We start from the raw sequence: 57,671 nt of genomic DNA on the forward strand, positions 1-57,671 counted from the left end.
GCCGGGAGTTTTTTCATTACCGGGTTTCCTTGAGCGAGGAATAAAATACCAGATAGCCGCTTTCCTGGGGATTTGCCGGCAGCCAGGAAGGGAGGGCATCTATCAGGGAGATTTTCTAACAAATAGATAATATTAATGTCTCTTATAGGAAGCACTGTGTGTAAAGATTATAATATTATTTTCTCATGGAATAAATTCTCATGTTTTGAAAATAACAATAAAAATTCAAACAAAATTCTATCGACACAGGCTCTGGATAACCCTATTAAGAAAATGGTCATGGGAGGATTGCGCTCATCTTGTTTTATTCATTAATCCCAACTCTTTAATGCCTTATGAATCCCCCTCATCATTCTTCCATTCCTACTTATCGCAAATGGTACTTTGGAGCGGGAGGCAGTGTCGGCGCGCAGGGCATGAGGGCAGTTGCGGAATCCGCGCCGCTGCCGTTTGAAGCGATCCGGATTCATGAGGAAAGGAACGTGGGGCCGCCGAGCACGCCGGCGGACGGCTACAGCGCGCAAGGCACGTTCACCATCCCGGAAGGAGCGGACGGCAAAAAACTTTACGGCACCTGCTCGCTCTTCCTGGGGGTGGACGACTGGGGGAGCCTGGAGGTAAAAGACTCCGGCGGCAAGGTGGTGGCGCAGGTGGATCTGAAGGAAAACCCGCAGACGGCGGGAGCGCAGGGGGGGCACAGCTACCACACGGGAGTCGGCGGGGCGCAGCTTCCCTCCGGCGCCTACACCTGGGAAGTCAGCCAGACCAACATCGACTACCAGCCGGCCAGCGGCAACACCTCCATCTGCAACTACAGCATCGACGTGGTTCCGACGGAGCCGGGGGGCAGGAAAGAGCCCGAACCGTGTCCCTGCGAAGGAAACACGTGCGACGAAAGCGGCGGAACGCCGCCCACCCCTTCCCGGTCGGGTCCTGGCGGGGCGGGAATGGAAAGCAACGTCCTGGGAAACTACAGCTCGGCGGGGTGCAGCGTGACGGCGGAAAGCACGGCCACGCTGATGTACTGGTCGTGCAACTTCGGAGCGTTCCGTGGGCTGGGAGGCATCCCCGCGGGGCGGGTGGAACTGAGGGCTGAGAAAAATACCTCCGGCCTGGAAAACCCGGCGTCATTGGCCTACAACCATCCCCTGAACAGCCGTCTGGACGTGCCCGAAGGGGGCATTGTCCCCGGAGCGCGGTTCACTCTGACGCAGGGCGACCGGGAAATTGCGATGCGCTGCTACACCAACGGCGCGGTGCTGCCCATCGGGGTGGACACGGGCGGCGGAGGGCGTGCGGCGCTGGTCACGGCGGAAGGCCAATCCTGCCTGCGCTGGGTGGTGGAAGACGGCAGCCAATACCTCTTCTCGGCGGAAACGGGAGAGCTTCTCTCCTACACCACCACCGACAGGCAGGTCATCTCCAACGCGTCATCCTATCTGGACGTCAGGCATGCCGAAGACGGCTCGCTGAGGCAGATATGGAACCTGTGGGACGGCCTGCTCAACGTGGAAAACGTCACCTCCACGGGCTACGCCATCGCGCTCTATACCCCTGGGCAAATCACCGGAACGGATGAACAGGGGCTTTATACGGTCACCGGAACACCCTTCAAAACATTTGCCCTCTCCCTGTCCGCGGACGGTCGCTTCACCATCACGGAACAGGCGCCGGCCAGGCAGCCCTACGCCGTCACCTGGTGGAACGGCGGCCTGGCGTGGAACATGAAGAAAGGAACGGGGGAAGACGCCGTCACGACCCTCCGCACGCGCACGGAACTGGAACCGGAAGACGCGGTCTGGCTGCTGGTCACGGAAACCTCCAAAAACGGAATCGTGGCGGCGCGCGCCTGCGCCATCTACCAGACCACGGACGTCGGCGACCTGCTGCTCGCGCTGACGGAAGGCTACCAGACCCCGGAGGCGCGAACCACGCAATACGGCTACGACCAGTGCGGCAGGCTCAAAACGGAAATGGCCATGGACGGCAGCCAAATTCATGACGCGTACGACCTTTACGGGCGCCTGCTCTCCCGCGACGAACCGTGGGCGGAAAGCGGGCGGCGCATCACGCGCTACACCTATGCCTATTCGGGAACGGACAACTTCAGCGGCGCCCCCGCCACGGAAACGGTGGACCTGCTCCCGCTGGAAGGGCATGTCAAAACGCTCACATCCACCACCTGGAACTACACGACGGCCAACCACATCAAAAGGACGGAAAAAAAGGTCACGGGACTGGGCGTGGCGGGCACGCGCCTGACGGCGGAAGAACAATGGCTGGCCGGCGCCGCCAACATCCATGCCCGCGGGCGCACGCGGTTCAGCCGGGACCTCAACGGCGTGCAAACCTGGCACGACTACGCGGCCGCGGCGGAGCACGGCGCCCTCTACACGGAAACGGTGGAAACGCGCGTCAACGGAAAAACCGTGCCGGGCCAGAGCACGCGCACCACGACGTGGATCACGGCGGAAGGGCAGCGCGTCCGGGAAGAAAGCTACGCCCTGCTCACCGGCGGGGAATGGGCGCTCACGGGCAGCGCCGTCTACGAATTTGACACGCAGAACCGGTGGGTGAAGCGGACGGCGGGCCATGGGCGGGTGACGCGGCGCGAGCTGATGTGCGACGGGCGCCTGCTGTGGGAAACCGACGAAAACGGCATCAGGACGGACTACGCCTACGACACGGCGCGCCAGCTGACGGAAACCACGCGTTCCGCCGTGATGGACGGGGAAACCGTCGTCACGCCGGAAACCATCACCACCTACGCCCGGGATGCGGCGGGGCGCGTGCTCTCCACGCGCCGGGACACGGGAGCGATGACCACGCAGGAAAGCGCCACCTACGACCTGCTGGGAAGAACCGTATCCGTTACGGACGTCCTGGGCCGAGTCACCGCCTACGCCTACAGCGGGGACGGCCTGACGGCGACGCGGACCGCCCCCTCCGGAGCCACGTTCGTCACGCGCAGCGCGCCGGACGGAACAGTCCTGGAAGAATCCGGGACGGGGCAACGGCACGTCATCTACGCCATCGACCTGGTCAGTGACGGCGTGCGAACCTTCACGAAAACCGTCTCCGGGGAAACGGAAACCGAGCTGCAGCGCAGCATCGTCAACGGAGCCGGGGAAACCCTGCGCACGGGCGTCCCCAACACCGTCGGCGGAGTCATTTACACGAGGCGCACCTACAACGCCAAAGGGCAGCTGATCAAGGAACAGACGGACGCGGGCAACGCGGCCACGACGATGGCCCCGACCCTGTGGGAATACGACGCCTTCGGCAACAGAACGAAAGAAACCTGGAAGCTGGCCGATCCGGCCACCGTGTCCAACTCGCGCATCACCGCGTGGAGCTACGGAGCGGAACTGGCGGAAGACGGCGTGTACCAGGTCGTCACGGCGACCAGGAACAACGGCCGGGGAACGACCTGCGACGAAACGCGGAAAACGCTTCTTTCTTCCCTCTCGTCCACGCTGGAAAGCAAAGACATTTCCATCGATCCCAGGGGAAATATATCCACGCAGTGGAGCGAGTACGGAGCGGGCGCCCTGCGGATGCAAAAGAGCAGCATCCCCACCTCCGACATCACGGCCACCGCTACGGTCATCGACGGTTTTATCATCTCGCAAACGGACCACGCAGGCGTCACGGCCACGCAGACCCGCGCCTACACGGAAACCGGCGTCATCTATGCCCATACGGACGGCCGGGGCAACACGGTCACGACGCGCACCGACCTTGCCGGGCGCACCGTTTCGGTGACGGACGCGGCGGGCAATACGACCGCCACAGCCTACAGCCCTTATTTCGACCTGCCTGCCGTCGTCACCAACGCGCTTGGGAATACGACGCGCTACGGCTACGACCTCCGGGGCCGCAACACGGCGCAATGGGGAACGGGAACCCAGCCCCTGCTCTTCGCCTATGACGAAGCGGACAGGATGACCGGCCTCACCACGTTCCGGGAGGACGCCGGCGACATCACCACGGATCCTACAGGGCGCACGGACGGAGACGTCACCACGTGGAGCTACGATGACGCCACGGGCCTGCTCATCCGCAAAACCTGGGCGGACGGGACGCATGAGGACACAACCTACAACGCCCTGAATCTCCGCTCCACGCTGACGGACGCGCGGGGGGTGGTCACCACCTGGGGCTACAACCTGAAAAAGGGGGTCAACAACTCCGTCTCCTACAGCGACTCCACGCCCGGCATCCAGTATGCCTACAACTATCTCAACCAGCTGACCCAGGTCACGGACGCTTCCGGTACGCGCGTGCTCACGTACACCCCCTACAACGAACCGGATACCGACGCCATTACCATCGAAGGCGCCTCCTGCCAGCTCCAGGAACACTACGACACTTACGGCCGCTCCTCCGGCTATACCCTGAAACAGGGAACCGGTGTCCTCCAGGAAGTCAGCCAGGGCTATGAAGCCGACGGGCGGCTGGCCAGCGCCGGAATCATGCACGGGGGAACGGAGCAACGCTTCGCCTACGGCTACCTGGCGGGAAGCAATCTGCTCTCCAGCCTCGCGATGCCCAACGGCATCGTCCGGGAACTTTCTTACGAACAGCGGCGTGATTTGCTCAGCGGCCTAGACTGCCGCCTGGGGGAAACCGGGCTCGTCTCCCGGACCCAGAGCTGCGACGCCCTGGGACGCCCGGTCACCCGCACGCAGCGGCGGGGAACGGAGCCTGCCCGAAGCGACAGCTTCAGCTACAACGGCAGAAACGAGCTCACCGGCGCTGCCCTGGGCGCCGCCCCCTACGGTTACAGCTACGACAATATCGGCAACCGCAAGACCGCGCAGGAAATAGAGGAGGAGTTTGCCTACGCGGCCAACGAACTCAACCAGTACACCCGCATTGAAGAAAATGAGGAAGCGCCTTTTGTTCCGACGTACGACGCCTCGGGCAACCAGACGCTCATCAGGACGTCAACGGGCATCTGGACAGTGGCGTACAACGCGGCCAACCGCGCGGTGAGCTTCACCAGCCATGACGGAGCGACCATCGTGGAATGTGGCTACGATTACCAGGGACGGCGCTACATGAAGAAAGTAACCCAAAACGGCACGGTCGTCAGCCATGAACGTTACCTGTACCGGGGTTATTTGCAAATAGCCGCCTTGGACATGCTCAACAGCCGGAACGTGATTCGAACACTGTTGTGGGATCCTCTGGAACCGACAGCCACCCGCCCCCTGGCCCTCATGCAGGGCGCTTCCCTTTACTGCTACGGCATGGACTTCAACAAGAATGTGACGGAGGTGTTCGACGCACAGGGAACGATCGCGGCGGTTTACGATTACTCGCCCTATGGACAGGCGGCTTCCACGGGAGACCTCGTCCAGCCCGTCCAGTGGTCCGCCGAGATGCACGACGATGATCTCGCCCTGGTTTATTATAATTACCGCTATTACACCCCCAGAGACGGAAGGTGGATCAATCGCGATCCCATCGCCGAAAAAGGAGGATGGAATTTGTACGGGTTTGTTGGGAATACGCCCATTTTAAAAACAGATATACTCGGCAGACAATTTCCTCCTGGTTCTGCTGGAGTCATAAATAATGCAATTAAATCGGCTGCAATAAATGCTACCCGTAACGTAGGATTAAATCAATGTGATGCCAAAGAGAGAGTAGCTAGTGAAAATTGTTGTGTTATTTATTACTGTATATTAAAACAACATATTTATTTTATAAACAATATACAGGGAAATTTCATTTGCAGAAACTGTAACGAACTGAAAGAATTAGAACAAAAATATGGTAGAACCCCAATAACCTGTTTATCACCTAAATACAAAATGGAAACAATGTATATTCCTTCTATCAAAAAGTAATTGAAATTAATTTATGAAAATTTTATTTATTATTTTATTTATTATTCTTCCTTTTAACTTAAATGCAAAAGAAAATAATATAATTTATGAAGTTTACGTCCCAAAAATAATTTCTGATAATATTCAAAAAATTATTACAAAAAGGTTAGAATTTATTTTTGGAGTCAAGCTATCAGTAGAATCAGAAAATGATAAATTAGAAAAAACTAGAATTCTATTGAGATGGAAAGGAGAAAATATAGAAAACAATGAATCGAACGATAACATAATTAAAAATACAAATATTTCTATTTTTCTAGAGAATGAAATCATCAATAATCAATCCGCATTGATTCCTGTCTACGCCACAGGTTTTCCTCCTTCATTAAGCTTTATCAACCATTCTCCTGTAAATCTATTTAATGAAGATATTGTGGAAATGTCTTACAAAAATGATGAGAAAGATCCTAAAAATGTTATTCTTATTATAAATCTTTCTGAAAAAGGAATTTCCAAAGTGAAAGAAATAAATAAATTTCATAGAAAAAATGAAATTAATTTTGCTGTATTTCATTTATCAAGCGGCTATATTCACAAATATTTAATGTACGGATTATTTGAAAATACAATATCCATAAAGGCTCCTATTAAAGATGTATTGTTGACTATAGCTTGTTTTAAATATCCATTACCTGAATACAGAAATTCTGATAAATAAATACTTCGTTTTTTCATAGCAAGATGATGAAGAAAAGCCGCTAAGCCTACATGGGACAAAGATATAGCAAGTAGCCGCCCTGGACATGCTCAACAGCCGGAACGTGCTCCGCACGTTGTTGTGGGATCCTCTGGAACCGACAGCCACGCGCCCCCTGGCCCTCGCGCAGGACGCTTCCCTTTACTGCTATGGCATGGACTTCAACAAGAATGTGACGGAGGTGTTCGACGCACAGGGAAATGTCGCAGCGGCTTACGATTACTCGCCCTATGGACAGGCGGCTTCCACGGGAGACCTCGTCCAGCCCGTCCAGTGGTCCGCCGAGATGCACGACGATGATCTCGCCCTGGTTTATTATAATTACCGCTATTACACCCCCAGAGACGGAAGGTGGATCAATCGCGATCCCATCGCCGAACAGGGAGGATGGAATTTGTATGCGTTCCTCGGTAACAGCACTCAAGATCAGGTTGATAGATTGGGGTTGGAAGATAAGGAAAAAGAATTTCTTGGCTATATTTACGATCAAACTTTAGAAGGAACAGACATATACATTTGTGAAACAACAGGATTGAAAATAAATGACAAAATTTTAAATAACACAGTTACAGCATCCATGAACGCTTTCAAGGAAGCTAATAGTGCTAATCAAGCGGCAAGCAATATTAGATATGCAAAAGATTTTAGTAAAAAAGTATCTAAACTTTATAAAGTAACTCCCGGAACAAAAATTCCCGGAGTAAAAATTTCTGCAGTTGAAGATATAATTGATTTTGTCTATATAAAAAGAGATGAAAAAGTTGCGTATCAACAATTTTATGAAGCAGCGACACGGTATCAAACGCTGAAGAAAAAGACATTCTCAAGTTGTTTTGAATTATGCGTGGCCATGGGAGAGTATGCAAAAATATTTTTAAAAAATGATTTAGGAAAAGGAATGGTTAAATTTTCTACTGATTATTGTATTTCTAAATGTAGTAAAAGACATAAGACATTAGATTAATAAAACATGAAAAATATCATCAATATATTCATATTTAGCTCTATAATAATAAATACAGTCCAGGCACAGGATGATATAGCAACCTTAAAACAGATAATTCAGTCCACAGATTTATTTCAAGATTTTCCTATAATAAAATTTATAGATACTAATAAAGAGCTAAATGATACTAAAAAATATACACAGATACCATATTATAGGGATAGATTTGAAGCTTGGAAAAATATTCGAATAGCGACATCTGGAGTTATCAAATTCAAAAAAGGCAATGTAGTAGGTAGATCATATGATGTTATTCAAATAGACCAGCAAACAGGAAAGCCTGTTCCAAGTTTTTGTATGTTTGGTGGTCGAGATGCTGCAATTTATATATATCAAGTTTTGAAAATCGGACAAACCATGTATTTGTGCCACCAATGGTACAATGAATTATGGGAACCTGCTCATAATGAATGGGGAATATCCAGTGTAATAATCAAACACAATTCTCTACAAGACAGAGCTATTATGTTCTTTTTGGACAAGGAAAAAAAATCATATGCCTTACCATGTGGAGTTGCCTCAGCCTTGTATGAGAAAAAAAATCAAAAGATTGTATTAACATTTTTTGATCGTAAAAATCGGCTTACTGAGCTGAATAATGAAGAATACCGTATTTCTAAAATAGAAGCTTCATATGATAATGACGATATAACATGTTATCTGAATGATGAAAAAATTGATATGCAATGGTCCAAAATAGGAAATTGGAAAGAAATGATGATTTATAATTTATGGACTTATGGCAACGGAATTGATTGGAAAAATTGACACTCCCCCACCCAAAGCCAGGATGCCCGATTGCCTGCACGCAACGGCGAAGAACGGACCAACTTTTGTTGGAAGTTCCGTGGCGATGTTTCCATTGAAATTATTAATGAAGGAAATGAATTTTATATAAATGCTATATAAAGCAACTAATACAACATCTGCTACTTCATTTTTTTATTACCCAATACCTAGTTGGTCTTCTGGCTATCCAATGGGAAATTGGACACAAGTATATATTTGGAAAGAAAAAAAATAAAACAATAAACAAAAAATTATTTCAATTATGCCCCTAATATCTTGTTTTTTATTAATTTATTTATCATCCCTTTTCATGTCTATATATAAAAGATTCAGATATATCTTTTATTTTTAGTACTATATCTATCATTATAGGTTGCATTCCTATTGTTTTGATTACATTCATAATTTGTTTTGAGCACGGAATAATTTTAGGCATTTTTATAGGATTACTACTGCTGTTATTATTATTTATAAACAAAATAATTAAATTTCTTTTTGAAATATTAAAACAAAAAAAAATACAACAGAAAACTCATCATTAACTATATTTCATTTTAAATATCCATTACCTGAATACAGAGATTCCGATAAATAGATACTTCATTTTTCATAGTAACACGATGGAGGAAAGTCGCTAAGCCTACATGGGACAAAGATATAGCAAGTAGCCGCCCTGGACATGCTCAACAGCCGGAACGTGCTCCGCACGTTGTTGTGGGATCCTCTGGAACCGACAGCCACACGCCCCCTGACCCTCGCGCAGGACGCTTCCCTTTACTGCTATGGCATGGACTTCAACAAGAATGTGACGGAGGTGTTCGACGCGCAGGGAGATGTCACAGCGGCTTACGATTACTCGCCCTATGGACAGGCGGCTTCCACGGGAGACCTCGTCCAGCCCGTCCAGTGGTCCGCCGAGATGCACGACGAAGAACCCGCTCTGGTTTATTACAATTACCGTTATTACAACCCCAAAGACGGCAGGTGGATCAATCGCGATCCCATCGCTGAAGAAGGAGGATGGAATTTGTACGGGTTTGTTGGGAATGTTTCTGTTATATATGTTGATTATTTAGGTTTTGAAGTTGAAGATGATATTTCTTCTGGATTTTCTGGCCTAGTTCAATGCGAGAGAGATTTCATTCGCAAAGAACTCAAAGCAGGAAAAGTACAAAACAAATTATTAAATAAAATTGGCATATATGATTTTAAAATACGTGTAATTTTGCAGAATAAGAAATGTGTAGGATGCTGTAAAAAGAACGGAAATAAAGGTTTTTCAAAGGCGGTATCATTATCATTTCAAATGGAAAGAGAAGCAGGTTCTGCTGCTTTGAATATTTTTAATCTTGCAGAAATCAGAATAGGATGGTATGGGAGATTAGGAACAACAGGAGGTATATCAGCAAGTTATAGTTCCTGTAGCAATACTGTTTCTGGGGGGGATGTGTTAATGGATATGCGGAACTTGGGTTAATTGCCAAAGCTGCAAGCCGAATAGGTTCCTTAGAAGTTGGTGCTAGAGGGGGGGATTAACTTTAGAGCTTCAGTTTGTGTGACTACTAATTTGGATAAGTTTCAAGTTAAAGGGAGAGGATGTGTATCATTGCGTGCTCGTGTTTGGGCTAGTGCAAAAATTTGGCCTCTTGGGAAAATAGACTATAACCATGAGTGGCAAGACCAGTATTGCTCCCCATGGATTCAATTATTGCAATAATATAGTAACCACATGATTAATAATCAAAATAAGAAGGATATTGACTGGCGAAAACTACAATTTGGTGCGACTTTATTAGATACAAAAGAAAATAAAAGAGTTTTATCCTTAATTGATAATTCTACATATGACACGATAGGTAGACTTCATTACTTCGTAAAAACAGGCAAAGGCGAAGGCAAGATAGGAGAAAATAAAATTAAGATACTTCAAATTGATCCACATTCCTGTTGCATTAATACCACAAAACAAGTATATTGCATATATCGGTCAGATAATGCAAAAATTCGACTTTCCTATAAAGCAAATCAATATATTGATTTTTTTCTTCAAGAAGATTTAAATTTTAGATTCATACGAAAAGTACTAGTATTCGATAATAGAAACCGTCAGTTTGAAGTTCCTATTTCCAGGAATCAAACCATATTGTATTTTTTACGAATGATTATTGGTTTATTATCGTTCGGCCTTTTAAAACAACCAAAAATGCCTATCATTCCACCTTCTTTTGACGCTGATTATGATATGGAGAAAGCTCTTGTATTTGGAGTTATTGCCATACAAATGATCTATTACCCTTTTGATTATGATGACTGGTCATAATACACAGTTAGTAACGGTAGGGTTAAGGTGCGGCCAGGCATTAATCAACACCTCAACGGACATCTAGACGGTTGGCGTACGCGCGACGAGTTTCACCAGCCATGACGGAGCGACCATCGTGGAATGCGGCTACAATTACCAGGGACGAAGGTTCATGAAGAAGGTGACGGTTAACGGCACGATCACCAGCCACGAACGGTACCTGTACCGGGGTTACCTGCAGATAGCCGCCCTGGACATGCTCAACAGCCGGAACGTGCTCCGCACGCTGTTGTGGGACCCTCTGGAACCGACAGCCACCCGCCCCCTGGCTCTCGCGCAGGGCGCTTCTCTTTACTGCTACGGCATGGACTTCAACAAGAATGTGACGGAGGTGTTCGATGGAGATGGACGTATCGCGGCGGCTTACGACTACTCCCCCTATGGACAGGCGGCTTCCACGGGCAGTCTCGTCCAGCCCGTGCAGTGGTCCGGCTAGATGCACGACGATGATTTCGCCCTGGTCTATTACAATTACCGCTATTACAACCCAAAAGACGGAAGATGATCAATCGTGACCCTATCGCTGAAAAGGGTGATTGAAATTTGTATAGGTTCATCAGAAATAGAATCAACATGGAAATAGACTTATTAGGAAAAGATAGATACATATCGCAGTTAATACCTAATAAAATATTCAGTACTTCATATACATTACATGTAGGGGCTACTGTTGATTTATGGAATAAAGATAAACAAACAGAAATATGGCGTAAAATTGAAATAAAAAAACTGGGATCCATTTAACTAATCCAGAAATCATACCTTATTCCACTGTTGAAGATATAAATATGCTTAAGGAATTAAGCAAGATATAAAATTACTTTCTACGTATAATATATTACAAAGAAATTGTCCAAATTGATTCCATAAGTCTATTTGGTATGAAAAAAAATACAACCGTTCATAAATAATTATGAAAAACGTAAAAGAAATTGTTGAAACAATGATATCATTTGATATCTTCTTTCAAGAAAAAAAATTTAAGAAAAGCAAATCTATTTTCAGCTATATTTTATTTGTATATTTATTTTTTGGATGCATGCTTATTTTACCTGATGACTATAGATTTTTTGTGCTGCCGGGCAAATATGCCAGTAACATTGATGATAAAAATCTCAGATGCATTTTATTTCTATTTTTAGCATACTTGTCATATATTGTATCATTCTTCAGCTGGTACGAATGCATCAAAAAATCAATATCCCTGTTCATCATTATTTATTTTTTCCCTATGTATGTTATATTCTTTTTATATTGGAATATCTTACTAAATCAAATAATTAAGGCTCATGCCTAGCTGAGAGATTCGTTTTTCAAATTTGTTAAAATGAGTTGGTAGATCCTTATTGTGCCAATAATAAAATCTATATTCCGTTTTTTTGAGATGAATAGGAAATAATGGTAATACACAATCTCGAATTTACTTAATCTTGTTTTAGCAACATTTCAAAAGTTTTCAATGCCGTGAAAAAGTAATAGTTAATTTCTACAAACAAGTGGATTTTCTGTATTAACGGATGATTTATAATATTATTTTGGACTTTAAAATATTATTTGATTATATACCGCGCGGTGAGCTTCACCAGCCAGAATGGAAACACGATTATTGAGTGCGGCTACGATTACCAGGGACGACGCTACATGAAGAAGGTGACGGTTAACGGCACGGTCGCCAGCCATGAACGCTACCTGATACCGCGGCTATTTTTAGACAGCGCCCTGGACTGCCGAACACCGAACAAATAGGATAAACAAAGAAGAACCATCTATTTCTGTTTATCATAACAAATACCATGCTTGATTTTCTCGTTCTTCTTCTGGATATCCCGTGCCTTCTTGCCGATTTTTCCCCTCGCGCCAAACATAAGGGAGAATCACTGTACTGGCGTTTCCTGGGGATTTTTTTGCTGGCGGCAGAACTGGCCATTCTATTTTTATGGGATATTACGGAAAGCATGTCCGCTCTTGCAGCCTGTATCACTCTGGGCCTCTGGCTGATCGCTCATCTCTCCATCCGCGCCTTCAGGAACAGGAAAAACGTAAACGGCCCCTCCGTCCTTTCCGCTCCGCCATTTTCTTCACAGGCACCACAAAGAAATGAAGCTCCGGCCCCGCATCCCCTTGAAAGAAAATAGCTATATAATATATTTATTTTCAATAATTTTCAATTATATCTCCGACTTTTTGTCATACAATTTTCTTCTTTTTGAACGGATGTTCCTGTTTGGGGCTCTAACCTGCATCAGCAACAAACCGGGCGACGGGAGGTAGAGAGACCGCCGCCCATTATGGGGAGTTCTGAGTTTCATAGGTAATATAGTTGGATAAAAAACCCGCACGGGGGAAACCCTGTGCGGGTTTATTCATCCCCCCTCCCGTGAGGCCGGAAAACAGGGCCGGAACAAGCCGCAGAAAATCATGGCTGAACCAAATTAAGGCTTGAGAGTTGAAGGCATCTCGCTAATCTGGCTTCAGCAAGAATCATCTGTTATCATGGTCACCACGAACGAACCGAATATTTACGAAACGGGAGTACTGGACTCCAATGCGGAAGGCAATTTTGTCTATACCACCCTGGACGCCGCCATCAACTGGATTCGTAAAAATTCCCTCTGGCCCATGCCGATGGGGCTTTCCTGCTGCGCCATTGAATTCATGGCCGTGGCCTGTTCCCGGTATGACCTTTCCCGCTTCGGCTCGGAAGTAACGCGTTTTTCCCCCCGCCAGGCGGACGTAATGATTGTAGCCGGCACCGTCACTTATAAAATGGCCCTGGCCGTCCGCCGCATCTGGGACCAGATGCCGGAACCCAAGTGGTGCATCGCCATGGGCGCGTGCGCTTCCACCGGCGGCATGTTCCGCTCCTATTCCGTGCTCCAGGGCGTGGACAAGATTCTCCCCGTGGACGTTTACATTTCCGGCTGCCCGCCCCGTCCGGAGGCTATTCTGGAAGCCCTGCTCACCCTGCGCAAGAAGATGGATACCCAGCAGCCCGCACGCACCTTCTTCAAGAAGGAAGAGCCTCGCGAAGCCAACGCTCCCGTCCCGGTCAACACGGAAATGCCTCTTGAGTAAGTTTTTTCAAACGTTTCTTCCGTTCCACTTTTACCATTTTTTCTCCATGCTTTCTCTAGAATCACAGATTAAAACCGCCGCAGACAACGCCCAAAACCGCTTTGGGAAAGACGTCATCACGGGCCGCTACGAATTCCGCGGAGATATTACGCTGACCGTCGCGCGCCAGGCTGTGGCGGATGTCGTCCGCTGGCTGCGGGATTCCGCCGGGTTTGATATGCTGGTTAACCTTTCTTCCGTGGACAATATGGGGGAAAGCCCCCGCTTTGAAGTCAACTACACGCTGACGCAGTCGGAAACAGGCGCGAACCTGAGCCTCAAGACGAAGGTGGACGACGGCGAAGAAGTGCCCAGCGTCACGGAAATTTTCCAGTCCGCCAACTGGCACGAACGTGAAGCATGGGACCTGATGGGCATCAGGTTCTCAGGCCATCCTGATTTGCGCCGCATTTTGATGTGGGAAGGCTATCCTTACTTCCCCCTGCGAAAGGATTTCCCCGTTCAAGGCGTACCTACTGAACTGCCGGGCGTCGCCTTTACGGAGGCGGCTCCCACCCAGGGAGCGCCGTTCGCTACGGAACAAGGCCGCTGCCCCAGCGCCTGCCGCGAACCCCGGTCCCATAAATTCTAGCCCATTTTCCAGCCCCGCAAGGCGGGGTCCCACCCATGACCCGACTCCCCTTCATCCTGCCCATATGCATCATCAGCCTGCTCAGCGGCTGCCAAGACGCCAACCCGGCAGAACGGGAATGGAAGGAGCAGTTATATAAAAACCTGGCCATCGTGGGGGCCAGAAACTGGATTGTCATTGCGGAATCCTCCTTTCCCGCCTACACGGGAACCGGCATCAGAACCATGGTTTCCGATAAAACGTCGGACGAAGTGCTTCTGGATGTGCTGAATATGCTGGAGGAGGAAGCCCACGTGGTGCCCCGCATCATGATCAGCTCGGAGCTGCGCAGCGTTACGGAGGACTATGCTCCCGGCATTAAGAGTTACCGCAACAATATCAATAAAATGCTTCCTGGGCGCCAGCATTTTGAACTGATGAGCCGCACGATCAATTCCCTGATCGAAGACGCGGCCAGGCAGTTCAACGTGCTGGTCATTAAAACCAAGACATCCCTGCCTTATTCCAATATTTATATAGAACTGGATTCCGGATACTGGAATTCGGAATCGGAAACGGCACTCCGCAAGTCCCTGGAAGCCAGGGACGCCGCCAACCGCCGTGCGGCCCAGGACAGAGTGCTGGACGTGCCCCTGGTTCCGGGAGCCGCGCCCGCGCCACAGGGCGTCAAGGAGAACCCGCCATTGCCGGGAGCCCCCGCCTCGCCCACGGACAACCTGCCGGAGCTCCCGCGGGAAAACCGCCAACCGGCTTCCCCCTCCGGAAACAAGGCTCCCGGCGAGCCTCCTCCTCCCATCAGGGATCCTTTGGGAGGGAAAACCGCCATTGCCAGATTTTCATGAACCATCATATGGACAAGGCTACAGAAGAACGCCTCCGCGCGGAGGCATGGGTAGGGGACGCCATTCTGGCGTTGTACGTCAGGGAATGGATTCTGGCGGAGGAAGGAGCAATCAACGGCAAGCTTTTCGTAGAATTCACCAGCAATGATTTTCTGCGCCGCACCGGCAACGCCACAGGCGTGGAAGCGGAGATAGGCCGCACTTTCAAAGCAGGCGGCCTGGAAGCAGCTTATGCATGGATTGAACACCATTTGAAGCCCCGCATGGAAGAACGCTGGCACACCCTGCGCAGAAAGGCCCTCCGGTAAACTGCCGCTGCCATGCCCGCCTCCGGAACACCCCTGCCCTGGGACCGTGGCAACGGCCCTTGCGTGATGGCCCCGCCCCATTTGAGAGGCTGGGCGGAAGAGGCCGCCGCCTTTCTTTCCCGCCGGGGCATGGATGGAATCACGGCTTTCGCCACCTCCGGCTCTTCCGGTTCGCCTCCCAAAGCCATTTTATTCACCCGCCGCGCTCTGGACATATGCGCGCGCGGGGCATTGGAACATCTGCATGCGGAAAACGGGGACTGGTGCTGTCCGCTGCCTGTCTGGCATGTGGGGGGCGCCATGATTTATCTGCGCGCGGCCCTGGCCGGAACCGCCGTCCATACGCTCCGCGGTAGGTGGTGCCCGCAGGCCTATACCGACCTGATGAGAAGCTCAGGAGCCAGATGGTCCTCCCTGGTTCCCACGCAAGTAGTGGATCTGGTCCGCCTCGGCCTCCGAGCGCCTTCCACCGCCGAGTGCATTATTGTAGGCGGCGGCGCGCTGGACGCGGAGACGGGACGGAAAGCGCGCACCCTTGGCTGGCCTGTAGTGCAGAGCTACGGCATGACGGAAGCCGGCTCCCAATTAGCCACGGCCCTTCCCGGAAATTCCTACCACACGGACCGCCTCTCCCTTCTGCCCCATTGGGAAGTTCAGACAGACGAAAAGGGCCTCCTGCGCTTCCAGGGGGAAGGAAAATTGTCCGGCCGTCTGCTGACGCAGCCCCATGGAGGGTTTCTCCTGGAACGGGTCGCTCCGCAGGAGTGGTGGAGCACCCGCGACCTGGTGCGTCTGGAAGGGCGTTTGCTGACCTTTCTGCGCCGGGCGGACAGACTTGTCAAAGTTCTGGGGGAACTGGTGGATCCAGATGCCGTCCAGGACGTTTTGCGCCGCAGCGTTCCGGAGGCTGTCGTGGAGGCAGTTCCACATCCGCGCGCCGGAATGGAACTGGTTGCCTGCGGTCCTTCCGCCGCCCTTCTGGAGCAGGCCTGCCGCGCATGGAATGCGGCGGCCCCAGGCCCCCAGCGCATCCGCGCCGTTATGGAAACGCCCATCCCTCTCACAGTCATGGGAAAGCTGGACAGAAACCGGCTGCGTTCCCAGTTGAGCGATCATCCGGAACAACTGAGGAAAATTTAATAAAAGTCCATTTTCCAGGGATATTCATCAAAAGAATCCGGACCGGACGGAAGAAAGAAATACGGCGGGCTTGGAATCCCTCATCCCTTTGTCCACTTCATTCATCCCGTCCCCCCGGAAAGCCATTTTCCTCCGCCTTGCGGGCTTCCGCATACATCTCCGGGACCTTCCTGTCCGACTCCATTTATTTTCTTAAAAAAAGAACGTGACATGACCAATAATTAAACATTCAGACACGTGAAAAACGCTTGTAGAGCAGAGGTTTTTCCTGCTAGAAAAGAGTTGATCCATGCGAGCCCGTCTTTTGCTTATTCCCTTTATTTTTTCCGGTCCGGCTTATGGCCAGGACATTCCATCCGCCACAGCGGCAAATCCTCCCGGGCAGGAGGAATACGTTCCGGTCCGGGATCTTTCCCAACTGCCTATGGACGGCGGCTGGACGTACGGGGAAGTGCTGGACAAAGCCGCTGCAGGAGACTTTCGGGCCAATATGCTGGCCGGGGAATACTGGATGGGTCTTTATTACCTGAACCGGGGAGACCTGCCGCTGGCCTGCCTGGAACATATGCAGCATTTTTTCCGTAACGCGGCCACGGCATCCGGCCATCCGGCTCCCAAGCTCATGATGACGGATCCTTACGGGATTTTCGGGATTTTCAAGGCGCACCCCATGCAGCCAGAACACGCGGAATGGCTGGCTGGCTGCCGCAAGCTTGCGGAAAAGGGAGACATGGACGCCATCACGGCCCTGTACACCGTCACGGATCTTCCGGAAGCCGAGTTGAGGCGCTACCTGGCCCCCCTGGAAAAGAAGGCAGCTTCCGGCGATCAGGATTCGCTGGCCCAGCTCGCTTTCATCAAAGTGGACTGGCTGAAGGAAGACCCCGCCAAAGCTATCGAGCCCCTGAAGAAATACCGGAAAAACGCCAAACCGGTTCTTCTGGCGCGAACAGGGGAACTGGCCCTTGCCCTGGACGGCGGCCCTTCCGGCACCGGTAAGGACGGCAGGGAATGGAGGGACACGGCCATTCAATTCCTTTCCCTGGCTGCGGAAAAGGGGCACGCGGGAGCCATGCGGCTTCTGGCGGAAATGACGAAGGAGACCACCCCGGCACAGGCTGGAAAGCTCTTGGCGGAACTGCGCTCCAGAGGGGATCTGGAAACTCTGCTGGCGGACCTTTCCGCCGGCATAAAGAAAAAAACGGGTGGAGGGAAAAGCTCATCTCTCCAGCCTCTGTTTGATCAGGCCAGGAAACTGGGCAGCAATAACGCCTGCGCCTGGTACGCCCAGTTGATTTCCGAAGCGCGGCCCCCGCAGGAACGGGAGCTGCGCAAAGCGGCCCTGGATCTGCTGTCCCTTCATGACGAACGGGGCATGCCATACCTGAAGGAACCGCTTTCCTTTCCCCCAAAAAAACTCCACCAGCTTCCCCCCTACGCCAAGACGCATAAGGAGCTTGAGCTGGCCTCCCAGCTGGGGGACGCAGATTCCAGCGTACAGTTGGGCGAGCTGTGGAAGGAGGAACTGGCCAATACACAGGATTCCGTAGGGAAGGCCCACGAAGCGCGGGAAAATATGCGCGTATGGTACAGGCAGGCGGCGGAGGAAGGCCATCCCCTGGCCAGGCTGCGCCTAGCCCAGATGGAAAACCCGGACTTAATGGACAAACCGTCCGCAGAACCCGCCAGAACGCTGTTGAATGATTGCCTGGCAAAAGCCGCCGCAGGAGATTTTATCACGCTGAAAGGAATTTCCGAATACGCCACGCCGGAACAGTGGGAACAGCTGACTGCCGCCCTCCGCAAAAAAGCTCAGGGGGGGGACGCCCGCAGCCAGGCGGACCTGGCATACCTGATGTTATTCAGTTACAGGAGCGAAGAATCCGGCTATCCGGAAGCCCTGGCCTGGGCCCGCCTTTCCGCCGGACAGGGAGATCCCTGCGGCATGTACGTGCTCGGCCGCGCCCTCATTTATGAATTCGGCCTGGAAAAACGCATGGCCGAGGGGGATTCCTGGATGTTCCGGGGAGCCTTGAAAGGCCATGTGGACGCGGCGGACATGTGGAGTTCCAATAATGAAAACCTACAGCCTTACAGCGCCATGATGCACGGTTTGGCGGCACGGGGACATATTCCTTCCCTTCTTTTCCTGGCCAACCAGGCAGCCTATCCCCAGAATACGGGGGAGACGACGGTCCTGGGCAACGGTTCCCCTTCCGCCTACCAGCAGGTCAAGCTGACCCTGAACGGCGGGGACGCCAGCACTCCGCCGTGGCTCCGGAAGCCGGAACAGAAAGGTAAGGAGGAAGATGCTCAAGCGGATGCTGGAGCCGTTCCTCCCTGGATGACCCCGTCCGGCAGGGAACGCCAGGCCCCGGCCCCGAAAACCATCAATCCGGAAGCCGTGAAATTCTGGGAACAGGCCGTGGAACTCGGCAGCCTGACAGCTCTGGACGAGCTGGCCAATTATTATGAAACCGTGGCCGGGAATGTTCAGGAGCCTGCGGAACGGCAGCAGCTCCTGGCCTCTGCCATGACGGCGGCCACCGCCCTGGTGAAAAAGGAGGACGTACGCGGATTCAAGAGGCTGGCCCGCTATTACGAACTGGGCATCGGCGTGCAGCCGAACAGGGAGCTGCACAAGGATTATGTGCTGAAAGCCGCGGAAACCAGAGACCCGGAGGCTCTGGTGGAGAAAGCTCGCCTGCTTATCAAGGGAGAGGATATGGAGCCGGATCCGAAAATGGCGCTGAACATTCTGACCGACCTGGAACAGAACCAGACGCATGCGGTGTCCGGCATGCATTTCCTGCTCGGCTACTTGCATGAAGAAGGTCTCGGCACCCCGCAGGATATGGCGCTGGCCTATCAGTTTTACGTCAAGGGTGCGGAGCAGGACGACGCCAAGTGCATGAACAACCTGGGGTCCATGTATGAACGTGGAACCGGCGTAGCCAAGGACTTGTCTGAAGCCCGAAAGTGGTATGAACGGGCGGCGGAGCTGGGTAATGAAGACGCCCTCGCCAATGTGGAGCGGGTGAGGGAAAAACTCAACATGAAGAAAAAATAGACTCCTTTCCCGCTCCGGGAATACCACGGAATGGCGGTGGAGCACAAAGCTTTGGCCGAAGATTTTCCTGCAGCCGGCAGAAAAGCGCGCAAAGCGGGCGCGATTTTTTTAAGCGGCCCCTTCCTGTTTCAAGGTAAGCAAATGCCTTTGAAATTCGCGCGTCTTTACAAATAGCCGTCCGTCGCGGCACGGATACGAGAAACGCCTTCATCCGGGCCATGCCGCGCCGGGCCGGGAGGGCTCTCTCCAAAAACGGAAGCAGGAACGGAAGTTTTTCAGAAAAGGCGTACCCGAAGTTATTCCCGCGTCACTTTCAACCGCAGAAACCGGCGTTCCATCCCGCTTTCCCGTACGGGTTCCGCATCCCGAAATTCGGCGACCGTCTTTCCGGCGGTTTCCACTTCTCCCAGGGAAATCCAGTCGGCCAGGTCCGTGGAGGCTTCCACCTCATGCTTCACGTCCGTCGCCTGCGGATTCACAGGCCAGCGCAGCACCAGATGCATGCATCCGTCCTCTCCCTCTTCCAATGTTACTTTCGTAACGCTCCCGCAGGGTTTCAGCGGATCCTGCCCCGTGGCGTATTTCATCAGGTTGGTGATGCCATCCCCGGCAGGAACGGCATCCATAGCCGTCCGGTCCGCGGCAGCATCCGGCGGGAAGGAGTCCTGCACCCACTTGTCGTAGCCCGTCAGTTCGGCGCCATCCTGCGTTATGGTGACGGAGCATTCCTGTTTGTCGGAAGAACGGAAGATTACCGTTCCGGACCGTCCGGCTACGGATTTGTTTTCCGCTGCCGTCAACATGACCGTAGTACGGCCGATCCCCGAAACGGCGGAGGCGGAAATCCAGTCCGGACAGTCTGCAACCACCCAGCCAAGAGTTTCCTCTTCCGACTGCACTTCCACCGCCACGGCGCCGCCCCCGGCAGGGATGGTTTCCCCAGCAGAAGAAAGGGCAAAGGGGCTCGGCGTATCAGGATAAGCGGTGGAGGAAACATAACGGTTGGCGGCCCGGAGCAGGCAACATTCGTCAAAGTAGTCGTTCTTCCCGGAGGAATCCGCCACATCCATTCCCAAATCCCAGTACATGAATCCGGCCACTTGCTGTTCATTGATGTACCGGGCCTTTTTCCTGATCGTATCCACACCGTTGAAGTGCAGCGTCTTCACTTTGCCTCCGCCGTAATTGAAGCTGGCGGAGTCCAGGGAAGAGTCTTGCCTCACACCGGCGCAGGTTGAAACAATATCCCGGTAAGCGCGAATATCGGCGCCCTGCCCCGCTCCCGGAGTTCCCTGGAACGGCGCGCTGAGCATGATCTTGGAGTCCGGATACCCCCATGAACGGTACGCTCCGCACGCGGAAACCATGCTGTTGTATCCGTTTACGTCAATTTGGGGCCCATAGTTCTGGAAGGTGAAGTAATCCACATACTGCATATAGGCCACAGGAAATTTATAATAGTAAGTATGCAGGGAAATGGTAAAGAACATGTCCGGAGAGGCTGTCCGGATGGCTTTTGCCAGTTCTCCGTAATTCCTCCAGGCGGCCGTGTTGTTCTGCTCAATCCATTCAAAATCCAGGTCCAGCCCGTCCAGTTGATGCTTGCGGACAACTTCCGCCACATTTTCGGCAAAAGCCGCACGGGCATTCGCGTCAGACAGCATAGCGGACCAGTTCCCGCCGGATATCCCCAGACGTATCCGCATGCCGGAAACGCCTTTAGTCAGCCTGCGGAGAATACGCACATGCTCCACCCAGGAAGCTGTATCATGACCAAACTGGTCACTTGTCCCCCAGCGGCCCATCAGCAGCCTGTCTCCCCAGCTATGCTGCACAGCCGTACCAAGCCGGGCCGTCGCACGGGCCTCATGCCACACGCGCATTTCATCAATCCTGCCGTCCAAATCCCTTCCTATGACCGCATTGGCGGTTCCTTCCATTTCCCCCGCATCCGCGGCGGCCGTGCTCACGGCATTCCCGTTCACATAAAAGGATGCCGTACCCGCGGAAGAATTTCTGACGAAGGCCAGCCAGAAATACCTGCCGGCCTCCACAGGAGGCAGATCCGCCACCCAGGCTTTATCCGTCCCTGTCTGGATACGAGCCTGATAATGGCCTTCCTTCCATTCCAGCCTCATGGAAACGTTGTCATTTTCAAACAGCACCGCCTCCTGACCGTCTCCGTCCAAAGCCATGCGGACTTCCACGGTGAACGCTCCGGAGCTGCCGGCGCCCAGCAAACCTCCGCCCACGCTCATATAAGCCCCCTGTCCGGAGAAGTCCAGGACATTGGAACATTCTCCGTCAGACGGCAGCAAAACCACACCGGAGCTTTCCGTCACGTCATTGTCCGGATATTGAAAATTGAGAGAGCCATTCGCGGCCGGCGTGACGGAATTGATGTAGATTAAATCGGAATTGTTGATGAGGTGCGCGCGCGACGGCCAGTCATAAATGACATGTACATTTCTTACATATGCCGTCACCAGCATGTAGCGGAACGTTTCATTATCCGTGACGATGGAGAATTCAGCCCCTTCAGGGGCAACCGCCTGGTAAGGGCGCACAAAGGCGCTGCCTGTTTTTTCCGAGAATTCCGTCCACTTGGCATCACGGAAATCCCCATCCAGACGCCAGCAGCCCACCAGATTCCCATACCTGGGATGAGACAGGGACAACGGGCCGTTCATGAAGAAGTCATCTTCCTCCCCGCCCAGGGCTGTGTTCCAGAAACGCAGTTCATCCAGAGCCCCCTTGAAACCCGCTTCCAGCACAATCCCCTTCCAGCCTGATTTCATGGCCTGCAAGTAAGGCGTCCGAGGCGAGGAAACAGCCAACCGACCATCCACATACAGACATATATCCTCTACTCCCACGGAAACGGCCACATGGTGCCACGCTCCCGCAGCCAATTCCTCCCCGGCTGCTTTCACGGAAGCGACGGAATCCCCATCTGGAGCAGACAGAGCCAGGAAACCGTGATCCAGGGAAACACACGCATTCCCCAAAGAGATGATTTTTCCCGTGACGGCGTCATCATTGGGCCTGACCCAGAATTCGCAGGTTAACTGGTTTTCAGCCGTCCATGTGGAGGACGGCACAGGCAAAGCAAGAGAAGAAGGCAGAAAAATGAGCGCCTTGTTGTGCAAGACGCTGACAGGTCGGGGCTCCGGAACTTCCGGAGCCGGGGAATCATCCGTGCTGACAGTAACGGCATTTAATTCCATGCGGCCGGAAGCGCTGCTGTTCGCCTCCTTGGTCACGTCAAACACCAGCCTGCCCTGTTCATCCGCGCAGGCCTTCCACTCCACCGCCAGATAGGCGTCCTGTCCCGATGAATTGGAAAGACCGGAAAACCGGTTCCCGGAAAGATTCCCCATGGAGCTTTGGAGCCCCCGTACGCTCACCAGAGATCCGCTGACCAGCGTTATGGATTCATAAGCAGGCGCATTGTGCCCGCAGAAGAAAGATACCGCATATTCCTTGCCCGCCTGGAATCCGGAGAAGGAAAGTCTTGCCGTAGCGGAAGCGGCCGACATTCCGTTGGCGCTCAGTCGCATGCTCGTATTGAAAGCTTCGCAGCCTTTGGGAAATTCAAAAGCAGACGGCGCGTCAGCGTTCGTACCGTTGTGCCGGTGTTTCCCTCCTTCATACCAGGTATATCGGGTGTTGGGTTCCGCCAGAGTATAAGAACCGCCAGAACTGCATTTAGCGGAGACGGTCAGGGAAACCATCCTGCCGAACAAGGCTCCCACCGCCACAGACGATGAAGAAGACGCCGCACCATTTCTGATTAACGGAACGGCGACAAATACATTGGCGCCACCCGACGCTGTTGCCGGCATGGTTACATTGGTCCAGCCCTCCTGTGCCGTCCCGGAACCATTGCCCAGGTCCACGCCGAAGCCGGCTGTCTCCGCCGCCTGCAAAATACAGACGCCTCCCGCAAAAAACGCTGTCAGCAAATAGGCTGCACTCTTGAAAAACGCCTTAACCATAAATACCGTCCGCCATTTTATCCGATCCTGTCCATCAATCCAGCAAAAAACCGTGTGGAAAGCGGATAAAAAAGGAGGGGATGAATCATCCCCTCCTTTCACAAAACCGGCTTTGACACAGTCTGCCCGGCTAAATCACTTGTCCGCCTCCATCAATCCCTGCGGCGGCGCAGAAGAAGAGCTCCCAAACCAAGGAGCCCAAGGGATGCCGTAGCCGGTTCCGGAACAACTTCCCCGGAAAGACTGATATTGGTAATGTCAGCGGCCATACCGGCACCAGACCCTAATGAGGAAGTCTCCATAGAATTGAATATCAACCCATAAGATGAATAATTCCCCGCTCCTCTCAAATCCAGGTCAACGGAAACGGAAGTTGAGCTGCTCGTCAGGGCCGTCTTGGCGTTTTCCAGCGTCCACGTCCCTATGACTGAGGATGTTCCATCATCCGAGAAACCATAAACATTGCAAATGTATTTGCATTCAAAAGACCCAAGAGAACCTCCCCAAGAAGCGCTTTTGGAAATGTCAAAAGACAAAGTTGCAGAATCCGTCCCGGACGGCATCTCAAATTTGAGTCCGGCAAAATTTCCCCCCGCATTATTGGACGCCACAGCTCCAATTTGCAGCTTGAGGGTTCCTGCTTCAAACCCCACCTGACCATTCAAGGAACTGTTTTCCCAAGTTCCGTGCCATTCCTGAACATTGTAACCGAAGACATCTTGAGGAGAAATCCCGGAAGAAGAAACACCCGTGGTTCCTGCCCCTGTTGGAGACAGGTCAACGGAAAATGAAGCAGCATTAGCCATGGAGGCCAAGGCCAAAACCGCCAAGAGAGATAATGTTTTTCTCATAACGGTATGTGTCATACCGAATTTGGAATCCGGCGTCAACGTAAAATTATAAAATGGGAAAAGCGTAAACCTGTTACCGTATTTTTCCCTCCAGTACTGACCGGAGGACAAGACAAATTTTCCCTCTCCATTTTTTATGAACACGCAGGAAAGAAAACGATATCCCGCTTCATCCTCTTTTCGTGAAGATAGATTTTTCAAATTAATTATTAAGGCATTACATATATAGCTAATAGAAATCCCGATAATCGGAACATTTTTTGATACAAAAATATCCTATCTCTTGCATTTGCGCTGCGGATTCCAAATTCGTTTAAAAAAAGGATGGAATTCCATATATAAAAAGCGCAGACACTCGGAATGTCTGCGCTTTTTGTTCCCAACCACGGGAAAAACGCATCAATAATCCAGACTTCCGTCCGCCACCTTGCGCTCGAACTCAGCCACATCCACCACCTGACCGGTCAGCCGGGCGTGTTCCGTGGCAAAGGCCATGACATGGGAATGGGCGGATTCTTCAATGGAGGTGGTCATATCTTCCGGAGAGGGCACCGTCAGCATGTCATCATACAGAGCCTCAATCAATCCCCAGTCGCCTCCGCCGTGCCCCTGGTATCCTCCGGCCAGTTCCTCCAGCTCCACCACGCGGGTTTTGCCGCCAAAGTGGGGCGTCACGGTGATTTCACCAGGGCCGTTTTCCTTGTAGAAGGCCCCGGCGCGGATTTTGCCTTTGGTGCCGTACACTTCAATGTGGCGTCCCTGTTCGAAAGCCGTCATCGTGAACGTGCCCGTCAGGCCTCCCTCAAAACGCATGATGGAAACCTGGTGGTCCGGCTGGTCGTTGTCGCACTGGAGGTAGTCCCTGCCCCACGGGGAAGTTTTCAGCCATTCGCAGATTTCTTCCGCGGTAGCTTCCTGCGCACGGTCATACACCATCCCCAGCCAGCGTTTGCATTCGTCGTCCGTAGCGTATTTGCGGGCGTCCCAGGGGTCTTCCCCCACCGGGGTGGTCCAGTCCGTGCAGCGTTCCGGCCGGGGGGATGAGAGCGTCTTTTTCGTAAAGAAGGTAAGCTCTCCGAAGCTGGCGACGGAGAGGCATTTACGCCGGCCCATGAGCCAGTAGAGGATGTCCATGTCATGGCAGCATTTGGCTACGATCATGGGAGTGGAGGTCTTGCTGTTGCCCCAGTGTCCGCGTACGAAAGAGTGGGCGAAGTGCCACGCCCCCACGCCTTCATTGGCGTTGAAGGTGATGACGTCCCCGATTTCCCCGCTGTCGATGATTTTTTTCAGGGTCCGGTAAAACTGGGTGTAGCGCAGCACGTGGCACACGGCCACGCGGCGCTTCAGCGCACGGGCCATATCCCTAAGTTCCAGCGCTTCTTTCAGCGTCTTGGCAATGGGTTTTTCCAGCAGGACATGATAGCCCAGCTCCATGGCCTTCCTGCAGGGAGCGTAATGGTAGTCGTCCTGTGTGCCGATGATAGCCACGTCCGCCAGGCGCGGCTCCGCCAGCAGGGAGGCGGCGTCCTTGAACAGGCGGACGGAGTCCCGTTCCTCCTCCGGGGCAAAATCGCGGACGGCTTCCGTGCGCTGTTTGACGGGATCCGCCGCGGCGGCAATGCGGTAGCGGTCTTTTTGTTCCATAGCCAGCTTCATGTAAGTGCGCGTACGGGAACCGCAACCGACGCCGGCGAGAGAGAGTCTCTTTTGTTCAGACATAAGGATTGTTCAGATAATGTGGGTAAAGAGGTTAAAGAACGCCGGATTTGACCAGCAGCGCTTCCGCGTCCGGATCACGGCCCATGAAGTCGCGGTAGAGTTCCGCGGCGGGCTTGCTGTTGCCCTTGCTGAGGATGCAGCGGCGGAAGTCGCGCCCGGTTTGCGGGTTCAGCACTCCTTCCTTCAGGAAGCGGCTGAAAGCGTCCGCTTCCAGCACCTCCGCCCATTTGTAGGAGTAGTAGCCGGAGGCATAGCCCGTGGGATCCGCGAAGATGTGCGTCAGGCGGCGCGCCACGGAAGGGCCGCGGTCCGTCATCGGCACCCGGTAGTCCGCCAGGATGCGTTCATCCGTTTCTTCCAGCGGAACGCCCTTGTACTGCGGCCAGTTGACGTGAAGCTCCAAATCCAGCTTGCCGAAGCAGAGCTGGCGCATGAAATCCGTGCCGCTCATATAATTGCGGGCGGAGCGCATTTTGGAGAACAGTTCGTCCGGTATTTTTTCACCCGTTTCATAGTGGGCGGCGAAGAGGTCCACGGATTCCCTCTCCCAACACCAGTTTTCATTAATCTGGGAGGGCAGTTCCACAAAATCCCAGGCCACGTTGGTTCCCGCCAGGGACTTCACTTCCACGTCGGAAAGGAGCTGGTGCAGCAGATGGCCGAATTCATGGAAAATGGTCTCCACCTCCCGGTGGGACAGCAGCGCGGGCTTGTCCCCCACGGGCTTGGTCATGTTGCCGACCATGAGACCCAGATGGGGCGCGCGGGGTTTGCCGCCATGCGGCGGTTCCCCTACGCTCAGGCAGTTCATCCATGCCCCGGCGCGCTTGGAGTCCCGCGGATGCCAGTCCGCGTAAAAGGAACCCAGGTGCTCCCCGCTTTCCGCATCATGCAATTCATAGAACAGGACGTCCGGATGCCATACCTCCACCGCGCCTTCCGGCGCTTCCCCGGATTCACCGGGTTTGAACGCCACCGTGGGGCGCGGCGTGACCGTGATGCCGTACAGGCCGGAGTAGATGGAAAAGAGCCCTTCCATGACTTTTTCCACGGAGTAATACGGGCGCAGGTCTTCCTCGTCAAAAGCGTACAGTTCGCGGCGGCGTTTTTCAGACCAGTAGCCGGTTTCCCACGGGGAAAGTTTTTCCACGGGTTTTCCGGTTTTTTCCTCCTTGTATCTGCGGACGGCTTCCATGTCCTTCAGGAAAGAGGGCTTTACCTTGTCATGCAGGTCATTGATGAATTTCAGGGCGTTGGCCCCGCTCCCGGCCATGCGGCGGGAGGTGGCGTAATCCGCAAAGCAACCGTACCCCAGCAAATGGGCTTTCCTGTCCCTCAGTTCCAGGATTTCAGCGATGAGGGCTTCATTATCGTATTCCCCCCCTTTTCCGATGGAACAGGAGCCCTCCCACATGCGGCGGCGCAGACTGTCCGAGTCCGCAAACTGCATGACAGGCTGGAGGGAGGTGAATTTCTGGGTGAAGCGCCAGCGGGGCTCTTCTTCCGTGCCGTGGCCGTTGGCCAGGGCGTCCAGGCGGGCGGCCTCCTTCACGGAATCCGGCAGCCCGGAGAGTTCCGCCTCATCTTCCACAATGAGTTCCCAGGCGTTGGTGGAGTCCAGCACGTTTTCCGCGAATTTCTTGGTCTTCAGGGAGAGCTGGGCTTCTATTTCCGCGTATTCCGGCTTCACGTCGTCCGGCAGGTCCGCCCCGCTCTCGCGGAAATCCGCCAGCGTTTCCTGAATGAAGCGCTGCCTGACGGGGGAAAGGTCTTCCACCCAGTCACAGGAGGCCGCGGCTTTCAGCACCGTCCACAGGCGCGGGTTCAGAGGCACGGAGGAGGAGAAGGTCACCACTTCCGGCAGCATTTCCCCGATGGCCTCCCGCTGGGCGGGTTCGTCATTGACGGAGTCCAGGTGCATGATGCGGCCCCAGCCCAGGTGCAGGTCCTCGGAAGCCTTTTCCAGAGCGCCGAAGGTGCTTTCATAAGTCAGGGAATCCAGCGGCTGGTCACAGATGGCCCGGATATTCTCTTTGGCGCGGGAGATGGCTTCCGTGATGTCCGGCTTGATGGCCTCCGGCGTAAGCCGGGACCAGGAAACCAGAAAGGCGGGGTCCAGATAGGGATGGTTCATATTGCTTGATGTATGATGTTATTGAAAATGAAAACGGCCGCGTTCCGGAATTTGCCGCAACAGCCATGAAAAAATAAAACTTACCATGTTTCAGAGACATCCGGCGGAACGGCCGCGGCCTGCTGGGCATCTTGATGAATGCGGCGGGGACGGAATCCGCCCTTCCGGGCACGGCTTCACGCCCCTTTTTTATCACCGCAGGCTTATTTTTCAAGATGAACAAGCTTCCTGCCACGGGATTGGGCGTCATGTTCCAGCTTGATGCGGGGAAATGCCGTTTCCAATCCAAAACCGGGCGACAGAACCGTTTCCACCGCTTATTCCGGATTATTTTCCGGAAGAACGGGCCTTATCCAGGGTCTCCAGCACTCCGGCATGGTTCGGGAAGCGTTTCAGCGCCTGTTCGCACATATCCGCGCATTCCCGGAATTTCCCGGCCTTCAGGTAGGCGCGGGCCAGAACCCATTCCGCGGGGTATGGCACTACTGGAGGCAGGAGCAGGGAGGAAAAACGCTGGCTCCGTATGGCCTCGGACATCCAGACATTGGCGGAATCCGGAAACATGAGGGAGCGGATTTCAGAAGAATACAGGCTGCCCATCTGGAGGCAGCGCGCCCAGTAGGAAACGCTCATCTGCCTTCGTGCGGCGTCCGCGCCGTCCATCAGCAGCCGCAGAATACCGGACATCTTGTCAAAGGCGGACGCCACGGCATCCGTTCTGCCCTGCCTTGCGGCGTAACATGCGCCCATGTATTGGGTGGACACGGCGGTCATGCCGTTGCTCAAATCCGGAAATCCCTTGGGAAGAGGCCCCGGAAAAGCCTTGAGCACAAGGGCCTGCCGGGGAATGACAGGCCGGACCAGCATCAGGCGCGCAGGCAGCGTCCTGGCCTCCCATAGCTGAAGCAGGGTTCCGGGAGCCAGCGGATGATTTTTGTCCAGGGGAACGGAAGCGGCTCTGGAGGCAATGGCCTCCGCCTTTTTGTAATGGCCGGCGCAGAATTCGGAAACGGCACGGTAAAGGATGGAGCGGAAGTAGGCGTCATCCAGCGCGGGAGGCACGTTTTCCGCCTTTTCCCAGGCCAGGCACAGATTTTCAGACTCCTTGAAAGCGGAGGAAGCCCCTTCATAATCACCTGTGCGGAACAGGCAATGGCCCAGCAAATGATGAGCGGACGCGGAAAAGGGGTTGGCGGCCACGGCCCTGCGGGCGATTTCCACCGTTTCCGGAGAAATGGATGGAGCCACTTCCTCCAGCAGGGCGCGCATGAACAGGGCGGCCTGGGAACCGGGGCGTTCCTTCAGGACGGCTTCCACCACGCGGACGGCTTCCTTCTGCCCTTCTCCGGGGTTGCCCTGCCCGTCAAAGCCGTCCCGCAGGAGCATGGCGTAAAAGAGGGGGGCGTACGGGTCGCGCTTCCAGGTGGAACAGATGGTTTCCCACGCTTCCTGCGCCTTCACGGGGCCATCCATCAGCAGCACGGCCAGGGCATCCGCATAAGCGCGTTCCTGTTCCGGGCAGTCCGGACGGAGCGCCAGCTCTTTCATGCGCTTCATGGAATGGACGCGCTGTTCCTGGAAAGCGGGTCCCGCGCCCATCAGGCTCATGCACCTGCCCCAATGGGCCATGAGGCAGTCCGGGTCCAGACGGAGAGCGGCGTCAAATTTAAGGAAAGCCCGCATGTCCCCGAACGTGAGCAGATGCGTCATTCCCTCCAGCACCAGCATTTGCGCGGCGGGAGATGAGGAACCCACCATCATCGGCTCCACGCCGGGCGGCAGCACGGCAGGCTGCGCCGGAACGCCGGCGCGGAAGACGGCTTCCCGCCAGCCGTTCAGGGACGGGCTGTTCATCCAGTACCCGTGTGCCCCGTCCGCGGCGGCGGAAGAACACCCCGCCACGGCGGAGGCCAGCAGGACATGGAGGAAAGAGGCGGCCATACGGAAGAAACGGTTACATCCTGTCCGGGAGCTGGATGCCCAGCAGGCCCAGCCCGTGCTTCAGCGTGCGTGCGGTCAGCTCGCACAGGGCCAGGCGGGAGTGCCGCACCATCCCTTCCGACTTCAGGACCGGGCACGCCTCATAGAAGGAATGGAAAGCCCTGGCCAGGTCAAACAGGTAGGCGGCCAGCATGTTCGGACGGCAGTCGTCCAGCACCTGCGGCACCACTTCCCCGTAGCGGGCCAGAAGCCGGGCCAGATGGATTTCCGCGTCTTCCGAAAGCTGAATGGGGGCGGACCAGTCCAAAGGCCCGCCGTCCAGCTTGCGGAAGATGGAGCGGACGCGCACGTAGGAGTTCTGAAGGTACGGGGCCGTATCTCCCTGAAGGGCCAGCATCTTGTCCCAGTTGAAAACGTAATCCGTCATGCGGTTCTGGGAAAGCTCCGCAAACTTCACGGCGCCTATGCCCACCACTTCCGCCACGCGCTTCTTTTCCTCCTCCGGCATGTCCGGGCTCTTCTCCTCCACCACTCGGGCAGCGCGTTCAATGGCTTCATCCAGCACATCCTGAAGGGAAACCGTATCCCCGGAACGCGTCTTAAACGGCTTGCGGTCATCCCCCAGAATGGAGCCGAACGCAATGTGCCGGTAGTCCCCGTCCATGCCGCGGCGGCGCTGCGTAGAGAAAATCTGCCTGAAATGCAGGGCCTGCGGGGCGCCTACCACGTACCAGATGGAATCCGCGCCCCACGTCTTGATGCGGTGGTCCAGCGTCGCGAGGTCCGTGGTGGCGTACAGGAAGCCTCCGTCCGCTTTCCGGATAATGCAGGGGTTGGCGCGCCATTCCCCCTTGTCCTGTACAAGGAAGGGGTCTTCATTGGGAGGCACGGAACCGTCGGAAAACACGCAGATGGCGCCGTCGCTCTCCCGGGCCATTCCGGCGGCGATCATGCCGTCCACCAGCGGGGCCAGGGCATCATTGTAAAAGCTTTCCCCCAGCCAGTAATCAAAATGGATGTCAAGCTGGTCGTAAATCTTGGAAAGGCCGGATTTGGAAACTTCCACGCAACGTTTCCAGATGGCCAGGTTTTCCCCGTCCCCGGCCTGGAGCTTCACCAGTTCCGCCTTGCAGGTATCCAGCAGTTCCGGCTTTTCCTTGCACATCAGGTTCACATCCTTGTACACCCGTAGCAGCTCGTCAATGGGGTTGGCGGCCAGCGCCTGTTCATCCAGAATATTCTTCCAGCCCCACAGAATCATGCCGAACTGGGTCCCCCAGTCACCAATGTGGTTGTCCGTAATCACATGGTGCCCCACGAAGCGGGCCACGCGGGAAAGAGCGTCACCAATGATGGTGGAGCGGATGTGGCCCACATGCATCGGCTTGGCGACGTTGGGAGCGGAAAAGTCAATGACGATGGTTTTGGGGTCCTGCACTTTTTCCACCCCCAGCCGATCATCCGCCAGCATGACCAGCAGGCGCGCTGCGTAAAATTCCGGCCTGATGCGGAAATTGATGAATCCGGGCCCGGCAATCTCCAGGGAGCACACGGCATCCTGCCCTATCCGGTCCGCTACCTGCTGGGCGAGCGCACGGGGATTCGTGCGGCATCGCTTGGCAAGCACCATGGCGGCGTTGCTCTGGTAATCCCCGAACCGCAAATCAGCGGAGGGCGTCACCGAGGCGTGAAAATCAGCGGGAAGCTCCTCCCCCAACACCGCTTTTAACGCGGAGGACAACTTTTCTTCAAGAATTCCGGGTATGGTCATGTCTGTCCAGATGAACGGACATTCCACCGCCGTAGTCAAGGCGCAACTGTCATCAAGACATACCTTTTCCGGTAAAAACAACAGGACGGAGATGACATCCCCGTCCCAGCCGGCGAACCGGACGCCCGGCGCCCGAATCCGCCCTTCACTTCAGCGGGCGCTTCCCTAAAAGGAGCGCATTCTGGAAGTCTTCAGCCACGCTTCCAGTTTCCTGGAGGCCCTGGCCTCCCTTTCCCGTTTCTTTTCCGGCACGGACTTTCCGGAGAAAGCCTTCGCCAAAACCGATGCCAGTTTTCTTTTCATTTTCATCTTATTGATATTACAGGTTTTGTTCCTCCGTATGCGGGGCTTTGGGGAATCTTCCCGTGCCCCCCCTCCGGGGAACACCTCCTACATACTGTACCAGGTAAGTTTAGTCCATAAGAAAACCAGGCATTCCTTGTCATACTTGATACAATAAGATATAAGACGTTAATCAGGAGAATCTCACCAAACGATACGCTGCCCGGGTTCCAAACAGATCCGCCCCCCATGATTTTCCGCTCAGGCGCCGGAAAGGCATTACAGGAAAAGAGCTTCCCGCTTCATTCCCCCCTGAAATCATGTTTCTCCGCTTTCCACAGGAACATGCGCCGGTACAAGTGGTATTCCGTCACGCAGAGGATGGGCATGCCGATGACGCCGATGAACGGCAGCAGGCGAAACAAATGGCGGCACAGGAAAAGCACCACCATCAGGAAACTTTCCCGGTATACGGTCATGTACAGGGAATACGGATTAACGAGCGTTCTCTTGTACAGGGAGGAAGCCAGCAGCGGCCCCAAAATGGGAATCACCCCCAGCACGACCACGGCAGCGAAGGTCCATCCCCTGCGGCGGCCAATATACGCATCATACCGGTCCACGGACTCCTCCCCCTGGAGCACCGCCCTGCCGCAGGCGGGGCAGCTCTGGTCAAGAGATGGCTCACGAAGCGGCTGCCCGCAGTAAAAACACCGCCGGTAGCTGCGGAGAACTTCCTCATGCCTTTTCCATCCGGAGGGAGGAACCACGGTGCGCAGCCTGGAATATCCTATCCAGTTCAGAGCGCGTGGGGACGGATTGGACGTGCCGCACTCCGGACAGTGCAGGCCGCACGGGTACATCATGGAGCCGCACTTGGAACAGAAAATGCGGTGGGCATATTCCCGGCGGCGGCAAAAAATGAAGAAAGCCCAAAGCCCCAGCCCTCCCAGCAGGGCCAGGATAATCGCTATTCCCGGGTACAGAAGGGAATAAGCCACCAGGTATTCCGACCAGGAATGATCCGACTGGTGCATGAGGGATTCCGGACCGATGGGATTTTGCGCCACATCCGGAAGCTGGCTTACATATTTTTCACCCATGTCCCTCAGAGGCCCCGCGGGAAGCCATTGTTGTATAGGGATGGGTTCTTTCATGACTGGACATGCAAAGTTCGCAATAAAAACAGCATTTCCCGGAGGCTGTCAGAAAAATGGCGGCGTTCAGCATAGGATGTCTCCGCCGGAATAGGTAGGGGAAAATAGGCCATGCCGGAAAATTCCGCAGGAAATGGGGAGGAGGCCCTTTTCATCCGGCGCTTTTCCGTGTAATATTCCTGACATGCCGACTCTCCGCCAAGCCTCTAAGGACGACATCACGCTGATCCATGAACTGGCCAGCCAGGCTTTTCCGGCCACTTACCGAAACCTCCTTTCCAGAGAGCAGATGGATTTCATGATGGACTGGATGTATTCCCCCGCCAACCTGGAAAAACAGATGGAGGAGGGGCACGTGTACTTTATCGTCTCCCATGAAGGCAAGGACTGCGGCTACCTGTCCGTCCAGCCGGAAGGCCCCGGCGTCTTCCATTTGCAGAAAATCTACGTTCTGCCCGGCTTCCAGGGCCTGCACATCGGAAGCTTTCTGTTCCGCCACGCTATCAGCTACATCAGGAGCATCCATCCGGAACCGTGCCTGATGCGCCTGAATGTGAACCGTTATAACACCCGGGCGGTGGAATTTTATCAGCGCATGGGCATGCGGGAACTGGAACGCGGGGATTTCCACATCGGACACGGGTATTATATGACAGACTACATTATGGGACTGGATATTGCCTGAAACACCTCTCCCTCAGAAAAAACTGTCAAGTCTTTCCCAGCCGGGCGCGGCCCCGGAGCCCGCCCTGCATCGCCAGCATGCCGCATCTGCAGGAATTGCAGGAAAAATTCCAGTCCAAGGGCTTTACCGTCATAGGCAGCCACTGCCAGATTCCGTCCCCCAGGGTCAAACAGTTCCTGGAAGAAAAGAAAATCACTTTCCCCATTTACCAGAGTCTGAGCATTCCGGAGGCCCCCTGCCCGGGCGGACTGCCGCCTCCAGCCTGAAGAAGAGCCTCTCCTCCCTGGCCGCTCCGGAAACTCCCGGAAAATAACCTTTCCCTCAAGCAGCCATTTCCTGCCGGCAGGCGTCTAAGGACGTCTGCTTCTTTTTTCACCGGAGGCTTTTTTCTTCCTCCCCTCCGGAACCTCCGGAGCAGCCAGAACGGAGCATGTTTCCCAGACAAGGGAGGAGATGGCCCGGTCATCGTCCAGCTCCGTCACCAGGAAATACGGCCTGGCACCGGGATAGGGACAGCCCTGCTCCTGTTGCGGAAACATCTTCAACCCCGGCTCCGTTATCTTGACATACAACTGGTTGTCACACACCAAACCGAAGAATATCCGGCCGCAGTACAATCCGTAGTCCCCAAACATTTTTCTGAAGGAAATATCCCCGGCATGCCGGAGCTGGAAACAAATATACTCTACTACATCCGGGGAAGAAGCCATGCCGGACTCTCTCATGCCTCCCCCGCCCACTGCAAGAAGCAAATGACGGCCGGGAAGGCTGACGGCAGGAACGAGGCATCCTCGTTATTGACGGGAAAAGGCGCAGCATGCCCCACGGAGTCATGACGGACGGCATCCATGCCGCCGCGGCCGCTCCGTAAGAAGATCCTCTCCCGCCCCTGCCCGGCAAGCCACGAACGGCGGTGGTTCCGTCCGCACGGAGCCATTCTTATGATTGCCCTGACGAATCTTTTTATTCATGATGCCCATGAACCTTCCATGACCGCCGCGTCCGACATCCTCAGGAAACCAGCCTGCATCTCCCGTCAGGAAGCCTCCTCCCTTATAGAAGGGGCCGGAACCTGCCGGACGGAAGACGGCGATCAAAACACCTCCGCGAGCCGTCCGGAAAGCCATGAAACTACGGGGAAAAACCCGGCGACAGGGAAAAAGAAAGGAGGCAGGCTCCGCCTGTACTGGAAAGAAGAGCCTGCGGAGAAACGGAAAGCTCCCCGACCGCGGAGCGGGCGCGTCATCCTACTCAACGGAGCCTCCAGCGCGGGAAAAAGCACATTGGCCCGGAACTTGCGGCTTCTGCTGAAAGAGGAAGCCATGATTTTCTCCATGGACGATTATCTGGCCATGAGCCGGGGAAAGCATGAAACCGCCCTGGATGCCGTCAGGGAATCCGGCCTGCCCTTCATTGAATCTTTCCACGCCGCCATTGCAGAGGCGGCCCGGAAAGGCGCCCTGGTCATCGTGGACCACGTCATCGGCGAATCCCCCTGCTGGATTCAGGACCTCCTGAACCGCCTGGACGGCATCCCCCGCATCCTGGTCAGGGTGGAATGCCGTCAGGATGTTCTGCTGGAGCGCGAGCGGCGCCGCACTGACCGGACCCCAGCCCCGGCTCATGCCCAGCGCCAGCACGCGGGCATCCACCGCCATTTCCCGCATGATTTCTCCATAGACACTTCCGAAGACGCTCCCCGAAAATGCGCCATGCGGCTCATCAGCCTCCTGCCGGGAGAATTCTTGCCCTGATGCCGCGGGAACAGGCGGCAGCCTCCCATTTGGGAAAACGGGCTGTTCCCGCAAACATGCCGGAAAGACATGAATAGGACTTTACAGAACCGCCTTCGTTACGATAGCCTATGCCCGCGCTTGTTGCATGGAGAGATGGCAGAGCGGTTTAATGCAGCGGTCTTGAAAACCGCCGTGGGGCAACCCACCGTGGGTTCGAATCCCACTCTCTCCGCCAAACTTCTTTGATGCCGGACGCAAGCCATGCCTGTTTTCGCTGAACAGAAAAAGGCAGGCGAATACGACGGCCGCCCCGGCATTCCCGGAACGGCCCTGAGTGCCTTATTGATCCTTCCTCCTGCCTAAGACTCCCCATTCAGTTCCCGGCGGATGTATTCCGCTGTGGGGGATTCTTTCCTGGCTATCTGTTCCGGCGTGCCTTCCGCCACAATAGTTCCTCCGGCATCGCCGGGGCCGGGGCCCATGTCGATGACGTAGTCCGCTTCCGCCATGATTTCCGTGTTATGTTCAATGACGATGACGGTGTTTCCCTGGTCCGCCAAACGGTGCAGCACGTCAATGAGCAGCCGTACGTCCCGCGGATGCAGGCCGATGGAGGGTTCTTCAATCAGGTACAGGTCTCCGGGCAATTCCCTGCCTTTCATCAGGGCGTTCCGGCTGACGCGCCGGCCCTTGATGAGTTCCGTCACCAGCTTGAGCCGCTGGGCCTCCCCGCCGGAAAGCGTGTTGGAGGCCTGCCCCAGCGTCAGATAGCCCAGGCCGGTTTCCGACAGCAGTTTGAGGGGATCCGAGATGCGGGGCTGGCTTTCAAAAAATTCCGCCGCTTCCGCAAAGTCCATCTGGAGCACGTCCGCAATGGTCTTCCCCTTGTACCTTACGGTCAGGGTGGCGGCGTTGTAGCGTTTACCCCGGCAGGTCTCGCACGGCACATAGCAGGGGGGCAGGAAGTCCATTTCCAGCTTTTGCATGCCCGTACCCTTGCAGGATTCACAGTTGCCCTGCCCCGTATTGAAGGAGAAGCGGCCGCGGTCAAAGCCCAGCCTGCGGGCGTCAGCCGTCTGCGCGAACAGGGTCCGGATGTCGTCCAGGAAACCCACATAGGTGGCCGGGGTGGAACGGGGCGTTTTGCCGATGGGGCTCTGGTCCACGCCGTACACCATGCGGATGGAGTCAAAGCCGGAAGAGGTTTTCCATAATTTTCTCTGGTCCCTCGTGAGCTTGTCGCCGATGGCCTGGCGCGCAGCCAGACGGATGGTTCCCGTCATCAGGGAGGTTTTCCCCGCACCGGATACGCCGGTAAGCACCGTCAGCCGTCCCTTGGGAATGGCCGCGTTCACGTCCTTCAGGTTGTGCAGGCGGCAGCCCTCCACGCGCAGCCACGCGGATTCATCCTTTTTGGAAGGAATCCTGCGCCTTTTCCCGCGGTAGGGGTGCCTGGGCTTATGGTGCAGGGCCGCGCCCGTGACGGAGTCCGGCATGGCGGCCAGTTCCTCAAAGGTGCCCTGGGCCATGATTCTGCCGCCGTGGATGCCGGCTCCCGGCCCCATGTCCACAATATGGTCCGCGCGCCTCATGGTATCTTCATCATGTTCCACCACCAGCAGGGTGTTGCCCCGGCGTTTGAGTTCATCCAGCGTGCCCAGCAGCAATTCGTTGTCCCGCGGATGCAGGCCGATGGTCGGTTCATCCAGCACGTACAGCACGCCGCGGAGGTGGGAGCCCAGCTGGGAAGCCAGACGGATGCGCTGGGTTTCCCCGCCGGAGAGCGTCGTGGCGCTCCGGTCCAGGGAAAGGTAGCCCAGCCCCACCCGCTGGAGAAAGTCGAGGCGCTGCGTGATTTCCGCCACGACGTCACGGGCAATGAGCGCTTCCTCCCGTTCAAATCGCCACCCTTTGACCAGTTCCGCGGCGGCCACGGCAGGCAGGGAGGCAATGTCACCGGGAGTCACGCCCTGAAGCCGCACGGAGCGGGCAAATTCATTCAACCGCACGCCCCGGCAGGCAGGGCAGGTTGTTATTCCCTTGTCATCGTCCGCCCGCCGCGCCAGTTCCTTGTCATATTTCAATTCGGCTTCCAGCAGGGATTGCGCCTGATCTTCCTTTACTTTCCCCTTGCCGACAATTCCATGCCCGCGGCATACGGGGCACCACCCGCGCGGAGAGTTGAAGGAGAACGTGTACGGTTCCAGTTCCGGGAAGGATTGCCCGCAGGAGGCGCATGCCAGCCTGGTGCCCATCAGTTCCGGACGGCCGGAACCGGGCGGGAGCACTTGCAGGAACCCTTCCCCCATCTCCAGCGCGGCATGAACCGCCCCGGCAAGCTTTTCCAGCGGCCAGGAGGCCTCCGGACGTGCAACGACCAGGTCCAGGTCATGGCTGGAATAGCGGTCCAGCGGCTGGAATCCGCTCAGGGGAACCAGTTTGCCGTCCACCCACATTTCCTCATATCCCTTTCCTTCCGCCCAGCGGGCCAGGTCGGCGTAATGCCCCTTGCGCCCCCTGACGAGGGGGGCCAGCAACGCGAGCCCGCCATGTTTTTTCAGCACCCTCGCCACCAGCTCCACCACTTCGGATTCCGACCTTTTGCCCACCGGAACGCCGCACTGCGGGCAATAGGCCTGCCCCAGTTTGGCATACAGCAGACGCATGAATTGCCATATTTCCGTAACGGTTCCCACGGTGGATTTGGTGCCTCCGCGGGACATGTTCTGTTCAATAGCCACCGTGGGTGGCAATCCGGTCAGGCGGTCAATGTCCGGACTTTCCAGTTGTTCCGTGAATTGCCGGGCGTACGGGGACATGACGTCCATGAAACGCCGCTGCCCTTCCGCGAAAAAGATATCAAAGGCCAGGGAACTCTTCCCGGAGCCGGAAAGCCCGGTCAGCACGGTCATTTCTCCCCGCGGCACGTCCAGATCCACGTTTTTCAGGTTGTGGTGGCGCGCTCCCCGCAGGGCCATGACGCCTTCCGGTATATCCATGTCCGCGGATTCCGGGACGGCGGCGTCCGCAGGGTCGTAAACGGAAGGGTTGCCTTCCAGCACATCCCTGAGGTATTTGCCCGTATATCCCTTTCCGGCGGCTACAATTTCCTCCGGCGTGCCCGTGGCCACCACATGGCCGCCTCCGGCGCCGCCCTCCGGCCCCAGGTCAATCACGTAGTCCGCGGATTTGATGAACTCCGGGTTGTGTTCGATGACCAGCAGGGTATGCCCCTGCTCCACCAGTTCCCGGAACACGGCCAGCAAAACTTCAATGTCCGCAAAGTGAAGCCCCGTTCCCGGTTCGTCCAGAATCAGCATCTTGGGGCTGTTCGCGCCGGAACCTATCTGGTCCAGCAGGATTTTAGCCAGCTTCAGGCGCTGGTTTTCACCGCCGGAAAGGGTATTCAGAGGCTGCCCGAGGGTCAGGTGCCCCAGCCCTACGCGCTGAAGCACGCCCAGCTTGGAAGCGATGCGGGAGGCTTTGGCCCCTTTTTCCGTGCTGAAGCATTCCAGCGCAGCCGCTACCGTCATGCCGAGCACGTCCGCAATATTCCTGCCGTCACGGTACACGCTCAGCACTTCGCTCCCGTACCGGGAGCCGCGGCACAGCGGACACTGCACGAAAATGTCGGAAAGAAACTGCATTTCCACCTTCTCACTCCCCATGCCCATGCAGCGCGGACACCGGCCGTCCCCACTGTTGAAGGAGAAGAAACCGGGCTTCATGCCGCGCGCGCGGGCCGTCTCCGTTTCCGCGAAGAGGGAGCGTATTTCTTCAAAAACTCCGGCATAAACGGCAGGGGTGGAGCGCGGGGTGCGGACAATGGGGCTCTGATCCACCATCACCACCTCATCCAGATGTTCCCAGCCTTTGATGGACTTGACGCGGGCAGGTTCTTCCTCACATACGGCTCCTTTCTCCACCAGCGCGTTCAGGTAAAGAACATCGTGGGCCAGGGTACTTTTCCCGGACCCGCTGACGCCTGTCAGGCAAGTGAAGACGCCCAGGGGCACTTTCACGTCCAGTTTGCGCAGGTTATGGCGCGTGGCGCCGGATACGGTCAGAAACCGGCGCGGCTTACGCCTCTTTTTGGGCACCGCGATGCGTCGCCTGCCGGAAAGAAAAGCCCCCGTCAGGGATTCCGCAATTTCTCCAATCCGGGCAGGCTCCCCGGAATAAACCAGCCTTCCTCCTTCCCGTCCGGAACCGGGGCCCATGTCCACCAGGCAGTCCGCGGCGCGCATGACCGCTTCCTCATGCTCCACCACCACCAGGGTGTTCCCGCGCTTTTTGAGCCGGTTCATGGCGGAAATCAAACGGGACGTATCGCGGGGATGAAGTCCAACGGTAGGTTCATCCAGCACAAACAGCGTATCCGTCAGGGATGCGCCCAGGCAGGTCGTCAGGCTCACGCGTTCAATTTCCCCTCCGGACAGGGACCGCGTGGAGCGGTCGGACGTCAGGTAGCCCAATCCCACTTCATTCAGATATTCCAGGCGGCTCCTGAGTTCCGCCACGGCATGTTTCAAGCCGGGGTCTTCATCCGCCCGCGGCGTCACGTACCTATCCACCCAGGTCAGCAGCTCATCCATGGGCATGCCGGAAAGTTCCGGCATGCTTTTGCCGCCCACCTTGAATTGAAGTGCTTCCGGCCTCAGGCGCAGACCATGGCAGGAGGGGCATTCCTGATACGTGCGGAAACGGCTCAGGTACACCCGCACGTGCATCTTATGCGTGCGGCTTTCCAGATATTTGAAAAAGCCCGCAATGCCGTACCACAGCCCCTGTTCATACATTTCATCCGGGTCATCGCCGTCGCCGTACAGCAGCCAGTCCCGCTCCCATTGCTTCAAATCCTTCCACGGCACATCCAGACGGACTTTGCGGGCGTTTTTGCGCCAGCCGCGCATCAGGTCCCGCTTGCATTCGGAAAAGACTTTCCCGTCCCCCTCAAAAATATGGATGGCCCCGTCATGAACGCTGAGTTCCGGCTTGATGCACCGGTTGTAGTCAATCGTGATGACGCGCCCGTAGCCGCGGCATTCCGGGCACGCCCCCAGGGGGGAATTGAAAGAAAACAGGCCCGGCCGCGGCTCCATCAGCGGATGCCAGTCCCCGCGGAATTTCAAAGCGGACAGCCAGACGCCGTCCACACGGGGAATCACATGAGCCACCCCGCCGCCCAGGCGCATGGCCGTTTCCAGCGCTTCCAGCCTGCGTTCCCTCTGGTCTTCCGTCAGCCTCACGCGGTCCTGAACCACCAGCAGCGGTTCTCCTTCCTCCAGCGTCCAATCCTCATCCTCCAGCCGGAGGGTCTCTCCATGCGCAAAAGCACGCAAATACCCCTGTGCCACCAGATTCCTTTTCAACGCGGGAAGATCCACGGATTCGGGCCGCGCCACCTCCAGGCAAACCATCACTTCCGTTCCGGCGGGGAAGTCCACATGTAGTTTTTCATCAATGGTGCCCGGCGTTTCCGGCTTGATTTCCCGTCCTGTTTCCGGGTCAATGCCCACGGCCAGACGGGCGAAAACAAACTTCCAGTAATCATTCAGCCCCGTCATGGTCCCTACCGTGGAGCGGGATGTCCTGACGGAGTTGCGCTGATGCAGGGCGATGGCCGGAAGAATATTCTCTACGGCGTCCACGTCCGGCTTGTCCATGCGGTCCATGAACTGGCGCACGTACGGGGAAAAAGTTTCCATATAACGCCGCTGGCCTTCCGCGTACAGCGTGTGCATGGCCAGACTCGTTTTCCCCGAGCCGGAAGGTCCCGTCACCACCGTCAGCCGCCCCAGGGGAATATCCACATCCACATTCTGCAAATTATGCTCACGGGCGCCGCGGATGCGGATGCGCCCATCCTCGCAATGACTCATGGAGAAAGAATATTATTAATTTGGAATCATTCCAAGAGAAGCGCCTGTCATGAATCCGGGTTTCCAGCGGCGTCCGGCCAGGTCCAGCCTATTACGTCATCATCGGCACAAATGGAGGGCCGTGCTTGCATTTCTTCCGGCAGCCGCTAGTATTTTTCGATTCTTAGACCGCTGAAAGCGACTCTACCTCGTCAATTTTCAACAAGACAAAGATGATTAAGTGGATTCTAACCAAGATTGTCGGCACTAAAAACCAGCGTGAAGTGCGCCGTCTGCGCCCCATTGTGGAACAAATCGTTTCCATTGAAGAATCATGGAACGGCAAGGGACAGGAATTCCTGCTTGAGAAAACGAAGGAATGGCAGGGGTACCTCCATCGCTTCCTCCCCATGGATCTGCCCCCCGTGCGCATTGTGGAAGCCGCGCCCAGGGAAGATCTGGAGGAAATAGCCGCCAAACTGAACGCCCGTTTTGAATCCCTGAAAGAAGAATTCGCTTCCCTCCCCACGGTGGAAGCCACCCCCGCCTCCATTGAAGAAGGGAAAGCCGCCTGGAACAACATCACGCCCCAGTTTGACAAGCTGCGCGAACGTTATCTGAACCAGATACTGCCGGAGGCCTTTGCCGCCGTCAAACACGGCGCCCGCCTGCTCTGCGGGGAAGAACGCGATATCTGCGGACAAAAACAGGTTTGGGACATGGTCCACTTTGACGTGCAGCTGCTGGGCGGCATTGCCCTGCACCGCGGCTACATTGCGGAAATGGCCACGGGAGAAGGGAAAACGCTTGTCGCCACCCTCCCCGTTTACCTGAACGCCCTGACCGGCATGGGCGTGCATGTGGTGACCGTGAACGATTACCTGGCGCGCCGCGACTCCGAATGGATGGGCATGCTCTTCCAGTTCCTAGGGCTGACTGTCGGCTGCATCCAGAGCATGATGCCCTCCCAGCTCCGCCGGGAGCAATACGCCTGCGACATCACTTACGGCACCAACGCCGAATTCGGCTTCGACTACCTGCGCGACAACGGCATGGCAACCTCCAAGTCCGAACAGGTGCAGCGCGGGCACTACTTCTCCATTGTGGACGAAGTGGACTCCATCCTTATTGACGAGGCCCGCACCCCCCTCATCATTTCCGGCCCCGCGGTCGTCACCCGGGAACAGCAGTATGATACCCTGCGCCCCGCCATTGAGCGCGTGGTGAAGGCCCAGACGGACCTTTGCAACGAACTGATGGCGCAGGCCCTGAAAGCCCAGGAGGAAGGCCGCACGGAAGAAGTGGGCCGCTGCCTGTTCAAGGTAAAAATGGGCCAGCCCCGCCACCGCGCCTTCCTGCGCGCCATGCAGGATCCCGAACTGCGCCGCATCGTGGAAAAATATGAACTGACCCTTTACCAGGATACCCGCAAGAAGGAACTCTACAAGCTGAAGGAGGAAATGTTCTTCACCGTGGATGAAAAAACCCACGACGCCGACTTAATGGAAAAAGGCAGGGAGGTCATCTCCCCCGGCCATCCGGAAGATTTCGTGCTGCCGGATCTGGGGACCGCCTTCGCGGAAATGGACGAAGACCCGCGCCTGACGGAAAAAGACAAACTGCGCCGCAAAAATGAACTGACCAAACAGCTTGACGAAACGGGAGCGCGCCTGCACACCACCTCCCAGCTGCTGAAGGCCTACTGCATTTACGAAAAAGACGTGGAATACGTCGTCAAGGAAGGCAAGGTCATCATCATCGACCAGAATACGGGCCGCGAAATGCCGGGACGCCGCTGGAGCGACGGTCTGCACCAGGCGGTGGAAGCCAAGGAAGGCGTGGAAGTGGAACGTGAAAACCAGACGTACGCGACCATCACCATCCAGAACTACTTCCGCCTGTACAAAAAACTGGCGGGCATGACCGGCACGGCGGAAACGGAAGCCGCGGAATTCCATGATATTTACAAGCTGGACGTTCTTCCCATCCCGACCAACCGCCCCTGCATCCGCAAGGACCAGAATGACCTCATCTTCAAATCCCGCCGTGAAAAATTCAATGCGGTGGTCAACAAAATCCAGGAACTTCACGACAAAGGCCAGCCCATCCTGATAGGCACGGCCAGCGTGGACGCCTCCGAAACGCTCTCCCGCATGCTCAAGAGGGCCAAAATCCCCCATGAAGTGCTGAACGCCAAAAACCACCAGCGCGAAGCGGAAATCGTGGCGCAGGCCGGCAAGCGCGGAGCCGTCACCGTCTCCACCAACATGGCGGGCCGTGGAACGGACATCAAGCTGGGCGAAGGCGTAGCCGACCTCGGCGGCCTCTTCGTTCTGGGTACGGAACGCCATGAATCCCGCCGCATTGACCGCCAGCTGCGCGGCCGCTGTTCCCGCCAGGGGGACCCCGGCGCCTCACAGTTCTTCATCTCCTTTGAAGACGACCTGATGCGCAACTTCGGCGCGGCGGAACGCATGACCAAGATGATGGAACGCCTGGGCGTGGCCGACGGCGAAGCCCTGGAACACAGTTTCCTGAACAAATCCGTGGAATCCGCCCAGAAACGGGTGGAACAGCGCAACTACATGTGGCGCAAGCACGTGCTGGACTATGACGACGTGATGAACAAGCAGCGCGAAATCGTTTACGGATACCGGAATGAAGTGCTCTCCACGGAAAACCCGCGTGAAATGATTTACGATATTCTGGAAGAAGTAATCGCTACGCGCGCCCATGAATTCCTGGACCCGGATGCGGAAGGCGTCACCCACCCGGACGAATTGCTCGCCTGGATGAACGCATCTTTCCCGCTGGGACTCACGGCGGAGGCCGCCAAACTGGAAGAACGGCCCATAGACGACACCATCGCCTTCCTCACTGACAAAGTCAAGGCCACTTACGAAGACAAAGCTTCCCGCGAACGCCCGGAATACCTGGACCACATGGAACGCCAGATCATCCTGGGAGCCATTGACAAAATGTGGCAGGAACACCTGTACAACATGGACTCCCTGCGGGAAGGCGTGCGCCTCCGCGCCCAGGGGCAGAAAGACCCCCTGGTGGAATACAAATCGGAAGCTTACGATCTCTTCATCACCCTGATGGAAAGCATCAAGGGAGAAGCCATCAGCAACCTCTTCAAGAGCACCACCAACCTGGACGCCTTTGAGGACTTCCTGGCCAGCCTGCCCCAGTTCGAATCTTCCGACGAAAACCAGGAAGGCGGAACCAGCCTGCCTGAAATCGGTTTTGACGGCATGCCTTCGGACCTGCTCTCAGCCCTGAGGGAACAAGTCTCCCGGGCACGGGAACAACAAGCCGCCCAGCAGGCGGAACCGGAACAGGCCCCGGCCGTCATTTCCGACGCCACTACCATTGGGGAAGGTTACAAACCCGCCGTGGCGGAACCTAAACTGGTCATGCCCAAGCGCAAGGTCAGCGTCGTCCTCCGCAGGGAGGAAGCCCCCCAGGCGTCGGCGGCAACGCCCTCCTCCGGAGACGGGGAAGAAACTGCCGTTACTCTGGACTCCCAGGACTTCGCGGAAACCATGGACAACCGGGATTCCGCGGATACCCGCACATTCTAAAAACGCCACGCATCATTTACAGACCGGGGGAAGCGGATATTCCCGTTCCCCCGGCCCCAAACTTCCGGTCCGCCTTGGCTACGCTCCCGCCCAACAAATCCGCCAATGTCCGTTCCGTGCTGGAGTATGTTCCGTACTTCAGGGATAAAATCTTTGCCGTGCACGTGGAACGCCCCCTGGTGGATTCCAGGGAATTGGTGGACGCTTTGCTGGACTTGGACGTACTGCAGGAAATAGGCGTCAGGCCCGTCCTGATTGTGGAAGGGGCGGACGCCTCCGCGCTGTACGAACACACGCGCGTCTGTGAAATGCGTTCCGCCCTGGTGGAAGCGCCGTTGAAAGGCGGCCAGCTTGTCCGGGAAAGAGTCCGGGAAATCCTGGGGCGCCACCAGATTCCCGTGGTGGCTTCCGGCCGTTCCGGCTCTTTTGACCCGGAATCCGTCCATATGGCCTTCAGCCTGGGGGCCTCCAAATACATCGCCCTGCTCAATGACCACAAGGTTCCGTCTCTGGATGGCCGCCCCATTGCCGCCATTCTGGAATCGGAAGTAGCGGGGCTGGCAGGAAACGTGACCCACCGCGAACTGCTTGACCAGGCGGCGGAAGCCTGCCGGGCGGGAATCCCCCGCGTGCATCTGCTGGACGGAAAAATGCGCGGCGTGCTGGTGGAGGAACTCTTCTCTGAAGAAGGCGTAGGCACCATGGTCCACACGGACTCCTACCGGGAAATACGCCCGCTGAAGGAAGAAGACATTCCGGAGCTCCTCTCCATGATCGCCCGTTCCGTGGTGGACTCCAAACTGGTCAACCGGAATTACGAAGACATCGCCGCCAGGATGGACAGTTACTACGTGCTGACCCTGGACGACAGCATCGTGGGCTGCGTTGCCGTTTATCCCTACCCGGAACACCACAGTGCGGAACTGGGCTGCCTGTATATCAAGCACCGCCATGAAGGCCGCGGCTACGGCCGCGCATTATGTGAATTCGCCAAAAGGAAAGCGGAGGAAATGGGCATGGACTTCATCTTCGCCCTCTCCCAAAGCGCCGTCCATTACTTCCGGGATCGCATGCATTACGCGGAATTTTCCCGCGACAGCCTGCCTCCGGAACGTCTGCGCACCCTGGAACTCAGCGGTCGCAAATCCGGGGTTTTTGGGTTAAGGCTGAAATAGTTTTCTATTTACCTATCTGCTCCGTTCTTGCTTATGGGCGGAATTCCCTGCACCAAATGGGCGGGTAGCTACTCCCGTCTGCTCGTTAAAGGGTATATAGTAAGTTCAGGAAAGGTTTTTCCATTTCTCTTTTCCTCTTGGAATCTTCTTCCTACCGAAAAAGAATCAGCAATAATAATCTGATAATAAAAACATTATAAAAGCTATATAGTCAAAAAAGAATTTTGCGAATTTGGAATCCGCAGCGCAAATGCAAGAGATGGGATATTTTCGTAGCAAAAAACATTCCGATTATCGGGATTTCTATTAGCTATATATGTAATGCATTAATAATTAATTTGAAAAATCTATCTTCGCGAAAGGAGGATGAAGCGGGATATCGTTTTTTTTCCTGCGTGTTCATAAAAAATGGAGAGGGAAAATTTGTCTTGTTCTCCGGTCAGGACTGGAGGGAAAAATACGGTAACAGGTTTACGCTTTTCCCATTTTATAATTTTACGTTGACGCCGGATTCCAAATCCGTTATTTTGACACACACATTCATACTATTTCTATTAACTTTAACTGTACATTCCATATGAAAAAAACTCTGACTCTATTGGTTATTGGACTAATGGCCAATGCAGGTGCGGAACAAATTACTGTCACTGGGCCTCAAACCTCCAATAATCAAGCGGGCTGTACCGGATTCAATTTTACGCTGACCAACTCGGGTTGGTTAACACCATCAGCCCCTCTTGCGGATCAGGTTCTCTTGGAAAGCCTTGCTCTTACTACTGCCAATACGTGGTATCGCAATTCCGCTCTGGGAATTGCCATTTATGAAAAGAATGGGGAAACTTGGAACTTTGTAGGTAAATCCGCATGGCAAGCTTCCGCTCCTGTCGGGAAAAATACATTCACCTTCAGTGATCTTCTATTGTCCTCATCCACAACATACACAGCCGTCTTTTATGGACACGAATCCTCATTTAACAATCTGTCCCCGGAAAGTACCTTGACCAGTCTGGCTGGAGGACAGTCTCCCTCGGAATCATCACCCCTTGCATGCGCAGGAGTCAGGCTTGCAACAAATTCCAATGGGGAAGAGCTTTACAACCAGAACGGGACAATCGTTACGAATTATGTTCCTATCGCTTCCTTTGCAGTTCAAAATGTGCCGGAACCGGCTACGGCGTCTCTGAGCCTTTTGGGGTTAGCCGCTCTGATGATGCGCCGCCGCGTCTAAACCCATTCCCCTCTCTCCTCCGCCGCATTGCCCAAAAGCAATGCGGTTTTTTTATTTTCCGGCATCTGTCCGGTACCAGGCCTTCCCTTCATCCGGCATCCTGAACGGTAAAATTTATGAGAAAAGAAAGCGCAGTTTCTCGTAAATGGGATTCCAATCTAACATTCATATCCCCATGTTAGAGACACGCACCGTAATAACAACCCGCCACGGTTTCCCAGGGCGGGAAGTGCAAGGGCGCGGCTTCCAACCGTCAACCAAGCTGTGCATCATTATGCATGCTTTTTGACTACATTATACCCTTTTTCACTGTTTTCCAGCATGGAATGTAAACTATGCTCTAAAAGTAACAAGCCCCTTAAACCGTTGGATTTAAGGGGCTTTGAAGATGGTAGCAGGGAGGTGATTTGAACACCCGACCAAAGGCTTATGAGTCCTCTGCTCTACCACTGAGCTACCCTGCCGTTAAGTGGTTGATGCCGTAAGGCGGGGAAATATTTAGCCCGGATTGGAAAGAATGTCCAGATTTTTTTATGGATCAGGAACATTTTATCACGGCAACCCGCTTTTCCCTTCAGGTAAATTATTACTGATGAATCATTTTTTCCACTCATCCGTTTCACACGGCCTGCGTCCCAGGCCGTTTCCCGCATACGGGCATTTACGGCGCGGGGCATTATGATGCCTCCAAACCCATGCCACTGACAGAGCGGGACAGGAAATAGAGGCCCATAAAGATTTTCGGGTCCACCACTTTTCCCTGTTCCATCTGCTCCATCAGCCAGCCATGCACCAGAGGAAGCGGAATGCGGTGCACCGTAATATTTTCGTTAGCCACACCTCCTCCTTCCGATATTCGATGCAGGCCTTCCGCCAGATAGAAAGATACCATTTCCGTAGTCAATCCTGGGGAAGAAGGCCCCTCAAAAAGATACGTCCAGGAGTCCGCACGGTATCCGGTTTCCTCTTCCAATTCACGCCGGGCGGATTGCAGCGTGCTTTCCTCCCCTTCATCCCCGGAAATCCCCGCGGGCAGTCCGACAGTCCGGGCATGCAGGGGAACGCGGTATTCTTCCACCAGCAGCAGTTCTCCTTCTTTCGTCACGGCCACAATCATGACGGCTCCAGTGGCATTAACCCGGCGCACGTATTCCCACCTTCCTTCTTTCAGGAGTTCCAGAAATTTCCCCCGGCAAAGAGACAGGCATGCTTCCTCTGGCTGTTCCATGTGTTCCATGATGCAACCCACGTTAGGTTCCCGGCCGGCCGTTGTCAACCATGCGGACCGCCTCCCTTCCGCATCTTCCCGGGCAATTCCGCTCCGGTTCCTGTAAGTGGTTGATTTCCGGCGGCGTAATCATGCCCTTTTCGTCACCCGGGCCAGTAACAACATAATAACATATTGATAATAAGCAATTCACAACGTCATACAGAAAATATACTCAGGAGTACTAAATTATCGGAGGAAGCAAGAACAAAATATTTTTTCATGTGGAACCCCCGTGGAACGTAGAGCCGCGGAACGATGACTCGCGCTGTTTCAAAAAGATATTTTTTCCTCAGACGCAAATCAGTAATTTGGCGCTCCCGTCAACCGGGGTGTCGGACTGAAAGCGGATGAGTTCGCCTTCTCCACCCCGATGAACGCCACGAGCTGTCACGGCTGCGGAGGAACCTGATACGGTTCCATCCGCAGGACGGCCTCGTAGCGGGACGGAACGCCTTACGGCTATTTCTAACCAGCAACATCTTTTATTTCCAATAACAATGACGCCGCCATCAGAACTGTCTGCCGCCTGGTCCAGAATCACGGGAGCCCTGCAAACAATCATGTCCCCGGAGGTGTATGGATTGTGGTTTCCCAAGTTTTCCCTGCTGGAGGATTCAGGGAAGGCTTTGACGCTGGTGTGCGACGATCCTATGGCCGCCCTCTGGGTGGAAAACAGCTATACGCCGGAGCTGAAGCAGGCCGCCATGCTGGCTCTGGGCACGGAACGCCAGATCAAGTTCGTCTGCACGGATGACGTGGCTTCCATGCCCGCTGCAGAAGGCCAGCCGCAAAAAGCTTCTTCCCGGGCCAAAACGCCGCAGGCGGCGGATTCCCCGGCCGCACCGGTCAAAAAACAGCGCACCCCGGCAGCTAGGGCATGCCTGAATGATTTATATACGTTTGATTCGTTCGTGGTTTATGAAGACAGCCGCTTCGCGTATCAGGCCGGGCTGTCCGCCGCCCAGTCGGAACGGCCCCTGTTCAATCCGCTTTTCCTGTACGGAAAATCCGGCGTAGGTAAAACCCATTTGCTCCAGGCCATCGGCCATGAAGTGCTCCATCAGGATTCATCCACCAATGTGGTGTACGTCACGGGCGAACAGTTCGCCAATGAATTTATTGACGCTTCCCGAACCCAAAACGGACAAAGCTTCACCAAACTGCGCCGCAAATACCGCAAGGCTGACGTCCTGCTGGTGGACGATGTGCAATTTATCTCCGGCAAGGAAAAAACGGTGGAAGAATTCCTGCATACGTTTGACGAACTGTTCCATGCCCACAAAACCATCGTGATTTGCGCGGATGCCGCCGCATGCGACATTTCCAATCTGGACCCCCGGCTGGCGGCGCGCCTGGAATCCGGCCTTACGGTAGAATTGAACCTTCCGGACGACAACGCACGGCTGGAGATCCTGCGCAGCAAGCGCGACCGGGCCGGCATGAACGTCTCCGACGAAATTCTGGAGTTTCTGGCCAGCCGCATCCAGAAGAGCGTGCGCCGTCTGGAAGGCGCGCTGCTCCGTGTGGCCACCTTTACTTCCCTGTCCGGAGACATGCCTGATATCGCCAAAATCGAGCAGCTTCTACGCGACATCCTGCGGGAAGAAACAAGTCGCATCCTGACCGTGGATTCCATCCAGAAGCGCGTGGCGGATTTTTACGAACTTAAGGTGAGCGACCTGACCGGCAAGCGCCGCCCCAACAGCATCGCCTTTCCGCGCCAGATCGCCATGTACTTGAGCCGCCGCCTGACGGAACGCTCCCTGAAGGATATCGGCCAGGCATTCGGCGGACGGGACCACGGCACCGTCATTCATGCGAACAAGCTGGTAGCCTCCCGTATGGAAGAGGATGTGCGCGTGAGGGACATCGTCCAGAGGCTGGAAGAAGAGCTGAGGGATTGATTTCCCTTCTCTTCGTTCCCTGCCGGCCAGGCGGGAAAAGCTCCGCCCCCGTTTAGCCCCCATGGCTTTTCAAACGGAAGAAGCGCTTCCGCGGCGCGGGGGAGAATAAGCTTGAGGCGAAAGCGGTTTGGATTAGAATCACCCTGTTCCCATTGATTCCATGATCCACGCCGACCAGCTTTCCAAAGAGTTTGGCCGCTTTCAAGCGGTAAAGAATGCCTCCTTCCAAATTGAAAAGGGGGAAATCGTAGGGTTTCTGGGGCCGAACGGCGCAGGCAAAACCACGACTTTGCGCATGCTGACCGGCTATCTGCCCCCCACTTCCGGCACAGCCACGATTGCGGGATTCGACATTGTGAAAAATCCCCTGGAGGCTCGCAAACATCTGGGTTATCTGCCGGAACACGTGCCTCTTTACGACGATCAGCGCGTCACGGAATACCTGAAATTCCGCGCCAGGCTTAAAGGCATTTCTTCCAAGCAGATCTGGCCTGCCGTCTCCAAGGTTGTAGAACAATGCGGCCTGGATCCCATGCGCCGCAAGATGATCCGCACCCTTTCCAAAGGCTACCGCCAGCGCGTAGGCCTGGCGGACGCCCTGCTGGGAGAACCGGATCTGCTGATCCTCGACGAGCCCACCAACGGTCTTGACCCCAACCAGATACGCCAGATACGCGAGCTGATCAAAGGCCTGGCGGCCAACCACACCATTATTCTTTCCACCCACATTCTCAGTGAGGTGGAAATGATTTGCAACAAGGTCATCATCATTGACCAGGGAACTATCAAGGCGGCGGATACCCCCTCCAACCTGACGGCCAACCTCCGGGCAGCCGGCAAGATTACGCTGGAATTCCGGGGAGACCTGGCCCTGATTACGCAGAAACTGGAAAACCTGGAACATGTGAAGAAGGTCATCCATGAAGGAACGGACGCCGACGGCTGGCATACGCTGACCGTACGCGCGGAGGCCGGGACGGATACCCGTGAAAAGGCCGCGCGCCTCCTTGCGGAACAGGGATGCCCCCTGCGCCATATTTACCGCCACACCCCCACGCTGGAAGAAGTGTTCGTGGAAATGACCCGCAAAGATTAACCCCCATTTTTCCAGCCCCGCCCATCCACCACCTCCCATTTCCCTTTTCTCCCCATGTCTCCAGTACTTACCATTTTCAGAAAAGAACTCAGAAGCTACGTAATGACTCCGTACGGATGGGTTATCCTGGCTTTCGTCATGGCCCTTCAGAGCGTCTCCCTGTCCGGCACGCTAAAGGCTTTTCAACTGGCCCCGCAGAAGGAAGGCATCCTGTTCTTCATCCTACATTCCCCCATGTTCTGGTTTTACTTCCTGTTCATCTTCCCGCTGCTCACCATGCGCTCCCTGGCGGAGGAAGAAAAGACGGGAACGCTGGAATCCCTGCTTACCACGCCCATCAAGACATGGCAGGTGGTCCTGGGAAAATACTTCTCCGCGTACGCCTTTTACATCATCCTGTGGCTGCCCATGCTTCTCTACCCCACCCTGGCGGACTGGTCCAACCTGATTGTGCAGTGGATTTACGGATATGACGCGGGCATGGTTCTTCCCTACCGCCTTGCGGACTGGGCCGGGGCATACGCCATACTGCTGCTGATCGGCGCCTGGTTCACGGCCATTGGCATTTTCGCCTCCTCCATGACGGGCAGCCAGATTATTTCCGGCATCATCACCATTGGCCTGCTGGTTCTGATTTTCTTCATGGGGCTGATTCCCGTGGTGTGGGGGGAATTCCCCGCGGCGGGGATTTTCCACTACATGTCCTGCTCGGAACATCTGGACCGCTTTTCCGCCGGGCTGGTTGACACGCGCCCCGTCGTATTTTACCTGACCATGACAGTCCTGACGCTGGCCGTCACCATCCGCATCATTGACCACCGCCGCTGGAAACACTGATTCATCCCGCCTTCACCCCTTTTCATTTTTATCTATGAGCGAAACACCAGACACCCCCGCCGCGGCTGCGGAAGCCTCCCAGCCCGCCGCCCGCAAGGTCAAACGCCCCTGGATGACCTGGATCAAGCTTTTCCTGCTGTTCCTTATCGTCGTATGCCTGAATTACGTGGGCTGCCACGAGTATTACCGCCGGGACCTGACGGAAGACCAGCGTTATGAAATATCCCGCCAGAGCATCAACATGCTCCAGTCTCCGGAAATCCAGAAGCGCAAAACACCCGTCAAAATCACGTTCGCTTTCCTGCGCACCACGCAAAACTATACCCGCATGCGTTCTCTGCTTGAGGAGTACGAACGTTATTCCAACGGCAAAGTGAAGGTGGAGTACGTGGATCCCCTCCGCCAGCCGAACAAGGCACGTGAAATCTCCAATATCTACGGAATTGAATTCAAGAAGAACCTAGTCATCATTGATGCCCGGGAAGATACGGAAAAAGCGCTCAAGACGTTTGAAGGCACCCAGGCGGACGCCGCCCACGTGCGCATCCTGCCTGGAGACGCCTTCGTAGTGTACGCCCCCGGGCCGGACGGCAAAAGCATGAAGGCGGTGGCCCTCCAAATTGAAGATATGATGACTGCCGGCATTTACGGGGCGGCCAACGGCGAACCGCGTAAAATCTATATCGCGGCGGACAAGAGCAACTTCAACGAGGCCCTGAGCAACAACCAAGAGGAAAACATCTTCACGACGCTGGGCAAAATCTGCCGTTCCGTCAACCTGCAGCTTGTGCCCATCCGCATGAGCGGTCTGGAAGAGATTCCGGAAGATGCCGCGGGATTTATGATCATCGGTTCCAAATATGATCTGTCCCCGCAGGAGGCGGAAGTGCTCCAGCGGTACTGGGCGCGCCCGAACGCCGCCATCCTGATCATGCTGGAACCCCGGAATGACACCCCCAGACAGCTCTACCGCTTTCTCCGCGAACAGGGGCTGCGGCCCCAGAATGACCGCGTGATGCTCCGCAACAGGGGCAACCGTTCCGTTTTTGAAATTAACTCCATTTTCGCCCCCTCCCTGAATTGCACCCGTGAATTCTGGAATTCCAGCACCGGGCTGGAAGGGGAGAGCATCTCCCTTATCCTGGATTCCGACAACGCGGCCATGGAACAGAAGCGCATTACGCCGTATCCCCTTCTGGTAACCACGGAGGATTATTATGGAGAAACCAAATACAACCAGTTCCCAGCCAAATTCGACGCGAGGGAAGACAATCCGGGGCCTCTGATGATCGGCGCGGCCCTCATCCGGGGGAATGCCGGGGACGTGAACCAGAACAAGACTACCGGGCGCCTGGTTCTGCTTGGCAATACGGACCTGCTTCAGCCCCGGCAAATCAAACCGGAACAAAGGGATTTCATGCGTACGCTGATCGGCTGGATGACGGACCGTGAAGAATTGCGCGGCCTCGGCTCCCGCCATGACCTGACCGTCAAGCTGAATCTGGACCGCAATGCCCTGGGCGTTTTGGAACTCCTGACGAATATCGGCCTCCCCCTGCTGGCGCTGCTGATCGCCCTGATTATCTGGAACACGCGCCGTCATTAACCCCATCCACGCCCATTACCGGAAGCACATGCGCACATTCCGCTTTATCCTTCTCATCCTCATCGCCCTCGCTTCTGTCGGCGCGGCGGTGCTCCTCACCATTGACGGCAACCTGTCCCGCATCATCGGGCGCACCGCTTTCAGTTCCGGAGAACGGCTTTTCCCGTACACCCGGGAAGAAATGAACGAGGTTTCCTGGATGCGCATCAATTGTGTGGGGGATGTCGCGGAATTCCGCCGCAAACCCAACGGCGTCTGGTGGTGCGAAAAGCCCTGGAACGACCGTATGGATCCTCGCGCGGCGGCGGCCATTCTCCAGTACACGTACTCCACCAGCATCGTGGACGCATTGCCCCTGCACAAGATTGATTCCGCCTCCCTGAAGGAATTCGGCGTGAAGACCACTCCCGTTACCATCACTCTCAAGGAAATGAGCGACGACGGAAAGCGTTCCTCCACCGTGGCGCGCTATACGCTGGGTTCCCCGGCGCCCTGGCTGGTGGACGATCCGGAAAACAAGACCACGGATGACACCACCTATATGCAGACGGATTTCTACGGACGGGACACCCGCATTCTGGTGGGCACCGGCAACATCCTCCCTCTGTTCAAGTCCGGCATCCGCCAGCTTCGGGACCACCGCCCCCTGCTCCTGCATCCGGCCATGCCCGCCTCCATTGAGATCAATAACCGGGGCCAGCGCATCGCCCTGGAGCGCAAGACTCCCGGCTCCCCCTGGAAAATCACGCATCCCCTTTCCCTGGATACGGACCCGGCCATGATGGAGGTGCTTCTGGGCACGCTTCAGAAGCTGACCGCCGTGCGCGTGTACAACCCGGAGGAAACAAGCGTACCGGACATGACGGATGATCAAATCACCTCCGTCTCCATCAGGAATTTCACAGGCAGCCTTTCAGGGGACGGCAAATCCCTGCAAATGGAGGAACAGCCCGTCACGCTTAGGATTTACCCTCCCTCCGACAACGGCAGCCTGTCCGAACTGGTCAAGGCCACCGTTTCCGACCGCAAGGCCGTCTTTGAACTGGCGCAAACGACGGAAACCAACAAGGAAATCCCCGGCGTACGCAATATTCCGCTGGATCTGGATCTTTTGCGTTCCAAGCAATTGACGGACATCGGGGATTACAAAATTACCGGCCTTTCCATCCGCAAGAGCTTTCAGGATTATCCCACCATTGCCCGCTTCATTCAGGGAGATGAGAAAAAAGGCATCAAACCCACCTGGCTGTACACGGCAGAGGGCGCCCGTTACCAGGAAGCTAATCCGGATCATCTCATTTCCCTGCTGAAAACCGTTAAACAGGGAAAAGTGGCCGGCTTCGCCTCGGACAAGGCTACGGATCTTTCCGTGTACGGGCTGGATAACCCCAGAATGACGCTCACCATGTCCCTTCTGCCCAAACCCGGTGAAGAACCCCGCCCCCCCGTGACGGTGTTTTTCTCCAAGGGAGCGGACGGTTCCTGGTATGCCCGACAGGCCGGGAAACCCACCGTCGCCATACTGGACAACGCCTACATGAGGGATTTGCTGGCAAATGCCCTGGCCTGGAAAAAAAAGAGGCTTCTTTCCTTCAGCAGGTTTGACCTCAGAGAAATGCACCTGGACCGCATCGGTTCCGGAGGCCCCCTGATTCTAAAATTCGACCGTCTGGACGATTCATGGACGGCTTCCAGGAACGGGAAGGATGAAACCCTGAATATCAACCCGAACCGCGCCAACCGCTATCTGGACGAACTGGAAAAAATGGAGGTGAGCGCCTGGCTCCCCTATACGGACGTCATGGCGCATGAAGCCCTGAAAAATCCCGTTTTCCGCCTGAAACTCGTCCTCCAGTCTTACAAGGATGCGGGCCCCATGCCAACCAAATCCGGCGCCGGCGATATTACCTTTGCCCCGGAACCGGAAACGGAAGACAAAGTCATCACGCTGGAAATCGCCCCGGCGGGAGAAGCCGGATACAGCAGGTTTTATTACGGCAGAGTCAATACAACCCCGAATTATTTTATCCTGAACATGGACGCCGTACGTCTGCTCGGCGCCAGCCTTTCGGAAGACAACTAACCATTCCTCCCGCATGAGCAAGATTGAGCTGCACACCGCCATTTCCTTTCTGGACGGAATCCTTTCCGTGGATTCCATTCCGGACGCCTCCCGCGCCCTGAACGGCCTTCAATTGGAAAACGGAGGCACTGTTTCCAAAGTGGCCGCCGCCGTGGACGGCTCAGAAAAGGCCATTCATGCGGCCCTGGAAACAGGGGCGGACCTGCTCATCCTTCACCACGGCATTTTCTGGCAGCCCATGCAGCCCATTACCGGCATCGCCTACCGGAAGCTGAAAGCCGCCATGGACGGGAACCTGGCGATTTACGCCGCCCACCTCCCTCTGGACGTCCACCCCGCATACGGCAACAATGCCCTGCTGGCGAAGGCCTGCGGCCTCCGTTCATGTTCTCATGAAGGGCTGGACTATCACGGCGTTTCCCTCGGTACGCACGGAGAATTTTCAGGCACATGCGCGGAATTGGCGCAAAAGCTGGAAACCGTCCTCGGCGCGCCCGTGCAGGCCTTCTGGCAGGATTCCCCGGAGGCTCCGGCCGGAAATGTCTTCATCTGCACCGGAGGCGCGGGGGACGATCTTGCCCAGGTCGCAGCCCTCGGCTGCGGCACCTACGTAACCGGGGAAGGTTCCCACTGGAACATCCCCCTGGCCCAGGAACTGGGCGTCAATCTGGTCTTCGGCGGCCACTACTTCACGGAGACGTTCGGCGTAAAGGCCTTGGGGCTTCTTCTCAAGGATGTTTACGGGCTGGACTACACTTTTATTGACCTGCCGCCTTCCTCCTACAGCCATTGACCAAACGCCGCGGAACATGAATCTGACTACGGACGACGCCGACGGAAAAATCCGCCTGGACCAATACCTTGCCGCCCACCTTCCGGAACTTTCCCGCTCCAGAATCCAGAACCTGATCAAAAGCGGGGACGTATTGG

General features: G+C 55.4%; 39 protein-coding genes and 2 tRNA genes (1 of these 41 running past the window's edge). 29 read left to right on the plus strand and 12 right to left on the minus strand.

Annotated features, from left to right (window positions below; translation table 11 throughout):
* Positions 1-335: 335 nt before the first annotated feature.
* The 15 genes from CI070_RS06470 (at position 336) to CI070_RS06535 (ending at position 19,817) form a co-directional block, all read left to right on the plus strand.
* Positions 336-5,858: an RHS repeat-associated core domain-containing protein gene (locus CI070_RS06470; RefSeq protein WP_256943530.1), complete on the plus strand. Its 5,523-nt coding sequence runs from the start codon at positions 336-338 to the stop codon at positions 5,856-5,858.
* Between the two features lie 13 nt (positions 5,859-5,871).
* On the plus strand, positions 5,872-6,555 hold the full coding sequence (locus tag CI070_RS13080) for a hypothetical protein (RefSeq protein ID WP_143245554.1): 684 nt from the start codon (positions 5,872-5,874) through the stop codon (positions 6,553-6,555).
* A gap of 193 nt (positions 6,556-6,748) precedes the next feature.
* The gene (locus tag CI070_RS06475; protein WP_094136075.1) at positions 6,749-7,558 is read left to right on the plus strand and encodes an RHS repeat domain-containing protein; all 810 of its coding nucleotides are present in this window, start codon (positions 6,749-6,751) and stop codon (positions 7,556-7,558) included.
* Positions 7,559-7,564: 6 nt separating this feature from the next.
* Positions 7,565-8,368, plus strand: coding sequence for a hypothetical protein (locus CI070_RS06480; protein WP_094135960.1), 804 nt, complete (start codon positions 7,565-7,567; stop codon positions 8,366-8,368).
* Between the two features lie 808 nt (positions 8,369-9,176).
* Complete coding sequence (locus CI070_RS06485; protein WP_218824056.1) at positions 9,177-9,866, plus strand: RHS repeat domain-containing protein; 690 nt, start codon at positions 9,177-9,179, stop codon at positions 9,864-9,866.
* 252 nt (positions 9,867-10,118) lie between these two features.
* The gene (locus CI070_RS06490) at positions 10,119-10,709 is read left to right on the plus strand and encodes a hypothetical protein (protein ID WP_094135962.1); all 591 of its coding nucleotides are present in this window, start codon (positions 10,119-10,121) and stop codon (positions 10,707-10,709) included.
* 118 nt (positions 10,710-10,827) lie between these two features.
* Positions 10,828-11,187 carry a hypothetical protein gene (locus CI070_RS13555; protein WP_218824889.1) on the plus strand — a complete coding sequence of 120 codons (360 nt, stop codon included), beginning with the start codon at positions 10,828-10,830 and terminating at the stop codon, positions 11,185-11,187.
* A gap of 1,118 nt (positions 11,188-12,305) precedes the next feature.
* Positions 12,306-12,497 carry a hypothetical protein gene (locus tag CI070_RS13090; RefSeq protein ID WP_143245555.1) on the plus strand — a complete coding sequence of 64 codons (192 nt, stop codon included), beginning with the start codon at positions 12,306-12,308 and terminating at the stop codon, positions 12,495-12,497.
* Positions 12,498-12,544: 47 nt separating this feature from the next.
* On the plus strand, positions 12,545-12,886 hold the full coding sequence (locus CI070_RS06505) for a hypothetical protein (RefSeq protein WP_094135965.1): 342 nt from the start codon (positions 12,545-12,547) through the stop codon (positions 12,884-12,886).
* Between the two features lie 358 nt (positions 12,887-13,244).
* Complete coding sequence (gene nuoB, locus CI070_RS06510) at positions 13,245-13,826, plus strand: NADH-quinone oxidoreductase subunit NuoB (protein WP_094135966.1); 582 nt, start codon at positions 13,245-13,247, stop codon at positions 13,824-13,826.
* 46 nt (positions 13,827-13,872) lie between these two features.
* Positions 13,873-14,457 (plus strand): NADH-quinone oxidoreductase subunit C, encoded by a 585-nt coding sequence (locus tag CI070_RS06515; protein WP_094136076.1) that lies wholly within the window; start codon positions 13,873-13,875, stop codon positions 14,455-14,457.
* Positions 14,458-14,492: 35 nt separating this feature from the next.
* Positions 14,493-15,299 carry a hypothetical protein gene (locus tag CI070_RS06520; protein WP_094135967.1) on the plus strand — a complete coding sequence of 269 codons (807 nt, stop codon included), beginning with the start codon at positions 14,493-14,495 and terminating at the stop codon, positions 15,297-15,299.
* Positions 15,296-15,607: a hypothetical protein gene (locus CI070_RS06525; protein ID WP_012421181.1), complete on the plus strand. Its 312-nt coding sequence runs from the start codon at positions 15,296-15,298 to the stop codon at positions 15,605-15,607. The genes CI070_RS06520 and CI070_RS06525 overlap by 4 nt, the downstream gene beginning before the upstream one ends.
* 12 nt (positions 15,608-15,619) lie before the next feature.
* Positions 15,620-16,747: an AMP-binding protein gene (locus CI070_RS06530; RefSeq protein ID WP_094135968.1), complete on the plus strand. Its 1,128-nt coding sequence runs from the start codon at positions 15,620-15,622 to the stop codon at positions 16,745-16,747.
* Between the two features lie 289 nt (positions 16,748-17,036).
* Entirely contained in the window at positions 17,037-19,817 is a 2,781-nt protein-coding gene (locus CI070_RS06535; protein WP_094135969.1) for a tetratricopeptide repeat protein, read from the plus strand.
* Positions 19,818-20,113: 296 nt separating this feature from the next.
* Here CI070_RS06535 and CI070_RS06540 read toward each other — a convergent pair whose 3' ends face one another.
* The 8 genes from CI070_RS06540 to CI070_RS06570 all read right to left on the minus strand — a co-directional run bounded on the left by CI070_RS06540 (position 20,114) and on the right by CI070_RS06570 (position 33,673).
* Complete coding sequence (locus CI070_RS06540; protein ID WP_094135970.1) at positions 20,114-23,815, minus strand: LamG-like jellyroll fold domain-containing protein; 3,702 nt, start codon at positions 23,813-23,815, stop codon at positions 20,114-20,116.
* A gap of 152 nt (positions 23,816-23,967) precedes the next feature.
* Positions 23,968-24,621: a PEP-CTERM sorting domain-containing protein gene (locus CI070_RS06545; RefSeq protein ID WP_179218345.1), complete on the minus strand. Its 654-nt coding sequence runs from the start codon at positions 24,619-24,621 to the stop codon at positions 23,968-23,970.
* A gap of 444 nt (positions 24,622-25,065) precedes the next feature.
* Entirely contained in the window at positions 25,066-26,388 is a 1,323-nt protein-coding gene (locus CI070_RS06550; protein WP_094135972.1) for a Gfo/Idh/MocA family protein, read from the minus strand.
* Positions 26,389-26,419: 31 nt separating this feature from the next.
* On the minus strand, positions 26,420-28,522 hold the full coding sequence (locus tag CI070_RS06555) for a M3 family metallopeptidase (protein WP_094135973.1): 2,103 nt from the start codon (positions 28,520-28,522) through the stop codon (positions 26,420-26,422).
* 327 nt (positions 28,523-28,849) lie between these two features.
* A complete protein-coding gene (locus CI070_RS06560) occupies positions 28,850-30,463 on the minus strand; it encodes a tetratricopeptide repeat protein (RefSeq protein ID WP_094135974.1) in 1,614 nt (537 codons plus the stop codon).
* 13 nt (positions 30,464-30,476) lie between these two features.
* Complete coding sequence (argS, locus tag CI070_RS06565) at positions 30,477-32,234, minus strand: arginine--tRNA ligase (RefSeq protein ID WP_094136077.1); 1,758 nt, start codon at positions 32,232-32,234, stop codon at positions 30,477-30,479.
* Between the two features lie 165 nt (positions 32,235-32,399).
* Positions 32,400-32,543 carry a hypothetical protein gene (locus CI070_RS13935; RefSeq protein ID WP_164907766.1) on the minus strand — a complete coding sequence of 48 codons (144 nt, stop codon included), beginning with the start codon at positions 32,541-32,543 and terminating at the stop codon, positions 32,400-32,402.
* Positions 32,544-32,818: 275 nt separating this feature from the next.
* Entirely contained in the window at positions 32,819-33,673 is an 855-nt protein-coding gene (locus CI070_RS06570; protein WP_094135975.1) for a hypothetical protein, read from the minus strand.
* Positions 33,674-33,857: 184 nt separating this feature from the next.
* On the opposite strand from CI070_RS06570, the gene CI070_RS06575 reads away from it, so the two are divergent.
* Both CI070_RS06575 and CI070_RS06580 read left to right on the plus strand, forming a co-directional pair.
* Positions 33,858-34,358, plus strand: coding sequence for a GNAT family N-acetyltransferase (locus CI070_RS06575; RefSeq protein ID WP_094136078.1), 501 nt, complete (start codon positions 33,858-33,860; stop codon positions 34,356-34,358).
* Positions 34,355-34,624 carry a TlpA disulfide reductase family protein gene (locus CI070_RS06580; RefSeq protein ID WP_256943539.1) on the plus strand — a complete coding sequence of 90 codons (270 nt, stop codon included), beginning with the start codon at positions 34,355-34,357 and terminating at the stop codon, positions 34,622-34,624. The genes CI070_RS06575 and CI070_RS06580 overlap by 4 nt, the downstream gene beginning before the upstream one ends.
* Before the next feature lie 84 nt (positions 34,625-34,708).
* On the opposite strand, the gene CI070_RS06585 is transcribed toward CI070_RS06580, so the two are convergent.
* On the minus strand, positions 34,709-35,068 hold the full coding sequence (locus CI070_RS06585; protein ID WP_256943701.1) for a TfoX/Sxy family protein: 360 nt from the start codon (positions 35,066-35,068) through the stop codon (positions 34,709-34,711).
* A 138-nt stretch (positions 35,069-35,206) separates the two neighbouring features.
* Here CI070_RS06585 and CI070_RS06590 point away from each other — a divergent pair, with 138 nt between their 5' ends.
* Entirely contained in the window at positions 35,207-36,112 is a 906-nt protein-coding gene (locus CI070_RS06590; protein ID WP_094135978.1) for a phosphotransferase-like protein, read from the plus strand.
* A gap of 129 nt (positions 36,113-36,241) precedes the next feature.
* Positions 36,242-36,329, plus strand: a tRNA-Ser gene (locus tag CI070_RS06595).
* A 124-nt stretch (positions 36,330-36,453) separates the two neighbouring features.
* Here CI070_RS06595 and uvrA read toward each other — a convergent pair.
* Positions 36,454-41,976, minus strand: coding sequence for an excinuclease ABC subunit UvrA (gene uvrA, locus CI070_RS06600; RefSeq protein WP_094135979.1), 5,523 nt, complete (start codon positions 41,974-41,976; stop codon positions 36,454-36,456).
* A gap of 212 nt (positions 41,977-42,188) precedes the next feature.
* On the opposite strand from uvrA, the gene secA reads away from it, so the two are divergent.
* The 3 genes from secA to CI070_RS06615 all read left to right on the plus strand — a co-directional run bounded on the left by secA (position 42,189) and on the right by CI070_RS06615 (position 47,945).
* A complete protein-coding gene (gene secA / locus CI070_RS06605) occupies positions 42,189-45,542 on the plus strand; it encodes a preprotein translocase subunit SecA (RefSeq protein ID WP_094135980.1) in 3,354 nt (1,117 codons plus the stop codon).
* Positions 45,543-45,616: 74 nt separating this feature from the next.
* The gene (locus CI070_RS06610) at positions 45,617-46,717 is read left to right on the plus strand and encodes a GNAT family N-acetyltransferase (protein ID WP_094135981.1); all 1,101 of its coding nucleotides are present in this window, start codon (positions 45,617-45,619) and stop codon (positions 46,715-46,717) included.
* 577 nt (positions 46,718-47,294) lie between these two features.
* Positions 47,295-47,945, plus strand: coding sequence for a PEP-CTERM sorting domain-containing protein (locus CI070_RS06615; protein WP_143245557.1), 651 nt, complete (start codon positions 47,295-47,297; stop codon positions 47,943-47,945).
* A 389-nt stretch (positions 47,946-48,334) separates the two neighbouring features.
* Here CI070_RS06615 and CI070_RS06620 read toward each other — a convergent pair.
* Both CI070_RS06620 and CI070_RS06630 read right to left on the minus strand, forming a co-directional pair.
* A tRNA-Met gene (locus CI070_RS06620) sits at positions 48,335-48,409 on the minus strand.
* A gap of 212 nt (positions 48,410-48,621) precedes the next feature.
* Entirely contained in the window at positions 48,622-49,182 is a 561-nt protein-coding gene (locus CI070_RS06630; protein ID WP_094135983.1) for an NUDIX hydrolase, read from the minus strand.
* Between the two features lie 530 nt (positions 49,183-49,712).
* Here CI070_RS06630 and dnaA point away from each other — a divergent pair.
* The 7 genes from dnaA to CI070_RS06665 form a co-directional block, all read left to right on the plus strand.
* Positions 49,713-51,119 carry a chromosomal replication initiator protein DnaA gene (gene dnaA, locus CI070_RS06635; protein ID WP_094135984.1) on the plus strand — a complete coding sequence of 469 codons (1,407 nt, stop codon included), beginning with the start codon at positions 49,713-49,715 and terminating at the stop codon, positions 51,117-51,119.
* Between the two features lie 160 nt (positions 51,120-51,279).
* Positions 51,280-52,215 carry an ABC transporter ATP-binding protein gene (locus tag CI070_RS06640; protein ID WP_094135985.1) on the plus strand — a complete coding sequence of 312 codons (936 nt, stop codon included), beginning with the start codon at positions 51,280-51,282 and terminating at the stop codon, positions 52,213-52,215.
* A gap of 54 nt (positions 52,216-52,269) precedes the next feature.
* On the plus strand, positions 52,270-53,052 hold the full coding sequence (locus CI070_RS06645) for an ABC transporter permease subunit (RefSeq protein WP_022198051.1): 783 nt from the start codon (positions 52,270-52,272) through the stop codon (positions 53,050-53,052).
* Positions 53,053-53,086: 34 nt separating this feature from the next.
* Positions 53,087-54,658, plus strand: coding sequence for a DUF7088 domain-containing protein (locus CI070_RS06650; RefSeq protein ID WP_094135986.1), 1,572 nt, complete (start codon positions 53,087-53,089; stop codon positions 54,656-54,658).
* Positions 54,659-54,686: 28 nt separating this feature from the next.
* Positions 54,687-56,741, plus strand: coding sequence for a DUF4340 domain-containing protein (locus tag CI070_RS06655; protein ID WP_094135987.1), 2,055 nt, complete (start codon positions 54,687-54,689; stop codon positions 56,739-56,741).
* Positions 56,742-56,754: 13 nt separating this feature from the next.
* A complete protein-coding gene (locus CI070_RS06660) occupies positions 56,755-57,534 on the plus strand; it encodes a Nif3-like dinuclear metal center hexameric protein (protein WP_094135988.1) in 780 nt (259 codons plus the stop codon).
* A 16-nt stretch (positions 57,535-57,550) separates the two neighbouring features.
* A protein-coding gene (locus CI070_RS06665) for an RluA family pseudouridine synthase (RefSeq protein ID WP_094136079.1) crosses the window boundary here: on the plus strand, positions 57,551-57,671 show its 5' portion. It continues 845 nt past the right edge of the window; the window shows 121 of its 966 coding nt (coding positions 1-121); it begins with the start codon at positions 57,551-57,553; the stop codon falls past the right edge of the window.

The organism is Akkermansia muciniphila (genome assembly GCF_900184965.1).
GTDB classification, from domain to species: Bacteria; Verrucomicrobiota; Verrucomicrobiia; order Verrucomicrobiales; family Akkermansiaceae; genus Akkermansia; species Akkermansia muciniphila_A.

What these genes read in the sequence shown, in the direction of transcription:
- CI070_RS06555 (WP_094135973.1), bottom strand. Translation starts at nt 28,522, where the DNA reads ATGAACCATCCCTATCTGGACCCCGCCTTTCTGGTTTCCTGGTCCCGG.
- CI070_RS06660 (WP_094135988.1), top strand. Translation starts at nt 56,755, where the DNA reads ATGAGCAAGATTGAGCTGCACACCGCCATTTCCTTTCTGGACGGAATC.
- CI070_RS13935 (WP_164907766.1), bottom strand. Translation starts at nt 32,543, where the DNA reads ATGAAAATGAAAAGAAAACTGGCATCGGTTTTGGCGAAGGCTTTCTCC.
- CI070_RS06570 (WP_094135975.1), bottom strand. Translation starts at nt 33,673, where the DNA reads ATGAAAGAACCCATCCCTATACAACAATGGCTTCCCGCGGGGCCTCTG.
- CI070_RS06590 (WP_094135978.1), top strand. Translation starts at nt 35,207, where the DNA reads ATGCCGCCGCGGCCGCTCCGTAAGAAGATCCTCTCCCGCCCCTGCCCG.
- CI070_RS06520 (WP_094135967.1), top strand. Translation starts at nt 14,493, where the DNA reads ATGACCCGACTCCCCTTCATCCTGCCCATATGCATCATCAGCCTGCTC.
- nuoB (WP_094135966.1), top strand. Translation starts at nt 13,245, where the DNA reads ATGGTCACCACGAACGAACCGAATATTTACGAAACGGGAGTACTGGAC.
- CI070_RS06550 (WP_094135972.1), bottom strand. Translation starts at nt 26,388, where the DNA reads ATGTCTGAACAAAAGAGACTCTCTCTCGCCGGCGTCGGTTGCGGTTCC.
- CI070_RS06585 (WP_256943701.1), bottom strand. Translation starts at nt 35,068, where the DNA reads ATGGCTTCTTCCCCGGATGTAGTAGAGTATATTTGTTTCCAGCTCCGG.
- CI070_RS06480 (WP_094135960.1), top strand. Translation starts at nt 7,565, where the DNA reads ATGAAAAATATCATCAATATATTCATATTTAGCTCTATAATAATAAAT.
- CI070_RS06540 (WP_094135970.1), bottom strand. Translation starts at nt 23,815, where the DNA reads ATGGTTAAGGCGTTTTTCAAGAGTGCAGCCTATTTGCTGACAGCGTTT.
- CI070_RS06505 (WP_094135965.1), top strand. Translation starts at nt 12,545, where the DNA reads ATGCTTGATTTTCTCGTTCTTCTTCTGGATATCCCGTGCCTTCTTGCC.
- CI070_RS06655 (WP_094135987.1), top strand. Translation starts at nt 54,687, where the DNA reads ATGCGCACATTCCGCTTTATCCTTCTCATCCTCATCGCCCTCGCTTCT.
- CI070_RS06515 (WP_094136076.1), top strand. Translation starts at nt 13,873, where the DNA reads ATGCTTTCTCTAGAATCACAGATTAAAACCGCCGCAGACAACGCCCAA.
- CI070_RS06560 (WP_094135974.1), bottom strand. Translation starts at nt 30,463, where the DNA reads ATGGCCGCCTCTTTCCTCCATGTCCTGCTGGCCTCCGCCGTGGCGGGG.
- CI070_RS13080 (WP_143245554.1), top strand. Translation starts at nt 5,872, where the DNA reads ATGAAAATTTTATTTATTATTTTATTTATTATTCTTCCTTTTAACTTA.
- argS (WP_094136077.1), bottom strand. Translation starts at nt 32,234, where the DNA reads ATGACCATACCCGGAATTCTTGAAGAAAAGTTGTCCTCCGCGTTAAAA.
- CI070_RS06535 (WP_094135969.1), top strand. Translation starts at nt 17,037, where the DNA reads ATGCGAGCCCGTCTTTTGCTTATTCCCTTTATTTTTTCCGGTCCGGCT.
- CI070_RS06475 (WP_094136075.1), top strand. Translation starts at nt 6,749, where the DNA reads ATGGACTTCAACAAGAATGTGACGGAGGTGTTCGACGCACAGGGAAAT.
- CI070_RS06650 (WP_094135986.1), top strand. Translation starts at nt 53,087, where the DNA reads ATGAGCGAAACACCAGACACCCCCGCCGCGGCTGCGGAAGCCTCCCAG.
- CI070_RS06470 (WP_256943530.1), top strand. Translation starts at nt 336, where the DNA reads ATGAATCCCCCTCATCATTCTTCCATTCCTACTTATCGCAAATGGTAC.
- CI070_RS06640 (WP_094135985.1), top strand. Translation starts at nt 51,280, where the DNA reads ATGATCCACGCCGACCAGCTTTCCAAAGAGTTTGGCCGCTTTCAAGCG.
- CI070_RS06545 (WP_179218345.1), bottom strand. Translation starts at nt 24,621, where the DNA reads ATGGCTAATGCTGCTTCATTTTCCGTTGACCTGTCTCCAACAGGGGCA.
- dnaA (WP_094135984.1), top strand. Translation starts at nt 49,713, where the DNA reads ATGACGCCGCCATCAGAACTGTCTGCCGCCTGGTCCAGAATCACGGGA.
- CI070_RS06575 (WP_094136078.1), top strand. Translation starts at nt 33,858, where the DNA reads ATGCCGACTCTCCGCCAAGCCTCTAAGGACGACATCACGCTGATCCAT.
- CI070_RS06530 (WP_094135968.1), top strand. Translation starts at nt 15,620, where the DNA reads ATGCCCGCCTCCGGAACACCCCTGCCCTGGGACCGTGGCAACGGCCCT.
- secA (WP_094135980.1), top strand. Translation starts at nt 42,189, where the DNA reads ATGATTAAGTGGATTCTAACCAAGATTGTCGGCACTAAAAACCAGCGT.
- CI070_RS06630 (WP_094135983.1), bottom strand. Translation starts at nt 49,182, where the DNA reads ATGGAACACATGGAACAGCCAGAGGAAGCATGCCTGTCTCTTTGCCGG.
- CI070_RS06645 (WP_022198051.1), top strand. Translation starts at nt 52,270, where the DNA reads ATGTCTCCAGTACTTACCATTTTCAGAAAAGAACTCAGAAGCTACGTA.
- uvrA (WP_094135979.1), bottom strand. Translation starts at nt 41,976, where the DNA reads ATGAGTCATTGCGAGGATGGGCGCATCCGCATCCGCGGCGCCCGTGAG.
- CI070_RS06615 (WP_143245557.1), top strand. Translation starts at nt 47,295, where the DNA reads ATGAAAAAAACTCTGACTCTATTGGTTATTGGACTAATGGCCAATGCA.
- CI070_RS06490 (WP_094135962.1), top strand. Translation starts at nt 10,119, where the DNA reads ATGATTAATAATCAAAATAAGAAGGATATTGACTGGCGAAAACTACAA.
- CI070_RS06525 (WP_012421181.1), top strand. Translation starts at nt 15,296, where the DNA reads ATGAACCATCATATGGACAAGGCTACAGAAGAACGCCTCCGCGCGGAG.
- CI070_RS06485 (WP_218824056.1), top strand. Translation starts at nt 9,177, where the DNA reads ATGGACTTCAACAAGAATGTGACGGAGGTGTTCGACGCGCAGGGAGAT.